Source organism: Solimonas terrae, assembly GCF_011067135.1.
Taxonomy (GTDB): Bacteria; Pseudomonadota; Gammaproteobacteria; order Nevskiales; family Nevskiaceae; genus Solimonas; species Solimonas terrae.
The window spans coordinates 395015-452262 of the sequence record NZ_JAAMOW010000004.1 but is presented as its reverse complement, the minus strand read 5'-3'; the positions used below and the strand labels follow the sequence as shown (position 1 = coordinate 452262).

Below are 57248 nucleotides of genomic sequence, written 5' to 3'. Positions count from 1 at the left end.
GGCTACTGAGCGCCGGCGTACCAGCCGCGGGTGCCGTTGACCAGGCGCACGACGCTGAGCATCACCGGCACTTCGACGAGCACGCCGACGACAGTCGCCAGTGCGGCACCGGAGTCGAGTCCGAACAGACTGATCGCCGTGGCAACCGCCAGCTCGAAGAAATTGCTGGCACCGATCAGCGCCGACGGTCCCGCCACGCAATGCGTCTCGCCGCTGATCCGGTTCAGCACATAGGCCAGTCCGGCATTGAAATAGACCTGGATGATGATGGGCACCGCGAGCAGCGCGATGACGATCGGTTGCGCGAGCAGGCGCGGCCCCTGAAAGCCGAACAGCAGCACCAGGGTCGCGAGCAAGGCCAGCAGCGAAGCCGGCTGCAGGCGCCGCAGCAGCCTATCGAGTCGACCTCGCCGCAGGGCATGACGCCGCAGAAACTGCGCAACGACAATCGGCACGACGATGTAGATCAGCACCGACAGCAGCAAGGTGGCCCAGGGCACGCTGATCGCCGACAGACCGAGCAGCAGGCCGACGATGGGCGCGAACGCGAAGATCATGATGCTGTCGTTGAGCGCGACCTGACTCAAGGTGAAGTGCGGCTCGCCCTCGCAGAGATGGCTCCAGACAAACACCATCGCCGTGCATGGCGCCGCGGCGAGCAGGATCAGTCCGGCGATATAGGAGCTGAGCTGCGCCGCCGGCAGCCAGTCGCGAAACCAGTGGCCGATGAACACCGTCGCCAGCAGTGCCATCGAGAACGGCTTCACCGCCCAATTGACGAACAGGGTCACGCCGATGCCGCGCCAATGCTTCGTCACGCCGCGCAAGGCGGCGAAATCGATCTTCAGCAGCATCGGCACGATCATCAGCCAGACCAGCACCGCGACCGGCAGGTTGACGCGCGCCAGTTCGACACCGCCCAGCGCAGCAAACGCAGCCGGCATCAGCTGACCCAGCACGACGCCGGCCACCATGCACAGCACCACCCAGACCGACAGATAGCGTTCGAACATGCCGATGCCGACTGACGGCGGCGCTTTGCCGATGGCATCGGTCTTCATGGCGCTTCACTGCCGATCCGGCGCACGCGCTGCTGCAAGGTCATGCGGTCGAGCGTGGCCAGCGGCAGGCTGGCGAACAGTTCGATACGCCGACGCAGTACGTGCAGCGTCTCGGCGAAGGCGCGGCGCTGTTCCTCGATATCGCCGTTCACCGCAGCCGGGTCCGGCATGCCCCAGTGCGCGGTCATCGGCTGGCCGGGCCAGTAGGGACACTGCTCGCCGGCCGCCTGATCGCAGACCGTGAACACGAAGTCGAGCCGCGGCGCGCCGGCTTCCGCGAACTCGTCCCAGCTCTTGCTGCGCAGACCGTCGATCGGCAGACCGATGCGCTGCAACAGTTCCAGCGCCAGCGGGTGCGGCACGCCCTTTGGCTTGCTGCCGGCGCTGTAGCCGCGGAAGCGGCCGCCCGTGATCCTGACGTCGTTGATCAGGGCCTCGGCGAGAATCGAACGGGCCGAGTTGCCGGTGCAGAGAAAAAGGACGTTGTAGGGAGCATCAGTCATGGCTGCGTTCCTGGTTTGCGATATCGGCGTTGCCGGCAAGAGCGGTCGGCAGTCGTCCATCCGCCTTGCGCTCGGAGTACCGATCCGTGAGCAGATCGATATGCGGACGCAACAGCACGGTGAAGCGCATCAGCTCCTCGACGACATCGACGATGCGCTCGTAGTAGGGCGACGCGCGCATGCGGCCGGCGGCGTCGAACTCGTCGAAGGCCTTGGCAACGCTGGACTGGTTTGGAATCGTGAACATGCGCATCCAGCGGCCCAGCAGGCGCAGGGTGTTGACCGCATTGAACGACTGCGAGCCGCCGCTGACCTGCATCACGGCCAGCGTGCGCCCCTGCGTCGGCCGCAGACTGCCGACGTTGAGCGGCAGGTGATCGATCTGCGCTTTCATCAGGCCCGTGATCTGACCGTGCCGTTCCGGGCTGCACCAGATCTGGCCTTCCGACCACAGCGACAGCTCGCGCAGTTGCTGCACCGCCGGGTGCCCGTCTGCGCGAACCTGATCGGGAAACGGCAGATCGGACGGATCGAAGATGCGCGGTTCGCCGCCGAACCGGCGCACGAGACGCGCCGCTTCCTCGACCGCCAGACGCGAATACGACCGCGCGCGCAAGGACCCGTAGAGCAGCAGGATGCGCGGCGGATGCCCGAGCGGATCGGCCAGTGGCGTGGCGGGCCGCGCATGCGCGTAGCAAAACTCGAGCGCCGGCAACGCGTCCGGGTCGGGCAGAGGACGCAAACTCATGCCTTGCATTTCATTGCGCTCGCGGCAGTCGGCGCGCAGGCGTCGTCGCAGACGCCGCCACTGCAGCAGTTCTCGGTCAGATAGCCGAGCAGCGCGTTCATCGCCTTGAAGTCAGGCGCGTAGTAGACGAAGCGCCCTTCCTGACGCGACTTCAGCAGGCCGGCACGACTCAGCTCCTTGAGATGGAACGACAGCGTTGCCGGCACGACGCCCAGTCGCGCGCCGATGTCGCCGGCGCAGAGGCCCGCGGGGCCTTCCTGGACGAGCGCGCGAAAGATCGCGAGACGCGACTCCTGCGCCAGCGCAGCAAGCTTCTCGACGGCCGACTTCGATTTCATATTTCGATGATTATCGAAATATTATCCAGTGTCAAGCAACCGCCTTCGGGCCAGTACAACCCGCCGTAACACACTCAGTGCGGCAGGTAATCGCCCGCCATCTTCGCCAGACCGTCCCGGTAATAACCGAAGCGCTCAGCCAGTTCGCGGAACACCGGCTGCACACCGAACTCGGCGGCCAGCGGATGGCGGGACGCGCTGAAGTAGTACGAGCGACCCATCTTGCAGTAGTACTCGACGGTTACCGGCCGACGCTTGTAGCGATGCCGATGCTCGACCCATTCTGCACGGATGCCGGCCGTGAACATCGCATAGTTGCCGATGTGGGAGTGGACCAGAAAGCCGCGATCGGGCCCGGCCTGCGAGGCAGCCGCAACCAGATCGACGAGATACTGGTAGGCGTCCTCATCGTTTTGCGTCACGCGATACAAGCGGTCGGCACTCGTGAACAGGCCGAGCAGATGCGCAAGGTAGTGAATGGCCTGACGCTCCTGCGCGTTGCGGCGCGCCGGAAGACAGTGCCGCAGCATGATGTTGAAGAACAGCTGCGGCGACACCTCCAGCCATTGCGTCTGCCGATCGCGCAAGGCGTCGAAGACGTAGTCGGCCTCGAGGATCGAATCGAGCGTCGAGGGCTGTTCGATCACGCGCTGCGCCGCCTGTACCGCGTCGATGCCCGGCACGGGGAAGTGCTCGAACAGAAACACGAGGTCCTGCCGGGTGAGCGTGCTGACGCCCAGTTGTGCGAAGTCCGGTGCCTGCATCTTGCGCCTCCGTTCGTCGGATACGCTTTCAGCGAAGCAATTCTTCTGCCACGAGGCCGCACACCCGCGCCGGCCAGCGGCGGAACGCCGCCGTTGGCGCGGCTCGCGGTCAGCGACACGTCGCTATGATGCCGGTCACTTGCCGCGTATCAGTCGAGAGTAGCCATGAACAGACGCGATCTTCTCAAGTCCGCTGCCGCACTCGCTGCCGCCGGCATGCCGGGCGCCGCCGGTTTCCTGTCGTCCGTGGCGCAGGCAGCCGAGGTCAAACCGCTGGGCCAACCGCAGGCTTTCGACTTCGCGACCCTCAAGGGCCAGGCGCGCGCGCTGGCCGCTCAGGCCTGGCAGAAACCGTCGAACGTCCTGCCGAAACCGATCGCCGCGCTCGACTGGGATCAGTGGCAGTCGATCCGCTTCAAGGACGAGCACTCCCTGTGGAAGGATCAGGACCTGAACTTCCAGGCCCGTTTCTTCCATCTCGGATTCACGATCCGCACGCCGGTCCATCTCTACGAAGTGGTCAACGGCCAGGCCACCGAAATCGCCTACGACAGCGCGATGTTCGACTATGGCAAGAGCGGCGTTAAGTCCGGCTCGCTGCCCAAGGATCTGGGCTTTGCCGGCTTCCGTCTCAACTACCGCGACGATTTCGTGCGCGATGTCGCCGCGTTTCAGGGCGCCTCCTACTTCCGCGCCGTCGGTGGCGACAAGCAGTATGGTCAGTCGGCACGCGGACTCGCCGTCGACTGCGGCATGAATCGACCGGAAGAGTTCCCGATCTTCGTCGCCTACTATCTGGAGCGACCGGCCAAAGGCTCGAACACCGTCACGGTCTACGGCCTGCTCGACTCGGAAAGCGTGAGCGGCGCCTACCGCTTCATCATGACGCCGGGCGACACGTTCGTGATGGAGATCGATTCGGCGCTGTATCCGCGCAAGGCCATCGATCGCGTCGGCATTGCACCGCTGACCAGCATGTTCCAGTTCGGCGAAAACGATCATCGCGTCGCCAACGACTGGCGCCCGGAGATTCACGACACGGACGGCCTGCAGCTCTGGACCGGCAGCGGCGAATGGATCTGGCGCCCGCTGGTCAATCCGCCGGGCGTGCGCGTCAACTCGTTCGTCGATCACGATCCGCGCGGTTTCGGCCTGATGCAGCGCGACCGCAATTTCGATCACTATCAGGACGACGGCGTGTTCTACGACAAGCGACCATCGGTCTGGGTCGAACCGAAAGGCAGCTGGGGCGACGGCGAGGTGATGCTGGTCGAAATTCCGACGCAGGACGAGACCGCGGACAACATCGTTGCGTTCTGGCATCCCGGACAGGCAATCGCGCCGGGCAAGGAATATCTGTATTCGTACCGCCTGAGCTGGGGCGCCGCCAATCCGTACAAGCCGCCGCTGGCGACCACGCAGGCGACGCGCACCGGCCTCGGCGGCATCATCGGCCAGCCTCGGCAATACTTCTCGCGCCGTTTCGCGATCGACTTCGCCGGTGGCCCGCTCGCCGAGCTGTCGCGCGATGCCAAGGTCGAGGCGGTACTGAGTGCCTCGCGCGGCCGGATCGAGATCGTCTCGGCGCGTCCGCTCGATGCGATCAAGGGCTGGCGCGCGATGTTCGATCTGGTGCCGGACGCCAGCAGCGAACCGATCGATCTGCGGCTGTATCTGCGCCTCGCCGGCAAGCCCTTGTCGGAAACCTGGCTGTATCAGTACACGCCGCCACCGGTAGCCGAACGCAGGTTCAACTGATACCCGTGAGCGAGCGTCCCGCGCGACGCTGATCCGCGCTCGAATTCGCTCAGGCCGGCCCCGGACATTCCCCGGGCGCCGGGATTTCGCCGCGCTCGATCTTTTCAACCAGGGCGCACATGTCCCTGACCTGTTCGCGAATGATCTCGGCGAGCCGCCAGGCACCTCGGCCGGGATAGTCGCGATCGGCGAACACCAGATACAACTCGATGTAGCGCTCGCCGCCTTCGCGCAGCGGCAAACGCTTGAGCTGGCCGCTTTCCAGTTCGGCGCGAATCGTATCCTCGGCAAACCACGCAAAGCCGAGGCCCATCTTCGCCGCGGCGATCGATGTCGCCTTGTGCGAGACCGTCCAGCGCTGCTCGGCACCCAGCCAGGACCCGGACTCGCGAATGCGGTTGTGCGCCGAGTCGCGAATCACCAGCTGCCGGTACGGCCGCAGATCGCGATGCGTGAGTTCGCGGCCCATCTTGTGCAGCGGATGGTCCGGGTGCGCGACCGCGGCGAAACGGACCCGCATCAGCGGCTCGCCGACGAAGCCGCCCGGGACGTGCCCGGCAATCGCGAAGTCGACCTTGCGCTCGATCAGCGCCTCGTCGGTGCCGCCGAGCACCGTTTCGAACAGCTGCACGCGAATGTCCGGCCGCTCCTCGGCAAAACGTTCGAAGCACTTCAGCAACAGCCAGGTCGGGAACACGATCTCGGCGGCGAGCTTTATTTCCGCTTCCCAGCCGGCCGCCAGTCCGGCGGCACCTCGCTCCAGCGCCGCGGCTTCCGACAGCAGGGTCTGCGCGCGGCGATACAGGGTTTCGCCTTCGCGCGTCAGCTGCGCCTTGCGCCCCTGGATCTCGAAAATCTTGAGGCCGAGCAGATTCTCGATTTTCTGCACGGCATAAGTGATCGTCGACTGCGTCTTGTTGAGAACCCCGGCGGCCTGCGCATAGCCACCGGCTTCGACCACCGCGGTCAGGGCGCGCCACTGTTCAAGACTGATACGGGGCTGACTCATATCGATTCATTCGATGGTTATGGTCGATAAATTCTGCTTTTTTATCGAATTCCGCAATCGTCTAATGGCCGCACGTCATTCAACCGGGCCGCTCAGGCCAAAGGAAGCAGCCATGAAAACCTTGCTCCAGATCAAGACCAGCGTGTTCTCCGACCACGGCAATTCAACCAAGCTCGCCAACGAGTTCGTTGCCGGCTGGCAGAAAGCGAATCCGGACGGGCGTGTCGTCGTCCGCGACCTCGCCACCGAACCGCTGCCGCATTTGTCCGCCGAGCGCGTGCAGGCGTTCTTCACGCCGGCTGCCCAGCGCACGGCCGAACAGCAGGCGCATTCCAGCGCCAGCGAGGAACTGATCGACGAGTTGAAGGCCGCCGATGTCGTCGTGCTCGGCCTGCCGCTCTACAACTTCGGCGTCCCGTCGACGCTGAAAGCCTATTTCGACCATCTCGCCCGCAACGGCATCAGCTTCCGCTACACCGCGAATGGCCCGGAAGGCCTGATCGCCGACCGCAAGGTCTACGTGTTCGCGGCGCGCGGCGGCTTCTACAAGGACACGCCAGCCGACTCGCAGACACCGTTCGTGAAGGCCTTCCTCAATTTCATCGGCCTGCGCGACATCGAGTTCGTCTATGCCGAGGGCCTCAACGTCAGCGAAGATCAGAAGCGCAGCTCGCTCGAAGCGGCTTCCGCCGAAATCGTTCGCCTGGCCGCCTGATTTCCAAGCACTGGATCGTCATTTCCGGAGTACTGCAATGGACAAGATTTTCGACAGTGTCAAACCCTACAGCGACCTGCTCGGCCGCATCCTGATCGCTGTGCTGTTCGTGATCGCCGGCTGGGGCAAGATCAGCGCCTATGCCGGCACGCAGCAGTACATGGCGGCGATGGGCGTACCCGGCGGCCTGTTGCCGCTGGTGATTGCACTCGAACTCGGCGGTGGCATTGCCATCGTGCTGGGCCTGTTCACCCGTCCGGTGGCCCTGCTGCTGGCCGGCTTCAGCATCATCACCGCCGTGCTGTTTCACGGCGCCGCGGACCACGTCAACCAGATCATGTTCATGAAAAACCTGGCGATCGCCGGCGGCTTCCTGTTCCTGGTTGGCCACGGCGCCGGCCGGTTCAGCCTCGACCAGCTGCGCCGCACAGCATGAAATTGCATCGTTGAAGCAAATGGCCGCGGACTTCACATCCGCGGCCGCCACCGAAGGAGCCGCATCATGAATACCCTGCGTACCCTGCGTCACGTCATTCCGTCCGTCGCGACTTCCGACGGCGCCGGCGTCAAACTGCGGCGCAGCATCGGCAGCCAGCGCGGGCTGTATCTCGATCCGTTCCTGATGCTCGACGAGTTCTACTCCGACGATCCGAACGACTACCTCGCCGGTTTTCCGGCCCATCCGCATCGCGGCTTCGAGACCGTCACCTACATGCTCGATGGTCACATGCAGCACCAGGATCATCTCGGCAACACCGGCGATCTCGGTCCGGGGAGCGTGCAATGGATGACCGCGGCGCGCGGCATCATCCACTCGGAAATGCCGCAGCAGCGCGAAGGCCGCATGCGGGGCTTTCAGCTGTGGCTGAATCTGCCGGCTGCCGAGAAGATGAAACCTGCGGAGTACCGCGACATTCCTTCGCAGGATGTACCGACGGTGACGCTGGCCGGCGGGGTTTCGGTACGCGTCATCGCCGGCACGCTGATTGACGGGGAACGACACATCGACGGTCCGGTGAGTCCGCAGACAGCGAAGCTGTCCACCGATCCGCTTTACTTCGATGTGCGGCTGCCGGCCGGCAGCCACTTCGAGCAGAAGCTGGCCGACACGCGCAGCGCGTTCGTCTACGTCTATGAAGGCGAGGCGAGGATCGCCGGCAGGCCCTTGCCGAACCGCGCCGCCGGCGCGCTCGATGCCGGCGATACCGTGCGCATCGACGCGGGCGCCGACGGCGCGCGCGTCCTGTTGCTGGCTGCGCGTCCACTGCACGAGCCGATCGTGCAGTACGGTCCGTTCGTGATGAATACGCGCGACGAGATCGAACAGGCGATCCAGGACTATCAGAGCGGCGCGTTCGGCAAGGCCGCCTGACGGTTCTCGGCGCTTTCCGGGGGGCCGGCATGCCGGCCCTTTTTTGTGCCCGCAGCCCGGTGGCAGCGGCGCGACCGGCAAGGTCACTTCATATGAATAACCTATGACGGAAATGGAAACAATCAATTTTGCAAATTGAATTCTTGCGCCTAGGATGTGTCTCCCTGATCCACCACACCGATCCAAGAGGATTTTTCCGATGTCGCTGATCAATACCGAAGTCAAGCCGTTCAAGACGCAGGCCTTCCACAACGGCAAGTTCGTCGAGGTGTCGAACGAGAGCCTGAAGGGCAAGTGGTCGGTCGTGATCTTCATGCCGGCTGCGTTCACGTTCAACTGCCCGACCGAAGTCGAAGACGCCGCCAACAACTACGCCGAATTCCAGAAGGCGGGCGCCGAGGTCTACATCGTCACCACCGACACGCACTTCTCGCACAAGGTCTGGCATGAGACCTCGCCGGCGGTCGGCAAAGCCAAGTTTCCGCTGGTCGGCGATCCGACGCACCAGCTGACGCACGCGTTCGACGTGCATATCGAAGAAGAGGGCCTCGCACTGCGCGGCACCTTCATCGTCAACCCGGACGGCATCATCAAGACGCTCGAGATCCACTCCAACGAGATCGCGCGCGACGTGTCGGAAACGCTGCGCAAGCTCAAGGCCGCGCAGTACACCGCCGCCCATCCGGGCGAAGTCTGCCCCGCCAAGTGGAAGGACGGCGCCAAGACCATCGCGCCTTCGCTCGACCTGGTCGGCAAGATCTGAGCACCGATCCGCGATCGTGAGCGACGGGCCCGCCCGTCGCTTCGCTGTACCGCTTCAGTGGTAGCGCGCATTCCGGCCCGGCATCCCCCGGGCCGGGTCGGAATGACGCGATTTTTCACCCCCCAGAATACTCAGGAGCATTCAATGCTCGACGCCAATCTCAAGATCCAGTTGCAGGCCTATCTCGAAAAGCTCGTGCGGCCGATCGAACTCGTCGCATCCGTGGACGACAGTGCCAGCTCGAACGAGATGCTCGAGTTGCTGCAAACCATCGAATCGCTGTCGGACAAGATCGCCCTGTCGACACACGGCAAGGACGCGCGCAAGCCCTCGTTTGCCGTCACCACCCCTGGCCAGCCGATCAGCCTGCGCTTTGCCGGTATCCCGCTCGGTCACGAATTCACGTCGCTGGTGCTGGCGCTGCTGCAGGTCGGCGGTCACCCTTCGAAAGCGTCGGCCGATGTGATCGAACAGGTCAGGAACCTGCAGGGTTCCTATCGTTTCGAAACCTATTTCTCGCTGAGTTGCCAGAACTGCCCGGACGTGGTCCAGGCACTGAATCTGATGGCCGTGCTGAACCCGGCAATCGAGCACGTCGCGATCGACGGCGCGCTGTTCCAGGACGAAGTCGAACAACGCCAAGTGCTGTCGGTGCCGCAGGTGTTTCTCAACGGCGAACCGTTTGCTTCCGGCCGCATGGACCTCGAACAGATCGTCGCCAGGCTCGACACCGGCGCGGCCGCGCGCGACGCCGAGAAGCTGAGCGCGAAAGCGCCCTTCGACATGCTGATCGTCGGCGGCGGACCGGCCGGCGCCGCGGCGGCAATCTATGCCGCGCGCAAGGGCATCCGCACCGGCGTCGCTGCCGAGCGTTTCGGCGGTCAGGTGCTCGACACCATGGCGATCGAGAACTTCATTTCCGTCAAGGAAACCGAAGGTCCGCGGCTTGCCGCCGAACTGCAGCAGCACGTGCAGAGCTATGACGTCGACCTGATGAACCTGCAGCGCGCCGAGAAGCTGATTCCCGGCAAGGAATTCATCGAGGTGCAGTTCGCCAACGGCGCGGCACTCAAGGCCCGCTCCGTGGTCATCTCGACCGGCGCGCGCTGGCGGCAGATGAACGTGCCCGGCGAGAACGAGTATCGCAACAAGGGCGTCGCCTACTGCCCGCATTGCGACGGCCCGCTGTTCAAGGGCAAGCGCGTCGCGGTGATCGGCGGCGGCAACTCCGGTGTCGAAGCGGCGATCGATCTGGCCGGCATCGTCAGCCATGTCACGCTGATCGAGTTCGATGCGCAACTGCGCGCCGACGCGGTGCTGCAGCGCAAACTGCACAGCCTCGCGAACGTGAAGGTCATCACCTCGGCGCAGACCACCGAAGTGACCGGCGACGGCCAGAAGGTCGACGGGCTGATCTACAAGGATCGCAAGAGCGGCGAGACGCAGACGATCGAGCTCGAAGGCATCTTCGTGCAGATCGGCCTGCTGCCGAACAGCGAGTGGCTCAAGGATACGGTCAAGCTGTCTGCGCGCGGCGAGATCGAAGTCGACGCGCGCGGCCAGACCTCGGTGCCCGGCGTGTTCGCTGCCGGCGATGTCACGACCGTCCCGTACAAGCAGATCGTCATTGCGATGGGCGAAGGCTCGAAAGCCGCGCTGTCGGCCTTCGACTACCTGATCCGCAGTTCGGCCCCGCAGGAAGAAGCAAAGGCCGCCTGACCCCCGACGGGCGGCTTGCATCGGCCTCCCGCGCAAGCGGGGGGCTTTTTCATGCCCGGACTGAAAGCCGCCGAGGCCGCGCGTCGACCGGCGCCCGCCCGGATTGCGGCGAGGATTCCCGCGGCATGGGTCGCGGGCCGCCGCTCGTCGCCCGGATGCTGCACCGCGGCATGAACATACGCTACAGTATGGAGCCAATTTCAGGGCGCTCCGCGGAGCGCGCGCATCCCTTTTCAAGTTCCGGAGTTTTCACATGCCGCAATACACCCCGCCGCTGCGCGACATGCAGTTCGTCCTGCACGAAGTCCTCAAGGTCGAGGACGCGTTCAGAGAGCTGCCGCCGCACGCCGATCTCGATGCCGAGACGATCAACTCCGTGGTCGAGGAGGCCGGCAAGTTCGCGACCAACGTGACCTTCCCCCTCAATCAGTCCGGTGATGCGGAAGGCTGCACCTACGTCGGCGACGGCGTCGTCACCGCGCCCAAGGGCTTCAAGGAAGCCTACGCGCAGTATTGCGAGCAGGGTTGGCCGGCGCTGTCCTGCGATCCCGACTTCGGCGGCCAGGGCCTGCCGGAACTGGTCAACAACGTGCTGTTCGAGATGCTGAACTCGGCGAACCAGGCCTGGACGATGTACCCGGGCCTCTCGCACGGTGCGTATGCGGCGCTGGTTGCACGCGGCACGGACGAGCTGAAGCAGACCTATCTGCCGAAGCTGGTGTCCGGCGACTGGACCGGCACCATGTGCCTGACCGAGCCGCATGCCGGCACCGACCTCGGCATTCTGCGCACCAAGGCCGAACCGAACGCCGACGGCTCGTACTCGATCACCGGCACCAAGATCTTCATCTCGTCCGGCGAGCACGACCTGTCGAACAACATCGTGCATCTCGTGCTTGCGCGCCTGCCGGATGCGCCGGCCGGCACCAAGGGCATCACGCTGTTCGTGGTGCCGAAGTTCATTCCGGACGCCAAGGGCGAGCCGGGCGAGCGCAACACGGTGAAATGCGGCTCGATCGAACACAAGATGGGCATTCACGGCAACGCCACCGCCGTCATCAACCTCGACGGCGCGAAGGGCTGGATGGTCGGCGAGCCGAACAAGGGCATGGCCGGCATGTTCATCATGATGAACGGCGCGCGCCTTGGTGTCGGCATGCAGTCGCTGGGTCTGGGCGAAGTCGCGTACCAGAACTCGCTGGCGTACGCGAAGGATCGCCTGCAGTCGCGCTCGCTGACCGGCCCCAAGAACAAGGACAAGCCGGCCGACACCATCATCGTCCACCCGGACGTGCGGCGCATGCTGCTGACGCAGAAGGCCTGGAACGAGGCGGCGCGCATGCTGTGCTACTGGGTCGGCCTGATGATCGACCAGTCGCACAAGCACCCGGACGCGCAGGTTCGCGAAGACGCCGACGATCTGGTCGCGCTGCTGACGCCGATCGTCAAGGCCTTCATCACCGACAACGCGTTCGAGGGCACCAACCTCGCGATGCAGGTGTTCGGTGGCCATGGCTTCATCAAGGAATGGGGTGTCGAGCAGTACGTGCGCGATGCGCGCATCAACCTGATCTATGAAGGCACCAACACCATTCAGTCGCTCGATCTGATCGGCCGCAAGGTCTTGCTGGACGGCGGCGTGAAGCTCGGCAAGTTCGGCAAGCTGGTACAGGCGTTCGTCAAGGACAATGCCGACAAGCCGGAGATGAAGGAATTCATCGAGCCGCTGATGGACATCGGCAACAAGGTGACGATGCTGACCAGCGATCTCGGCCAGAGCGGCGCAAAGAACCCGGACGACATGGGCGCAGCCGCGGTGCCCTACCTGCGCGTCGTCGGGCATCTGGTCTACTCGTATCTGTGGGCACGGATGGCACGCGTCGCACTCGACAACGAAGGCGACTTTTACAAGGCCAAGCTGTCGACGGCACGCTTCTACTTCGCCAAGCTGCTGCCGGAAACGGCGTTCCAGATCCGCTCGGCGCGTGCCGGTTCGGCGACGCTGATGGAACTCAATGCGGCGCTGTTCTGACACCCTCCGCCACACGAAAAAGGGGCCGCTCGTCGGCCCCTTTTTCAGTTCCCCCTTTCAAAATTCGCCGATCAGACGGATGCCGTAACTGTCCGCCTTGTACTTGCCACCGAACTCGTCCTTGTAGTCCATGCCCGTGTAGCTGGCGACGATCCAGCGCCAGCCGACTTCCAGGGTGTAGCCGAGGCTGTTGTCGAAATCGACATTCGGCCCCAAGCCGCCACCATGGAACTTGATGCCGGTTTGCCAGATACCGCCGCCACCCAGGCGAACCCCGTTGTCGAAGTGGTAGCTGGCGATCAAATTGATCGGGACCCGCGACAAGTGGATGTCGGCGTTCGACGCCTTGGTGGTCACGTACTTGAAGCCGATCGTCGTCCGTATCGAGACGTCCTGCTCCGGCCGCATGTAGAAGCCGACACCCGCACTGAGTCCCTGTCCGGCACGGACGCTCTGCGTCGAGTTGTCATCGAAGTACACGCGCGCCACTTCGTCGCCACCGAATTCGGCGGCACCTTCGACGACCAGGCCGTAGCGCTGGTACGGCACCGCATTCGCCGGCTGTGGCGATTGCGCCCGCGCCACGTGCGCAGGAGCCGCGCACAGCAACATCACCGCGCCGCAAGCGGCGCCACCACGCATCATCATGGAATCCCCCGGGAAAGCGCCGATCGGCGCCGGCCGACGATAGCAATCGCAGCCGGTACCTGGCCAGTACGAAGCAGCCCCTCAGCCGAGCTGGTATCGCCAGGCGATGCAGATCAGCACGCCCAGTGTCAGCGCGATACGCAGCCGGAAATAACTGCTGACCGGATCGAGCACGCGCTCGCGCCAGACTTCGGCGGCAGCGAGCAGCACGAAAACGACGGTCAGCGCCAGCAGGGACAGGGAAAACGGCAGCAGCACCGCCCCCCAGGCCAGCAGCATCAATGCCGCCGACATCAGCAGACCGAGCTGCCCTGCAGGATTCGCGAGCACGAGCAGCGCCAGCCCCCAGAAGCTGCCGGCCATGAAGGCCGCGATCAGCGCTGCGTACAACAGCCAGGCCTGATCGAGCCAGACCGGCGCCGACTGCGGCGCGACGCTCAGCCAGAGGGGCCCCGCAGCGAACGGCAGCAGGCCGGCATAACCCAGCACAAACAGCAGCGGCGGCAGCTTCATGACGATGCTCGTCGAGGGAACGCGTCTAGCCTAGCCCGGAATCGCGGCCAACAAAAAGGCCGGTTCAGAACCGGCCTTCGGTTTGCTCCTGCCCGGGCTCAGTGGGCTGTGCCGCGCGCGCGCAGCGGCTCGTGTGCCGGCTCGCCCTTCTTGCCGAGCTCTTCGAGCAGCGTGCTCAGATCCTCGGCGTGCTCTTCTTCCTTCGCGAGTATCTCTTCCATGACCCGCCGGCTGGTCGGATCATCGCTGCCGAGGTACTCGACGATTTCACGATAGCTGTCGATCGCAATGCGTTCGGCAACCAGATCCTCCTGCAGCATCTCGACGATGTCCTCGCCCTCGACGTAATCGGAATGCGAACGCGTCAGCAGGCCGTCCGGGGACAGGTTCGGCTTGCCACCGAGCTGAACGATGCGGCCGCAGATCTGATCGGCGTGCTGCTGTTCCTCGGCGGCGTGCTCAGCGAACTCGGCGGCGACCGCCGTCGCATTGATGCCGGAAGCCTTGAAGTAGTGGTACTTGTAGCGCAGCACGCAGACGATTTCGGTGGCCAGCGCTTCATTGAGAATCTTGATCACCGTACTACGGTCCGCCTTGTAACCCTCGGTGACGGCGCCGTTGTGGATGTGCTGACGCGCGCGGCGGCGGATGTTCTCGATGTCGGTGACGAATGGCTTGGTGCCCATGGCGACTCCCCGGCTGAAGCTGCGAATTGGAGCCCACAGCCTGCCCGGACGCGATGAATCTTCACTGACCACCGGCGGAGCTTTCAGCCGAAACGACGGTCCGCGACGAACGGATTGCTGCGGCGCTCCTCACCGAAACTCGAAAGCGGCCCGTGGCCCGGCACGAAGCGAATTTCGTCACCGAGCGGGAACAGGCGCTCGCGAATCGAACGCACCAGATCGTCGTGATTGCCACGCGGAAAGTCGCTGCGGCCGATGCTGCCGGCAAACAGCACGTCGCCGACGAAAGCCAGTTGCGACGGCTGATGGTGGAAGACGACGTGACCCGGCGTATGTCCCGGACAATGCAGCACATCGAAGCGCAGGCTGCCGAGTTCCACCGTGTCGCCGTGCCCGAGCCAGCGATCCGGCGTGAAGCTGCGTGCCGGCGGAAAACCGTATCGCGCCGCCGCTTCCGGCAAACCCTCGATCCAGAATTTGTCCTCCTCGTGCGGCCCCTCGATCGGCACGCCGAGCTGTTCGGCCAGCTCGGCAACGGCGCTGGCATGATCGAGGTGGCCGTGCGTCACCAGCATCTTGTCGATCGTCACACCGTGGTGCCGCGCACGGTCGAGCAGCCGCTGCGGTTCGCCGCCGGCATCGACCAGTGCACCGCGCATGGTCGCGTCGTCCCAGATCAGCGAGCAGTTCTGCTGGAATGCGGTGACCGGAATGATTTCGCAGCGCAGGCTCATGAGGTTTGCTCCGGTCCCGGCTGTGCCGGCGCCAGGCCAAGGATCTGCACCGGCGAGGCGACGTGCAGGGTCTGGGTCGGATAGGCGAAGCCGATGCCTTCATCGGCAAACAGGCGGACCATCGCCAGATTGATCAACTGCTGGGTGTCCATGTACTTGTTGAAGTCCGGATCGAGCATCCAGTAGACCACTTCGAAGTCGTACGACGAATCACCGAAGCTCGCGAAATGCGCGCGGTCGAAGCGCACCAGATTCTGGCTCTTGATGATGTCGCGCACCATGTCGGCAACCCTTTCCAGCTTGTCGACGGGCGTCTCGTAGAGGATGCCGAACTTGAAGACGATGCGGCGCTCCTGCATGCGCTTGTAGTTGCGGACCCGCGCCTTCAGCAGATCGCTGTTGGCGAAGATCAGCTGCTCGCCGCCGAGGCTGCGCAGTCGCGTCGTTTTCAGGCCGACGTGTTCGACCGTGCCCATGAAGTCGCCGACGATGATGAAATCGCCGATCACGAACGGCTTGTCGATGACGATCGACAGCGACGCAAACAGATCGCCCAGAATGTTCTGTACCGCCAGTGCAACGGCGATGCCGCCGACGCCGAGGCCGGCAACCATCGCCGTGACATTGACACCAATGTTGTCCAGACCGACCAGCACCAGGAAGGCCCAGAGCACGACTTTGGTGATGAAGTTCAGCGCCCCGAGGCTGGTCGCCGCACCGGCGTTTTCCTGCATCGCCCGCTCGCGCGACGTGGCGATCCAGAAGTCGATCGCACCACCGACCCACAGCCCGGCCTGCAGCACCATCGCCAGCGACGCCGCGCCCTTCACGAACAGTGCGACCCGATCCGGCAGATCAAGCGAATGGCCGACCAGCCAGAACGCCGGCAGCCACACCAGCAGCAGATGTGTCTGCCGCACCACGAATACCAGCAGATCGTCGACCATCGTCGACGTACGCTTTGCCAATGCCGCCAGTCGGCGTACGACCAGCGAGCGGATCAGGCCGACGACCAGCACCACGGCGGTCGCGATGCCGAATGCGATCAGCCATTCCTGAATGGAATTTTCGAACAGCTTCTGCTGGAGGAAATGCTGAAGGAAAAGCATGTCGGGGAGGGTCCGGGGCGAGACGAAGGCCTCGCATGATAATCACTGGAACCTGAACTAAAAGCCCCGCGCACGGGTCAATCGCCTACGCGGGGGTCGGGGAACGGCCGTTTTCTAAATAATGCGCCTGCCGCTAAACTGCTGTTATGGGCCGTCCGCACGGCGCAGACCTTTGACGAGACTTGGGGAATTTGAATGAAGTTGATCCAGCAATGGCTACGCCTGACATTCGGCGCGCTGCTCGTGCTGATGCTCGCGACGGCCTGCAGCGGTGGTGGGCATAACGGGTCCAGCAACGGCTCCGGCGACGGCGGCGGGGATGGCGGCGGCGGCACGACGCTGGCCTGCAACCAGCAATTCAACCCGGACGATGCAGCCGCCGGCGACGACTGCACGCCAAGCTACAACACCTACTGCCCGGACGCGACCTCGCCGACCGTGCTCAACGACTCGACCGTCGGCGCCTGCGACGGCGTTGCCGTGACGCCGGGGAGCGTCACCGCCAACGGGCTGACCTCGAACTACGAAGTCCTGACGCCGACATCAACCGCCAAGGCCGACGCCGGCAGCGCGGCCCTGATCATCGCCCTGCACTGGTCGAACGGCACCGGCGAATCGATGGCGAACCACATGCGCATGTCGGAACTGGCCAAGGCCCGCAACGTCACGATCGTGCTGCCGACGGCACCCGATGCGTATCCGTTCCGGACCTGGGGCAATTCGGTGGTGGCCCCGGTCAGTACGCGCGCCGATCGCGAAGCCTTGATCGATGCGCTGATCGCGCAGGTCAAGGGCACGGCGAAGGCCGGCAGCACGACACCGCTGATCATGGTGGGCGTCTCTGGTGGCGCCGTGCTCGCCTACGAATACAGCTGCGATCACGCCGACGTCGTGGATGGCGTCGAACTGGTGGCGGCGGAAATCATGCCGGACGACCTCAGCGCCTGCCATCCGTCGCAGCCGCTCGCCTCGGTTCAGGTGCAGGGGACCAGCGATCCCCTGGGCTCGTACGCCAACACCCAGGCTGCATTTGAAGGTCTGCTGACCAACAACGGCTGCACGGACGCGGACGTCAAGCACGCTTCCATGCCGGTGCCGAGCGGCGAGCTGATCAGCGGCATCGACGTCGCCTACACCGCACCGTGCAGCAGCGGACTGGGCAGCGCCCTGGTGACGATCGACGGCGGCGGCCACAGCTGGCCGGGCCTCAATCGCAACTTCGACGTCCTGCCGGTCGACCTGTTCGGTCCGGTCACCAAGGGCTTCGACGCGACGCTGCAGGGCTTCGATCTGCTGAGCTATCTCGGCGGCTGACCAGCCTTACGCATGAAAAAAGGGCTGCGCTTCGGCGCAGCCCTTTTTCGTTGCGCGCGTCGCGCGATCAAGGCGCGATCGGCACCCGGCGCTGCCCTTATGCCGGCTTCAGGATTTCGCCGTCGAGATATTGCCAGCGGCCATCGACACGTCGAAAGCGACTGCGCTCATGCAACCGCCGGGCGCTGCCCCCGCCGACACGGAAGCGGGCGATGAATTCGACGGTCGCAGCTTCCGGATCGCCGGCATCGATCGCGTGGTCGACGATGCGCAGTCCCAGCCACCGCGTCGCAGGGTCGAGGTCGTCAAGACCGAGTGCCGGCCGTGTCGATCGGTGCCAACTGTCGAGCAGGTAGGGCACGAGACACAAGGCGTAGGCGCTGTAGCGCGAACGCATCAGCGCCTCCGCCGTGGCTGCCGGCGCACCGTCATGCAGCGGCTTGCAGCACTCCGTGTAGCGGTATTTCGAGCCGCAGGGACAGCCCTGCGGCACCGGGGCCGGTCTCGCCACCGGCTCAGTACCACAGTGCCGATGCGCGCAGTCCCTGATACGTGCACAGCCCGGCTGCGATCAGCAGCACGAGGAAGCTCAGCGCCGTGCCCCACATGCGGCCGAATCGCGAATGTTCGGTGAAGCCGAAGGCGTAGCCGTGCAATACGCGCCCGATCAGCAGTGCCAGCCCTAGCGCATGAATCAGATAGATCGAGAAATGACTGAATTCGAGAATCGCGATCAGCAACAGCGTCAGGGGCACGTACTCGACGAAGTTCGCATGACCACGTATGCGCCGGATCATCAGGACGTTGCCGCCGTCGCCGAGATTGATGCCGAAGCGCCCCCGTCCCTGCACGACGCGTACGCTGAGCACGAAAAACCACAGGCCAAGCAGACCGGCATACAGCGGTGTCACGATCATTTCACGCCTCCCCTCTGGACGATGCGGCGCAGCGTATGCCGCCCGCGAGACGGCGACAAGCGCCTTGACGATCGTCCGGTTTCGCGGCGATGCGCCGCCGTCGGCGTTTGCATCATCGTCGCCAGCATGTTTCCCTAGAAAGGGATTCAGCCAGTCACGGACTCATGATTCAGCTTTCGGCGCTCGACTATCTTGCGATCGCGCTCTACTTCGTTGCCACCCTCGCCATCGCCATCTGGGCCGCGCGCGGCAAGACCACGTCCGAAGACCTGTTCCTGGCCGGTCGCACGCTGGGGCCGATCGCCGTCGGTTTCTCGCTGTTCGCGGCCAATGTGTCGACCGACACGATGATCGGCCTGCCCGGTGCGGCCTACCGCACCGGCATCTCCGCCGCGAACTACGAGTGGATGGCCGGCGTCGTGCTGATGTTCACCGTCTTCTTCGTGCTGCCGGTACTGATGCGCGCGCGTGTCACGACCATGCCGGAGCTGATGGAGCGGCGCTTCGATCCGCGACTGCGAAAATACCTGTCGGCCATCACCCTGTTCCTGTCGATCATTCTCGATACGGCCGGCACGCTGTATGCCGGTGCGCTGATCATCACCACCTTCGTGCCGTCGCTGGGACTGTGGGAAACGACCTACGCGATCGCGATCTTCACCGGCCTCTACACGGCCGCCGGCGGTTTGCGCGCTGTGGTCTACACCGACGTGATGCAGGCGCTGGTGCTGCTGATCGGCTCGGCGGCGCTGTCGTGGATCGTCTTCGGCAAGTTCGATCATTCCTGGTCGGCAGTCGCCGCATCGGTGTCGCCGGAGCACTTGTCATTGATCCGCCCGCTCGACGATCAGGGCGTACCCTGGCTGGGCCTGCTGACCGGCCTGCCGATCGTCGGCTTCTACTACTGGACCATGAACCAGTACGTCGTGCAGCGCGTGCTCGGCGCGCGCGACATACGCGCGGCGAGCCACGCCTCGGTGATCGCCGCCGCGCTGAAACTGCTGCCGCTGTTCCTGATGACGATGCCCGGCGTGATGGCGATTACCCTGCTGCCCGGACTCGAACATCCGGATCAGGTCTTCCCGGCCATGGTCACGCATTTCGCACCGGCCGGCCTCGCCGGTCTGATCCTCGCCGGTCTGGTCGCGGCATTGATGTCGACCTGTTCGGCAACACTGAACTCCGCGGCGACGCTGATCACGCTCGACTTCGTGCAGCCGCATCGACCGGCCATGACGCAGAACCAGCTGGTCTGGACCGGCCGCATCGCGACGCTGGCGATTACCCTGCTGGCCGCGACCTGGGCGCCGATGATCCGGCACTTCCAGGGCTTGTGGGCCTATCTGCAGCAGGTTTTCGCCTTCGTCGCCTCGCCGCTGGTGGCGATCTTCCTGATGGGCCTGTGGCTGCGTGGACTCGGCGCACGCGCCGCGCTGCGCGGCCTGGTCTGCGGTCACCTGTTCAGCGCGGCCCTGTTCGCGGCGCGCGAGGCCAAGCTGTTCGGCCTGCACTTCACGATCATCGCCGGGGTCGTGTTCGCCGCCACCGCGATCTTCACGCTGATCTGGATGCGCGTGCTCGGGGCCGCCGATCGCCCGAGCGCCGACGACGCGCGGATCGCCGTCATCAGTCACAGTCATGACCTGCCGCGCGTGCCCGTCGATGCCCGCGTCGCCGCGCTTGTCGTGCTGATCGCGACCGCGATCATCGTCTACTGCTTCCGCTGACCGGGGAGCGCCGCGATCCGCCACGGCCGGCATCGACTGGCCGCACCCGCCGGATCCGCACCGCGCGATCACTGCCGCGGTCTATCCTGCCTTGCTGGCGGTCACGGTGCGCGTCGGCATCACGAACAGGAAATTCGGTGCGCTGAGCTGTACTGCCGGCAGGCCGGCATCGCGCAGGAACGCGGCGTATTCCGGGCCGTGCCGGATATCGACCAGACAGACGCGTCCGCCGGGCCTGAGCACGCGCACGATCTCGGCCAGCGCCCGACGCCGGTCTTCACGCGACGCCATGTTGTGCAGGGCCCAACTCGAAACCACGACATCGAAACTGGCCGCATCGAACGGCAGTTCGCGCGCGTCCGCCGTACGCACTTCGACACGTTCGCCAACGCCCTCGAGTCGCATGTTGCGCAAGGTCGCTTCCGGGCTGTTGCGCGACTGATCTTCGTTGCGCCAGATATCGATGCCGATCGCGCGACCGCTGCTCAAACGCTGCGCGATGCCGGCCAGCATGAGCCCATGTCCGCAGCCGATATCGAGCACGCGTTCATCACCACGCCAAGGCATCGCCGCCAGCAGCTTGTCGCGCAGGCGAAACTTTCCGACCTTGCTGCCCCAGAGCATCACGCAGGCAGTGGCGACGAACGACCACCCCATCCAGCCCAGCGACCGGGCGATGCCGAGCGCGCTTTCGGCCGTCGCGACGGGCAACAGCGCCACCAGCGACGGTGCGGCGAAGTTCACGACCAGCGCCACCGTGCCGATCATCAGGAAACGCCGCACGACGTCGGGCGCGTCGATACCGTAGTCGGGAATCTCCTGCCGTTGCGCGTCGCTCATGCGCAGACCGCCGTACCGGACCGGCTCAGCATGCTGTCAGCACCTGCCGGAAAAATCTCACGCGGTCGCGGCCTTGATCCGGCCGCCGGGAAACGCGAGCCGCCAGATCGTCCAGGTCGTACTGCCGAACTGGCGCGTCAGAGACGCGGTGTTGTACGGCAGCCGGTAGCGGGCGGCCAGCGCCCGGACGCGCGGCGCCACCTCCGGATAGCGATTGCTCGGCATGTCGGGAAACAAGTGGTGTTCGATCTGGTGGCTGAGATTGCCGCTGAGGACATGAAACAGTTTGCCGCCGCCGATGTTGGCGCTGCCAAGCAGCTGGCGGATATACCAGCGCGCGCGTGTCTCGCCCTCGACGTCCTGCTTGCTGAAGTGATGGACCCCGCTCGGAAAATGTCCGCAGAAGATGATCACGTTCGACCAGACATTCCGCATCAGATTGGCGAACATGTTGCCGCCCGCGACAAGCAGGAAAGCGGCCAGCGCGACAGCTGCCGGGTTCACTTGCAGCACGAGCGCTGCCGGCAGCGTCAGCAAAGCGCCGAGCGCAGGCCACAGGACGTAGTCCTTCAGGAGCTGTCGCGACGCCTTCCAGACGATACGCCGCAGCATCGGCCGAACCGAGGCCAGCGACTTCTCGCCTTCGAGGATCTTGTCGACTTCGAGATCGTGGATGGCCACGCCCCACTGGAACAGGATGTTGAGAAAGAAGTTGATGAGCGGCTGCGCGAGAAACTTGGGCCGCCAATGCTGGACCGGCGTCACCCGCAGCACGCCGTAGCCGATGTCCGGGTCCTTGCCGATCACGTTGGTCCAGGTGTGATGCACGACGTTGTGGCTGTGTTTCCACTGATCGGACGGACAGACGTTGTCCCACTCCCAGGTGTTGCTCTGGATGTTCGGGTCACGCATCCAGTCCCACTGGGCGTGCATGACGTTGTGACCGATCTCCATGTTCTCGATGATCTTGGCGATGCCGAGCATGATCGATCCCAGCGCCAGCACCACCAGAAACTGTGGCCAGCCGGCGTAGGGCAAGCCACTGAGCGGCAGCGCCAGCAGGCTGATGAACATGACGATGCGACCGCCCAGCGCCAGACTGCGCTGCCAGCGGATGACGCGCAGGATATAGGCGCGATCGCGATCGCCACGCGAGTCCATGACCTCATTGCGGATCGCGTCCATTTCGCGTCCGAATTCCTCTATGTCGCCGGCGCTCAGATGAGAAGGAATACCCATGTGCTTGCTCCTGAATCCTAGAGTTCGAGCTCGGCGTCGCCCGCAGCCGCGCAGACACAAATCTGCACGATCTGATCCGCTTCGTTCAGCATCGCGTTCGTGCGCAGGTCTCGTACGCAACCCGACTTCAGCACGGCATCGCAGCCGTGGCAGATACCCATGCGGCAACCATGCGCCGGATTGAGCCCGTGGTCCTCGGCCAGCCGCAGCAGATTGACGACGCCGTCCGAACTCGCGACCACGCCGCTGCGTGCGAAACGCACCGTACCACTGCTCACCTGCGCCGGCGTCGCCGCCACCTGCGCGCGAAAGCGTTCGCTGTGCAATTGCCGGGACAGTCCCGCCCGATCCCAGTGCGATTCGAGGGCATCCAGCAGCCCCTGAGGACCGCAGGCGAAGACGTCGCGGTCACGCCAGTCGGGACAGACCTCGCCAAGTTGCTCGGCGCTGAAATGACGCCGGCCGGCTGCCGCCGCGGTCGGCGCCGCGCCGGGCTCGCGGGTGTACAGCAGATGCAGGCGGTATTGCGGATGCCGCGCCGCGAGCGCCCGCAGTTCGTTGCCGAAGATCACGTCGTAGGCATGTGGCGCATAGTGCAGGTGGACCACGTCCGGCAAACGCTCCTGTGCAACCAGACTGCGCAACATGCTGATGATCGGCGTAATCCCGCTGCCGGCGCTGATGAACAGCGGTTGCACCGGATTGGCGTCGGGAAGGTAGAAATCGCCCTGGGGCACGCCGATCGGCAGATGATCTCCCGGCTTGATGTTGCGCACCAGATGATGCGACATGCGACCGCCGGTGATGGCCTTGACGGTAATCGTGATCAACTCGTCGCTGGCCTCGGGGGCGGAGCTGATGGAATAGGTCCGCGTGTAATGCATGCCGCCGATCGGCACGCCGATTCGCAAATGCTGTCCCGGGCGATGGCTGCGCCAGTTGCGACCCGGCCGCAAGGTGATCGTGCGCGCATCGGCGGTTTCGTCCCAGACCTTCTCGACGCGCGCCTGCAAGGCATGCGTGGTCCACAGGGGATTGACCAATTCCAGATAGTGCGAGGTGCGCAGCGGCCAGGCGAAAGCGTCGCCCAGCCGCGTCAACCACGAAGGATTGTCAACGGGCTGCATGCATTCTCCCCGGTCGTTGTTCTTGTCCGGCTAGTCTGCCCGCATGCCGGCAATAGATCATTCATGCACTGCAGCAACCTTGCGTCGGCCGCTCAGTCGCGTCGCCAGATCCGGCAGCGGTTGTTGGACGGCATCGCGACATCGTCGATCAGCACGAAGCCGCAGCGGCGCGCCAGCGCATCGACCACCTCGGCATCGCGAATGCCCATGTGCGCACCGCGCGCCTTCAGCCATTGATCGAAATCGGCGTTGCTCGCGCTCGTGAACTCGCCGCCGTAATTGAACGGCCCATACGCGACGACTGTGGCATCGTCCTGCAGCGCCCGGTGCAGACCGGCAAACGTCGCTTCCACTTCCGGCCAGCTCATGATGTGCAGGGTATTGGCGGTGAACGCGGCGTCGTGGCTTCGCGACGGCCAGACATCGGCGGCGACATCGAGCGCGATCGGCGGCAGGGCATTTTCCAGCTTCGCCTCGTCCAGCCACGCGCGAATGCCGTCGTGGTGCTCGACGCGCTCCGAGGTCTGCCACTGCAGCTGCGGCATTGCTGCCGCGAAATAGACCGCGTGCTGGCCGGTGCCGCTGCCGATTTCCAGCACGCGACGCCGATCGGCGAACTGCGTTTTCAGGACCGCGAGTATCGGCTCGCGATTGCGGTCACAGGACGGTGCATGGGGTTTGTCGCGCATGCGCCGAGCTTCGGCTGCGCGCCACGGCAATGCAAGCCTTCAATACCAGCGCTGCACCTGCTCGACGATCCAGTCGCCGTCGTCCAGGGGCAGATCGTGTCCGGCATGCGGATGTTCGAACAGTGGACAATCCCAGGCTTCGGCGAGGCGGCGTGAACAGCGTGGATCGACGAGGTGATCGCCGGCACTCGCGAGTACCAGCAGCCGCGTGGCCGGCGCCTGCAGCGGCGCGCGAAACCGCGCCGCCGCGTACAGCTGGCGCAGGGCGTTTTTCGGCGATACCGGATACCGGCGCCGCCATGCTGCCCAGTCGTCCAGTACTTCACGCGCATGCTCGCGATTGTTGCTGGTCATGCGCAGGATGAGCGCCTCGCTGGCACGTTCGTCGTGCTCGGCAAACAGTCGCAGGATCGTGCCGTACACCGCGGGCTGCAAGCGCCAGTGCACGGGACTGAAGGGGCGCATGCTGGTATTGATCAGGACGCAGGCGCGCAGTTCCTCGGCGTGCGCAGCCGCCCAGGCGGCGGCGACCATGCCGCCGAGCGAGATCGCCAGCAGGTGATACGGCGGCGCAAGCTTGCGTACCGCCAGCTCGCGGCGACAGCAGGCCATCATCGCGGCGACGCTGGCCGGACTCGCTTCACGATGCAGCACGCCATTGCCCGGCAGATCGAGCATGACGATCGGGGCGGCCGGAAACGCGCGCTGGAACGCGTCGGAAAAGCCGCCCCAGTGATGGCTGTCGCGCGTCAGGCCACGCAGGAAGATCCACGGCGCCGAATCGGTCATCCCGCTACTTTCGCATACCATCGCGCCATCGCCTGCGCATAGTGCTGTTCGCGGGCGACCCCGTCCGGCAGCCAGCGCGTATAGCTGATCGCGGCCCGCGTGAAGAAGTCGAGCAGCGCGATATGGCGCCGCATGACGCGCTGCTGGCGGTGTGCGATCAGCGGATTGAAGATGCCGTAGCGCGAGAAGATCTGCCGCGGGTTCTTCTTGATCCACAGCCAGGAACCCATCTCCAGCGTCAGCGGCAGGAACACCGATTCATCACGTTCCTGCGCGCGCAGATAGAGGTGATCCCAGAGGTCGCCATGTGTCAGATACTGCAGGCTCTGCGGCTCGAACACATAACGATGGTGCGCGTGGCTGGTGTCGAAAATCGTCCGCAAGGCGTGCACTTCCGGCAGGTGCGGGATCGGCCGACGCGTGTGTGCGTACGGAAACCAGATGCGGTCGTCGACGCCGAAGCCGGAATGACAGTCGACCGCGAGACTGAACGCACGGCCCAGCATCTCGGCTTCGACCAGCTCGCACAGCGCCGCGCTTTCGACTTCCATCGCCGCGCCGCTGCGGCCGCGATACCAGGGCAGACCGGCGCTGACGCGCTGGCCGCCGATCATGAACGGCACCGGCTCGCTGGCATCGACCGGCGCATTGCGCATCAGGTCGACACCGCGCGGATTCGCCCGCGTCCCGCGCCACAGTCCACCGGGATTGACCAGCGGCATGAAGACCATGCGCACATGCTGCAACTGCTGGTGCAGCGCGTTGTCCCAGGACAGCCGCATCACCAGGCTGCGCAGATAGGCCATCACCACTTCGGCGCCGATCCGTTCAAGCCCGTGAACGCCGCCGAAGAAGCCGATCGCCGGCGCTTCAGGCGACGGGTTGCCAAGCGTCAAGGCATGAACAGGGAAACGATGCGTGCCGGCTTCCACTTCACAGAGCACCCGCGCTTCGAGATACGGCGCACCCTGATCGATCAGCGCCTGCAACTCCGCCAGTTCCGGCAGAACGGTGTCGCTGACAGGAGAGAGGGGGGAAACCACGGCGCGGGATTATGCGCCGCGCAGATGACAAGGCTTTGACGGCCGCGACACGGCACCGCTGTCATCGCCTTGCCATGTTCGCGTAACAGAGTCGGGCTAGGGTGAAGCATCCGGTTCCTGCACAGCGTGCAGGCGATCAAAGTACAGGAGCATCCCATGGCCCGCATCGTTCGCAAACTGATGACCTCCGCACCGGTCACGATCGGCGGCGTCGCCGTGCTCGGCGCGCTCGAATTCGTTGCCCTGCAGCGCTCGCGCGCGATGGCGAAGCTGCAAACGAAAGCCTGACCAGGCGCGGCGCGCGATCAGAGATAGCGCGCCGGATCGCTCACCGAACCGAGCGCGCAGTGCCGGCCAACGGCACCGACAAGGGCAGACAGGCGCGGCAGCCGTCGAAAGCCGAGCGGCCGATAAAGAGCGAACTGTTCGCCGAACTGCTTTGAAGCCGCCAGTTCGCGATTGCTGAGACAAAACGGCGCTTCCCTGCCGGACGCCGTCGTCCTGACCTCAATCAGGCGCTCCTTGCCTCCCGTTTCGAACGACAGCACATCGCAGCCCATCGCCCCTCGATCCGGCGACGTACTCGACCTTTTCGCCGAGGCGTTTCTCGCCCAGCGAGCGCAGGCGAGGAAAAATTCTCCTCCTGCCGCACCGAGCGGGCGATTGCGCGTTTCGCGCGCACGACAGTCCCGGACAACACCGGGCGCATGGGCGTCACAGGCCGCTTCCGGCTCTTGCACACCGATCACGCTCGACCGCGGCGCGTCGATCAACAGTGATTCGAGCGTGATCCGCAACGGCAATGCAGCCAGCCGCTCCGTAGCCGTCATTGCCATTATCGAACAGCGTGTCTTGCTCAGGCCGGCTTGCGACGACGCCGGACAACAGCGCCTGACAATTTGCCGGCGACTTGCACCCTCGAATAAACGGGTATCCGTGCGCGATCATCGCGGCGCTGATGTTCTGATGCTTTCGCCCGACCGATTCGTCCGAACGCGACTTCAGCTTCGCCTTCGGCGGCGCGCGATGAGTCGACCTGCCGTAACGCCGAGCTGCAAGCTCCAGCGTCAGCATATGGAAACAGTCGGCGACAATTGCCTCGACTTCGTCACGTGGCCAGTCGGCGAATTCGGGCACGCCAGCCTCGCATTCCGGGTATCCCCTTCGCCTGGTTCCGCCTCGATAGTGACTCACGCGCGCCGGATATTCACCACGCCCGCCGATACATGCCCGGTCGGGCCCGCCAGCGCGGCGGACTCGCAGTGCGTGAGCTGGTCGTCGAAGAAGAAGTCCGGCTCGAACTCCTTGAGGAACGGGCCTTTCTGCAGCCCGCCGAGGAACATCGCTTCGTCGACCCCGATTCCCCACTCGATCAAGGTGCGGATCGCGCGCTCGTGCGCCGGCGCGCTGCGCGCGGTAACCAGCGCCGTGCGCAGCTTGATGGCGACCTTCTCGCCGGCGGCGCGCTGCAGACGGTGCAGGGCTTCAAGCAAGGGCTTGAACGGGCCGGGCGGCAGTGGCCGCGCTGCGTGAGCGGTTTCGTGATTCTGGAACGCGTCGAGTCCGCCGCTCTGGAATACACGCTCGGCTTCGTCGGAAAACAGCACGGCGTCACCGTCGAACGCGATGCGCAACTCGTTCGGATGCCGCACTGCGTCGACCACCGACTGCGAGAACACGCGCGCGGCCGGGAACTGCGCATCGAGCGCACCACCGACATCGGCGTCGTTGGCCGACAGGAACAGGTGCGCACCCAGAGGTTTCAGATAGCGGAAAGGCGGTGCGCCGCGCGTGAACACGCCACGCTGGACGTTGATGCCGGCGGCCTTCGCGGATTTGAATACGCGCAGCCCGGAAACCGGATCGTTCCGTGAGAGAATGACGACCTCGACGCGATGCTCGCCATCGTCGTTGAAGGCGAGCAGCTTCTTGACGAGCGGGAAGGCAACGCCGGGTTTGGCCGGCAGGTCGGCCCGTTCGAGCTGCAGGCGTTCGTAGGCGTCGTCACCCTGTTCATCGAAGACCTGGTTCTCGGCTTCGAAATCGAACAGGGCGCGCGACGACAACGCAACGACCAGCTTGTTTTCAAGATTGACGCCCATCCGGCGCTCCGTTTTTCGAGGTCGCCATTGTCTCGCGACTTTGGCTCGAAACGTGCGCCTGATGTCCTCGGCCCGCCGATTTTTCGCCGGCGCCGTCTGGCACGGACTCCACACGATTCAAATCAGGGCAGATAGGGCATGTCGGTGATACGCGCAGGTCTACGATGGTGCATTGCAGCAATCGTGCTGCTGGGTTTTGGCAATCGGGCGTTCGCGGCGGTCGACAGCCTGTATGTGCAGCCGGCCGATACCGGCGCCGGCATTTCGCGGGTCTACAGCCAGAACGCGAAGCATTACGTGCTGCAACCGGACAAGGCCGGCCGCAAGAACGTGCTGGTGATCTTCCTCGGCGGCTCCGGCAGCACGCCGTCCGACTATTCGACGTTTGCCGAATACGCGGCCAGCCTCGGCTATGGCGTGCTCGATCTGCAATACCCGAACGGCCTGGCGGTTGGCACCACCTGCATGCTCAGCGACGCCTGCTTCACCAATCTGCGCGGCGAAACCAGCTTCGGCGCCCGCGTTGCGTACGCGCCGGGCATGGCGAGCTTCAATTCGACGGCGACGCTCGTCGACGCCGACAATTCGATCGTCAGTCGCGTCGTCAATCTGATCGATTATCTGGCCCACAACGCAAGCCTGGATCGCGCGTACTGGGCCCAGTTCCTAACGGCGAATGCCAACTCGCCATACAGCACGAGTGGCAGCGGCAAGGCCTATCCGAACTGGTCGAAGATCGTGATCGCCGGGCATTCGCAGGGTGGCGGGGATGCCGCGTTCATCGCCATGCATCTGCCGGCGTCGACGCCGGCGCGTCGCGTCGTGCTGTTTTCGGCACCGAACGATTCGATCGGCGGCGGCAGCGCGAGTTGGATCGCCGGCCCCTCCGCAACGCCGCCGGCGAAATTCTGGGGCATGCACGCGCAGGACGAAGGCACTTACGGCCAATACGTGTCGCTGAACTGGCTGAATCTCGGCGGACTGGGTGTCGGCGGCCCCAACAGTCTGGAGATCCTGCTCGGCGACTTCGGCATCGCCGCGCTGACACACCGGCTCGTGCTGAACAGCGCCGGTTCCTCCCTGACCCAGCACGACAGCACCGCCGCCAACGACCCCTACGGCCGTTACCCCGAAGATCGCGTCAAAGCCTGGGCGTATCTGCTGACGGCGAACGGCAGCGACTGACGCCGCGCACCTCAGGCGCGCGCCGCATTGCCGGTGATCAATCCGGCCCAGCGCGGCATCAGCGGCAGGGCGATGTCGTGACCCATGCCGGCGATCAGTTCGAGTTTGGCGCCGCGGATCAGCTGCGCGCTGCGCTGACCGCAGACAGGGCGCAGCAGCGGATCGGCAAGACCGTGGATGATCTGCGTCGGCGCCTTGATCTGCGGCAGCAGCGATTCGAAGCTGCCGGTCGCGAGTATCGCCTGCGTCTGCCGCACCACACCGGCGGGGCGGAATGCGCGATCGTAGGCGCGGCCGGCCAACGCGGTGCGGTACGCGGTCGGAGTCGGATAGGCCGGGCTGCCGACGCGATTCAGCATCGCCGTCGAACGGCGGATGACGGCCTCGCGGGTTTTCGGCTTCGGCCCGACGCCGGCCATCCGCCACAGCACGTCGAAACGCGCCGGCGGCAGCTTCGGATGATTGGTGCTCGACATGATCGAGGTCAGCGAACGCACGCGACGCGCATGCCGGGCAGCGACGATCTGCGCGATCATGCCCCCCATCGACGCGCCGGCGATATGTGCCCTGGAGATTCCCAGCGTATCGAGCAGGCCGACCACATCGTCGGCGCTGTCATGCAGCGTGTAGTTCGACGCCGCCGAGCGCCCGAGGCGACTGGCGAGCCACGCCTGCGGCAGATTGACCTTGATGCCGCGATCGCCGTCGCCCGAAAGACCGGCATCGCGGTTGTCGAAGCGGATCACGCGAAAGCCCTGCGCCACCAGCGGCGCGCACAGTGCGTCCGGCCAGTGGATCAGTTGGCCGCCCAGCCCCATGATCAGCAGCAGCGGTTCACCCTGCGCCGGTCCGGCTTCTTCCCAGTTCAGTTGCAGGCCATTGACGCAGGCGCTGCCGGCGGACCAACACAGCTTCATGACGTTCGTGTGTCCTTCTTGTGACGTTTGCGTGAATCTTTGGCGACCATAGCAAACGATGGCCATCGGAAGTCACCTCGCCGTTCGTCGGCGTGACGAGCGGGCACGCGGCCGGCACCGGCGGCAGTCGGTCGGAGGAGACGCCTGGCTCGCGCGAACGCCGAGGCGCATTTCCTGAGCCCCAAACGCTCTAAGCTAGGCCCATATGCAGCACAAGCTTCCCCTCGCCGCTCCCGCCGTTGCCCGCGAAGGTCCGCTGGCCGGCCTGTTCCACCCGGCCGTAGCCGGCTGGTTCACGGCGGCGTTCGGTCAGCCGACGCCGGTTCAGCAACAGGCCTGGCAGGTCACGGCGCGCCAGCACAATGCGCTGATCACGGCGCCCACCGGCTCGGGCAAGACGCTCGCCGCGTTTCTTGCCGCGATCAACGATCTGGTCAGCGAGGGCATCGAACAGGGCCTCGCCGACGAGACCCAGGTGCTGTACGTCTCGCCGCTGAAAGCCTTGTCCAACGACATCCGCAAGAACCTCGAAGCACCGCTGGCCGGCATCGCACAGTGCGCTCGCGAACTCGGCCTCGGCGAGCTGGCGATCCGCAGCGCGGTACGCACCGGCGACACCTCGGCGCTCGATCGCGCGCGGATGAAGAAGGTGCGGCCGCACCTTCTGGTCACGACCCCCGAATCGCTGTTCATCCTGCTCAGCTCGGATGCCGGTCGCGACATGCTGCGCACGGTGCGCAGCGTCATCGTCGACGAATTGCACGCGGTCGCCGGCAGCAAGCGCGGCGCGCATCTGGCGCTGTCGCTGGAGCGGCTCGATGCGCTGTGCGGCACACCACCGCTGCGCATCGGCCTGTCGGCCACGCAGAAGCCGATCGAGACGATGGCGAGACTGCTCATGGGTTCGCGCGGAATGGTCGTCGGCGATGCCGCCGACGCGATGGCGGCGATCGGTCTGCCGCCGGCGAACGCGTCTTCCGCGGGCCCGTCCGTCGCAAATGGAAAGCGGGAATCCAGGGCACGCGATCTCTGCGTGATCGTCGACGCCGGCCACACGCGCGAACGCGATCTGGCCCTCGAGCTGCCGCGCTCGCCGCTGTCGGCGGTGATGGCCAACGAAGTCTGGGGCGAAACCTACGACCGCCTCGCCGAACTGGTCGACGAACACCGCACGACGCTGATCTTCGTCAACCAGCGCCGTCAGGCCGAACGCGTCGCGCGTCACCTCGCCGAACGCATCGGCGAGGACGCCGTCACCGCCCATCACGGCAGCCTCGCCAAGGAACATCGCCTCGATGCCGAACAACGCCTGAAGGCCGGCAAGCTCAGGGCACTGGTCGCCACCGCGTCGCTGGAACTCGGCATCGACATCGGCGATATCGATCTGGTCTGCCAACTCGGCTCGCCGCGCTCGATCAACGCTTTCCTGCAGCGCGTCGGTCGCGCCGGACACGCCGTGCGGGCGACACCGAAAGGTCGGCTGTTTCCGCTGACGCTCGATGATCTCGCCGAATGCGCGGCGCTGATGGAAGGCGTGGCGCGCGGCGAACTCGATCGCGTGATCGTGCCGGACGCGCCGATGGACGTGCTCGCGCAGCAGATCGTTGCCGAAGTGTCCTGCACCGAATGGGGCGTGGACGAACTGCACGCGCGATTTGCGGGCGCGCTGCCGTATGCCGGCATGACACTCGCCCGCTTCGAGCACGTCGTGCAGATGCTGGCCGACGGCTACGTTACGCGCCGCGGTCGACGCGGCGCCTTGCTGCACCACGACGCCGTCAACCGCCGCCTGCGCGGCCGACGCGGCGCGAAGCTGACGACGGTGACCAACGCCGGCACGATCCCCGACCAGTTCGATTACGAAGTCGAGCTGGTCCCGGAAGGTCTGCGGGTCGGCACGCTCAACGAGGACTTCGCGTTCGAATCGCTGCCTGGCGACATCGTGCAGCTCGGCAACACTTCCTACCGCATCGTCAAGATCGAAACCGGCCGCGTGCTGGTCGAGGACGCCAAGGGCCAGCCACCGACGATGCCGTTCTGGCTCGGCGAAGGCCTAGGCCGCTCCGACGAGCTGTCGACCGCGGTCTCGAAGCTGCGCGCGCAGGCCAACGAACGGCTGAGCGACGAGCTTGAAAGCGGCGTCGCCTGGCTGCAGCGCGACTATGGTCTCGGCGGCAACGGCGCCGCGCAGCTCGCGAACTACTACGGCAGCGCCAGAACCGCGCTGGGCCTGTTGCCGACGCGCGACCGCATCGTGTTCGAGCGGTTCTTCGACGAGGTCGGCGATACGCATCTGGTGATCCACGCACCGCTGGGCTCGCGCATCATGCGCGCCTGGGGACTGGCACTGCGCAAGCGTTTCTGCCGGCAGTTCAATTTCGAGCTGCAGGCCGCCGCGCTCGACGACTCGCTGGTGCTGTCACTGGGCCCGACGCACAGCTTCCCGCTCGACGAGGTTGCGCATTACCTGCATTCGAACAGCGCACGCGAAGTGCTGACACAGGCCGTGCTGCAGGCGCCGATGTTCGGCACGCGCTGGCGCTGGGTCGCGTCGATTGCGCTGGCCGTCGCGCGCAACCGCAACGGCAAGCGCGTGCCGCCGCAATGGCAACGCTCCGACGCGGAAGATCTGCTGACGCACGCGTTTCCGGACGCCGTTGCCTGTCAGGACAATCTGCCGGGCGATCGTGAAGTGCCGGACCACCCGCTGGTGCATCAGGCGCTCGAAGACTGTCTGCACGAGGTCATGGACGTCGATGGCTTCATTGCGCTGCTCAAGCGGATCGAATCCGGCGCCGTGGAAATCATCTGTCGCGATCTGACAGCACCATCGCCGCTGTCCGGTTCCATCCTCACCGCCAAGCCCTACGCGTTTCTCGACGACGCGCCCGCCGAGGAACGACGCACGCTGACGGTGCGCAGCAGCGGCTTTGCCGAGGCAGCGACCGCTCGCGATCTCGGCGAACTCGACGGCAGCGCGATCGCGCGCGTGCGCGAGGAAATGCAGCCCGAGCCGCTGAACGAGGACGAGCTGCACGACGCATTGGTCGTGCACGGCTTTCTGACCGACACGGAAACAGAGCACTGGCGCGGAATGCTCGATCGACTGATGGCGGCACGCCGCGTCGTCCGCCTGCGCCTCCCTTGCAGGCGCGGCGCGAGCCGCGAAATGCACGCCGGATCGTCGCCCGAGCTCGCGGCTTGCACCACTTCTGCGAAAACAGCTGAGGGTCTATGGGTTGCCGCCGAACGCCTGCGCGAGCTGCGTGCGATTCTCCCGGATGCACGCCTCGACGGCGACGCCCCTGAACTCGGCGCGCCGGTCGATGCCGACAGCGCCCTGCGCGAACTGATGCGCAGCCGCCTGGAGTTGCACGGCCCCGTCACCGCGATGGCGCTCGGCGCGCCGCTGGGCGTGTCCGGCGACGCGATCACCCCAGCCCTTCTCGCCCTCGAACAGCAGGGCTACGTCATGCGCGGCACCTTCACGCCCGAGGCGATCGCCGCCCGCGACACCGAGTGGTGCGAGCGGCGCCGGCTGGCGCGCATTCACCGCTACACGCGCGACCGCAAGCGCGCCGAATTCCAGGCGGTGCCGGCCGCCGCGTTCATGCGTTTCCTGTTCGACTGGCAAGGTCTGGTCGGCAGTCAGCAGCGCGAAGGGCCGGCCGCGCTGGAACTGGTGCTCGCGCAGCTCGAGGGCTTTCCGGTCGCGGCCAGTGCCTGGGAGACGGAAATCCTGCCGGCGCGCATGCGCTGGTACGAGGAACACTGGCTCGATCAGCTGTGCGCGAGCGGCCGCGTGATCTGGCAGCGACCGCCGGGCAATGGCGACAGCGCACGCAAGAGTGCGCCGGTGCGCGCGACACCGATCGTGCTGCTGCCACGCGAGCTGGCACGCCACTGGCAGTCGGCACCGGATGCCGAACCGGAGCTGTCCGGTGCGGCGCAGGCCGTGCTCGCCGCGCTGCGCGAACACGGCGCGTCGTTCTTCGTCGACCTGGTTGCCGACACCGGCCGTCTGCGCAGCGAGGTCGAAGCTGCGCTTGGCGAACTGGTCAGCCACGGCCTGCTGACCGCCGACGGCTTCGCCGGCCTGCGCGCACTGGTGGCGCCGGCCGAAATCAAGGCACGGCGCCTGCGGCGTGGCGGCGTCAGGGCAGCGTTCCAGAATCTCGAAAGCGCCGGCCGCTGGACGCTGGTGCGCGCGCGCAAACCGGCGGCGGATGATGACGACGCGACGAAGACGGGCGACGACATCGAACACATCGCACGCGTGCTGCTGAAGCGCTATGGCGTGGTGTTCCGCAAGCTGATCGAACGCGAACCGCAGCTGCCGCCATGGCGCGAACTGTTCTATGTCCTGCGCCGGCTCGAGGCGCGCGGCGAGATTCGCGGCGGCCGCTTCGTCAGCGGCTTTGCGGGCGAGCAGTTCGCCCTGCCGGAAGCCGCCGGAAGCCTGCGCCGCTTTCGCGAGGAGAAAGACGAAGACTTTGTCGTCGTCTGCGGCAGCGACCCGCTGAACCTGACCGCTTGCGTGCTGCCCGGCGAGCGCGTGCCGGCGCTGCCCGGCAACCGCATCCTGTTCCGCAACGGCACCCCCGTCGCCGTCAGCATCGGCGGCGCCGTGAAATATCTGGCACGCAGCGACGAGGCGACACAGTGGCAGTGGCGCAAGACGCTGATCCGTCGCGGTCATGGTGGACTCGAGCCGAACGATGAAGGCGGTCACGGCTCGCTTCCAGCCCCGTAGCATCGATCACGCAGGCCGGCATCATGGATGCCATCCAGGCTGCAAGTTGATGTGATCCCTGTCGCGAAACCGATCCTGCGAGCCGTGATACAAGGCGTCATCGCCAGCACCGCGGATTTGGGCCGGGCACAGTGGACGAGCGAACGCTCACCGATGGCCAAGGAGAAGTAGATCGATGAAAAAAAGTGTGGTCGTGGCCGCGCTTTGGGCGGCATTTATTGTTTCGGGCGCCCATGCATCCGAATCGGCGGTGCCGCAGATTGGCGACATGCCGATAGCGCTGAATGACTTCGGCAACGACCAGCATGGCGAGCCGATCGATCTCAATGCTCTGCACGGGCAAGTCGTTGTGCTGACGTTCTGGGCATCTTGGTGCGGTCCATGTCTGAATGAAATGGACACTCTGGGCCGGCTCGCACAAGTGCCGGCCGCACAGGGCAAACTTGCGATTGTCGCCATGAACTACCACGAAAGCTGGGACCTATTTCGACGGATCAAAATTGTCTTCAAGACGCTCCCTCTGACGCTCGGCTGGGCAAGCACGGGCTTGACTGGAAAATACGGCGTGAAAAGCATTCCCAATATGTTCATCATCGGCAAGGACGGCCGCATCGCTGAGCATCATGTTGGCTATTCCGAAAAGAGCCTCGACCACTTCATAGACGAGATCAACGAGTTGCTGAATGCGCCGCCCTCTGCGGGACAATCCGCAACGGGGTCGTGATCATCGAAACGCACCGCTCATGAGCTAGTGCGCCTGATTCTGTTCCAGCAGCCAGTCGCGCAGCGCGAACAGGGCATCGAGTCTCGGATGGTCGGCGCGCCAGACGAAGAAGTACGACGACGGATCGGTGACACTGAGATCGAACAGGCGCTGCAGCCGTCCGCTTTGCAGATCGCCCTCGACCAGCGTGCGCCGCGCGAGCGCGATTCCCAGGCCGGCGGCCGCGGCGTCGAGCAGTACGGCCGAGTCGGTGAACACCGGCCCACGCTTCGGCTCGCGAAAATCGAGATTCGCGGCGTGCAGCCACGGCTCCCACGGCAGCCAGGGATTGCGCAGCAACGTATGTCCGGCCAGTTCCGCCGGACTCGTCGGCAGGGCCCCGTTGTTGTAGGCCGGGGCGCAGACGCAGAACAGTTCGTCGCCCATCAGGCGCACCTGCTGTACGTCGGGCCAGCCGCCGGCACCGAAGCGGATTGCGGCGTCGGCGTCGCCGGCCGCAAGGTCGGCCAGTTCGGCGCGCACATCCAGACACAGATCGATCTGTGGATGGCGCGCGTTGAAGCCGCCGAGCCGCGGCACCAGCCAGCGGCTCGCGAGTGACGGCAACACGCTGAGATTCAGGGTCCGGTGTTCGGTCGGCGTCGCGTGCGCAAAGCTGCGTTCGAGCAAGCCCAGCGCCTGGCGCACTTTGACGACGAGGATGCGGCCGTGTTCGGTCGGCATCATCTGCCGGCCTTCGCGTTCGAACAGGCGTACGCCGAGTCGTTCTTCCAGCGTCGCGATGTGATGGCTGATGGCGCCGTGCGTCAGCGCCAGTTCCCGTGCCGCACGCGTATACGAGCGATGCCGCATGGCGGCCTCGAAGGCCTGCAAGCTGGCGAGCGGTGGAAGGCGAATGGCCATGCCGGCAGTGTATGCCGTCCACTGTGAATTCCGCTCACAGTTGATCGCAAAAGACTTCGATTCCCTTGGCGTGGGCGCTCGCGCAGACTGCGCGCCGTTCAAGAGCCGGAGGCTCCGCGATGACCCATTACCGACTCTATTACGCGCCCGGCGCCTGCTCGCTGGCGGCGCACATTGCGCTCGAAGAGATTCGCCGCGCCGGCCTCGCCGACTACGCGACGACGCGCTTGCTGCTGCCGTCCGGCGACCAGCGTCGGCCGGAATTCCTGGCGCTCAATCCGCGCGGGCATGTGCCGGTGCTGCGGTATCGACTCGACGGTCAGGAAGGCGTGCTGACGGAAAATCTCGCGATCCTGCAGTTTCTCGCCTCCCGCCACCCGCAGGCCCGACTCCTGCCGGCCGAACCGGCACGCGCGGCGCAGGCCTGGGAGTGGCTGTCGTGGCTCGCCACCGACGTGCACGCCCATGCGTTCATGCAGGTTTTCTATCCGGCGCGCTATGCGCAGGACCCCGGCGCACAGGCCGCCGTGGAATCCAGCGGCCGCGCACTGCTGAAGCGCGACTGGAGCGATCTCGAATCGCGGCTGCCCGAGCAGGTACTCGAGGCGGACTTCAGCGTCGGCCGATTCAGTGTCGTCGACGCCTATCTGATCGTGTTTTACCGCTGGGCGAAGCGCTATGGCTTTGCGCCAGAGCATCAGTACCCGCGCTGGACGGCTCTGACACAGCGCACGCTCGCACGTGACAGCGTTCGCCAAGCCTTCGCCGACGAAGGTGTGAACCTCGATGACCCCCTGCCGGCGCGGCCGGCACCCACCCCGTTCCGGGAGCACGCGGCATGAGCGAAGACGAAACCACCTACCGGCGCGGCTTCATGGCTGCGTTCGCGGCGTTCCTGACCTGGGGGCTGCTGCCGCTCTACATCAGCCTGCTCAAGCCGGCCGGCTCGATCGAGATCATGGCGCACCGTGTGGTCTGGGCCTGCCTGTTCGTGTTCGGCTACCTGGCGTGGCGCGGCGAGCTCGGCAAGATCACCGCCGCGCTGCGTGACCGGACCGTCGCCATACGGCTCGCCGCTTCGGCCTCGCTGATCAGCATCAACTGGCTGGTCTATGTCTGGGCCGTCGGCAACGGCCATGTGCTCGAATCCAGCCTCGGCTATTTCATCAATCCGCTGGTCAGCGTGCTGCTTGGCGTATTCGTGCTGAGCGAGCGCCTGAACCGTGCACAGTGGCTGGCCGTGTCGATCGCCGCGCTGGGAGTCGCCTGGCTAAGCTGGCAGGTCGGCCGGCCGCCGTGGATCGCCTTGACGCTCGCCGTGTCGTTCGGCACCTACGGCCTCGTGCGCAAGATGGTGGTCGTCGATGCGGTCGCCGGCCTCGGCGTCGAGACCCTGCTGATCACGCCGCTGATGTTCGCGTATCTGGCCTGGGCGGCGCATGCGGGGACGCTGCAGTTCGCGGCGCATGGCCCGCTGCTCGCCGTTCTGCTGATCGCCGGCGGCGTCATCACGGCGGTACCGCTGGTGTTGTTCGCGTACGGCGTGCGTCGCGTGCCGCTGTCGACGATCGGCCTGATGCAGTACGTGGCGCCGACCATGCAGTTCCTCGGCGGCATCTTCGTGTTCCACGAGGCGTTCACGCACGTGCAGGCGATCGGCTTCGGCCTGATCTGGCTGGCGCTGGTGGTCTACGCCGGCGACGGTCTCTGGCGCGCGCGCCGGCCGCGAGTGCAGCTGGCAACGGCTTGAAGCGCTCGGCTCAGTAGCCCGCCGCCAGTCCGGCCGGACGCCGCCGGTCGTTGGCGCCGTGCAGGGTGCCGCCCTGCGGATCGACGAGGATGGCCTCGTCGGCGCCCCAGGATTTCACCTCGTGGATCGTGTGGCCCATCGCTTCGAGCCGCGCCTGCACGTCCGGCGTCAGCAAGCCGGGTTCGACGGCGATCAGGTCCGGCAGCCACTGCATGTGCAGGCGCGGCGCATCGACCGACTGCTGCATGTTCATGCCGAAAGCCGCGACATTGAGAAAGCTCTGCAGGGTGGTCGAGATGATGGTCGAACCGCCGGGGCTGCCGGTCACCATGTAGAGCTTGCCGTCCTTCAGCACGATGGTCGGCGACATCGAACTGAGCGGCCGCTTGCCGGCCTCGACCTGATTGACCTTGCCCTGCACGAGCCCGAAGCCGTTCGGCACGCCGGGCTTGGCGGTGAAGTCGTCCATCTCGTTGTTGAGGAAGAACCCGGTGTCGCCGGCGATCTGCGCGATGCCGAACAGATAGTTGATCGTGTATGTCACGCTGACCGCATTGCCGCTGGCATCGACGATCGAATAGTGCGTCGTGTGCTGGCCTTCATCGGCCGGCAGGCTGCCGTGGATCTCGCTCGAAGGCGTCGCGCGGTCGGCCCTGATCGTGCTGCGAAGCTGCTCGGCGTGCGCGCTCGAGAGCAGCTGATCGAGCGGATTCTTCACGAAGGCCGGATCGCCGAGATACGTGTTGCGATCTGCGAACGCGCGGCGCTCGGCCTCGGCGATGACGTGCACGCTCGGCGCGGCACCATAGCCCCATTGCTGGAGCGGATAGGGTTCGAGAATCTGCAGGATCTGGCAGATCGTGGTGCCGCCGGAGCTCGGCGGCGGCGCGGAGACGATGCGGTAGCCATGATAGCTGCAGGCCACCGGCGCGTCCCATTGCACCCGGTAGTCGGCGAGATCCTGCATCGACAGAATGCCACCGTGGGCGATGCTCGCCATCACCAGCGAGTGGGCGATCGGCCCGTGATAGAACGCATCGGGGCCGGATTTTTCGATCAGCTCCAGCGTGTGCGCGAGCTGCGGCTGCACCAGCCGCTCGCCGACCTGCAGGGCTTGCCCCTGTTTGAGGAAAATCGCCGCTACGTTCGGCGACTTCGCGAAGTCGGCCGTGCGGCTACCGAGAATGTTGATGTCGCCCTGCTGCAGCACATAACCCTTGCGGGCGAGATCGATCGCCGGCTGCATCAGCTGGCTGCGGCTCAGGCTGCCGTACTTCGTCCGCGCTGCCTCCAGGCCCATCACCGTGCCGGGCACACCGACGCCGAGCCAGGTCATGGTGCTGCGCCCACTGACGACGGTGCCGTTGTCGTCCTGGAACATCGTCGGCGTTGCCTTGCCCGGCGCCTTCTCGCGGAAGTCGAGGAAAACGTCTTGACCGTCGGCAAGATGAATCAGCATGAAGCCGCCGCCGCCGATATTGCCGCAGCAGGGATGCACGACCGCCAGCGCGTAACCGACAGCAACGGCGGCGTCGATCGCATTGCCGCCGCGCTTCAGGATCTGCACCCCGACTTCGGTCGCCAGATGCTGGGCCGAGACCACCATCGCGTGCGGCGCGACCACCGGTCTGGCATCGGCCAGCGCCGCCATCGTCGTCGGGGGCGCAGTCGCATCGAGCGCGCGCGCGGAGATCGATACCGGTCCGTCGGCGAGCACCGGCGTGACCATTCCGGCTGCCAGCAGCAGCGTGATCGGCAGGCGCAACCACATCGATCTTCTCATCGGTCCGTGCTCCGGCGCCGGACGAGTCCGGCTCTAGTACTAATGCAACGCGCGATACCGGATCTCCGGAAGCACCCCCGTCACAGGGTGCGATAGACCTCGGCGCCCGCCTGCTTGAATTCCGCCGACTTCTCGGCCATGCCCTGTTCCAGCGCCGCCGCTTCGTCGGCGCCGATCCTGGCCGCGTAGTCGCGCACGTCCTGGGTGATCTTCATCGAGCAGAAGTGCGGGCCGCACATCGAGCAGAAGTGCGCGAGCTTGGCGCCTTCCTGCGGCAGCGTCTCGTCGTGGAATTCCTGCGCCTTTTCCGGATCGAGGCCGAGGTTGAACTGGTCTTCCCAGCGGAACTCGAAGCGCGCCTTGGACAGCGCGTTGTCGCGCACCTGCGCGCCCGGAAAGCCCTTGGCGAGATCGGCGGCGTGTGCGGCGATCTTGTAGGTGATGATGCCTTCGCGCACATCGTCCTTGTCGGGCAGGCCGAGATGCTCCTTGGGCGTGACATAGCAGAGCATCGCGCAGCCATACCAGCCGATGTTGGCGGCGCCGATGCCGGAGGTGATGTGGTCGTAACCCGGCGCGATGTCGGTGGTCAGCGGCCCGAGCGTGTAGAACGGCGCCTCGAAGCAGTGCTTGAGCTGCTCGTCCATGTTGTCCTTGATCAGCTGCAAGGGCACGTGGCCGGGACCTTCGATCATCGTCTGCACGTCGTGCTTCCAGGCGATCCCGGTCAGCTCGCCGAGCGTGTGCAGCTCGCCGAACTGCGCTTCGTCGTTGGCGTCGGCGATCGAGCCCGGACGCAGACCGTCGCCAAGCGAGAAGCTGACGTCGTAAGCCTTCATGATTTCGCAGATTTCCTCGAAATGCGTATAGAGGAAATTCTCCTTGTGATGCGCGAGGCACCACTTGGCGAGGATCGAGCCGCCGCGGCTGACGATGCCGGTCACGCGGTTCGCGGTCCACGGGATGTAGCGAAGCAGCACGCCGGCATGGATCGTGAAGTAGTCGACGCCCTGCTCGGCCTGTTCGATCAGCGTATCGCGATACAGCTCCCAGGTCAGTTCCTCGGCCTTGCCATCGACCTTTTCCAGTGCCTGATAGATCGGCACCGTGCCGATCGGCACCGGCGAATTGCGCAGAATCCATTCGCGCGTTTCGTGGATGTTCTTGCCGGTCGACAGATCCATCACGGTGTCGCCGCCCCAGCGCGTCGACCACACCATCTTCTCGACTTCTTCGGCGATCGACGACGACACCGCGCTGTTGCCGATGTTGGCATTGATCTTCACGCGGAAGTTGCGGCCGATGATCATCGGCTCGAGTTCCGGGTGGTTGATGTTGGCCGGGATGATCGCGCGACCGCGCACGACTTCGCTGCGCACGAATTCCGGCGTGATCTGCTTCTGCATGAACGCCCCGAAGTTCTGCCCGGCGTGCTGACGGCGAAGATAGCCGGCGGCCTCGTAGCTTTCGCGCAGCTCGTCCAGGCGTGCGTTCTCGCGGATCGCGATGAACTCCATTTCCGGCGTGATGATGCCCTGCCGCGCATAGTGCATCTGGCTGACATTGGCGCCAGTCTTGGCCTTGCGCGGTGCGCGGATGTGCTCGAAGCGCAGCGGCGCCGTCTTGTCGTCGGCAGCGCGAATGCGGCCGAAGATCGAACTCGGCCCACGCAGCTGCTCGGTGTCGCCACGCGCGGCGATCCACGACTCGCGCAGCGGCGACAGACCGGCGCGCAGATCGATCTTCACGTCCGGATCGGAATACGGACCTGAGGTGTCGTAGACCGTGACCGGCGGATTCGGCTCGATGCCGTTGGCCGTCTTGGTGGCCGACAGCGAAATCTCGCGCATCGGCACGCGCAGGCCGCCGGGGCCTTCGACATGAATCTTGCGGCTGCGCGGAAACGGCTTGCGGACCTCGTCCGACAGCTCGTCGGCCTTGTGGAAGATGTCCTGCGGGACTGCGTTCATCGGCATCACCTGCGAAGCATGGCGAGCGGGAACGAGCGCGGACCGGCGACCGCCGTCCGTGAGCCTTCCCTTCGCCGGCATGAATGGGGACCGGCCAGGTTCCAAGGGTCTGTTCTCAGCCGTCACCCCGTGACGGCACCCCCGGCTACAAGCTCTTAGCTTAACGCGTCCGCCGATCGGCGAAAACCGCACGTCCGTGCCGTCGCACCGGTGTTTCGACATTCCGTTGACGCGATTCGCACGTGGCGTTGACAAGGCCCGCCCCACAGTCGCGCGCAGGCACTACTTGCGAGGAACGGTGGAATGCGGGCGATAGGCGCGGGCGCGGCTGGCGTGGCACTGTCACTGACCGTGCTCTGCACACCGACTGCGCAGGCCGGTGGCATCGTCAGCGAACTGCACGACGATCCGGACCTCGCCGCAGGCGATATCTTCCAGGTGCTCAACCCGCTGGTCGCCACCGGCGTGACCTTGTACAAGGGCGACTATCAGGGCACCAGGCAGTACGCCTACGATTTTGCCGCGAGCTTTGCAGCCACCGAGGTTCTGAAATACAGCTTCGATCACACCGCCTGGGGCAAGCGTCCGAACGGCGGAAATGAATCGTTTCCGTCCGGCCACACCTCGGCAGCCTGTTCGGCGGCCGCGTTCATCAGTGATCGCTACGGCTGGCAATACAGCCTGCCGCTGTACGGCACCGCGATATTCACCGGCTACTCGCGTGTCGACGAGCACTACCACCACCTGCGCGACGTCATCGCCGGCTGTGCGCTTTCCTACGGCATCTCCAAATTGATCACCACGCCGTATCAAGGCAGGCAGCGCGTCAGCCTGACACCCACCATCGAGGGCAAGACCGTCGGCCTGGAACTGACCCTGCTGTTCGCGCCCTGACGGCAGCCGACCTGCCGGCCGCCCACTCGCCGGTCGGCCGATTCGATACGTTCGGCGCCCGCGCGCCCGCGCGAGGGGTGCTGGCGGCCTAAATTCCGGACGATTCCCGCCTCTGGCCGCCGACATGCCTAACGACGTGCACGCTGAAACGCCCGGGCCCCTGCCCGCCCTCGGCGAAGAGCAGCGCCTGCGGCTGGTCATCGAAGCGACCCCGAACGCGATGATCATGGTCGACCAGCAGGGCACGATCATCCTCGTCAATTCGCAGACGGAACGCCTGTTCGGTCACCTGCGCAGCGAAATGCTCGGCCAGTCCGTGGAAATGCTGGTGCCGCAACGCTTTCGCGGCGCACATCACGGCTATCGACGTGGCTTCTTCGCGCACCCCGATACCCGATCCATGGGCGCAGGTCGCGACCTGTATGGCGTACGCAAGGACGGCAGCGAGGTGCCGATCGAGATCGGCCTCAATCCGCTGAAGATGCCGGAAGGCGTGTTCGTGCTGGCGTCGATCATCGACATCACCGAGCGCAAGCGCAGCGAGGAACGCCTGCGTCTGGTCATCGAGGCGGCGCCGAATGCCATGCTGATGGTCAACGCCGGCGGTGGCATCGTGCTGGTCAACTCGCAGGCCGAGAAGCTGTTCGGTTACAGCCGCCAGGAGTTGCTGGAGCTGACGATCGAGTCACTGATCCCGAAGCGCTTCCGGCATCAGCATGAGCGCTCGCGCAACGGTTTCTTCAGCCAGCCGGACGCCCGCGCGATGGGGGCCGGCCGCGATCTTTACGGCCTGCGCAAGAACGGCAGCGAAGTGCCGATCGAGATCGGGCTCAATCCGCTGCGCATCGAGCAGGCGCAGTTCGTGCTCGCCTCGGTGATCGACATCACCGAACGCCTGAGCGCCGACCGTCTGCAGCGCTCGTTGCAGGCCGGTGTCCTGCGCCAGGCCATCCTCGACAGCCTGCCGTTCAGCGTCATCGCGACCGACACCGAAGGGCAGATCGTCGCGATCAATCCGGCGGCCGAACAGTTGCTCGGCTATCCGCCGCAGGCGCTGGTCGGCCAGTCGGCGATGGTCATGCACGAACCGGCAGAGGTCGAGCGCCGCGCCGAGGAGCTGTCGACCCAGACCGGGCTGCACATTCCCGCCAACTTCCAGGTCATCGTCGCTTCCGGCAGCCGCACCACAGCCGACGAGCGCGAGTGGACCTATGTGCATCGCGACGGTTCGCGGGTGCCGGTCAACATCGCGATCACCGCGATGCGCGACGAGAGCGGCCGTGTCAACGGCTTCCTCAAGGTGGCCTACGACATCACCGAACGCCGCCGTGCCGAGGCCTTCATCCGCCACATGGCACATCACGACGCCCTGACCAATCTGCCGAACCGGACGCTGCTGCTGGACCGCCTCGAAAGCGCGATCCGTCAGGCCCGCCGCAGCGGTGGCGGTGTCGTCGTGCTGATGCTCGATCTCGATCACTTCAAGCGCATCAATGATTCACTCGGTCATCAGATCGGCGACAAGCTGCTGCTGAAGATTTCGCAACGCCTGCAGCGCCGCGTACGCGATGTCGACACGGTGGCGCGATTGGGGGGCGACGAATTCGTCATCGTGCTGACCGGCATCCATTCGGCCAGCGACGTCCAGCCGCTGATCAATGAACTGATGCGGACGATCTCGGCGCCGATGTCGTTCGACGGGCACGAACTGCTGGTGACGACGAGCATCGGCGGCTGCATGTTTCCGGCCGACGGCAGCGACCCCGGCGCGCTGCTGAAGAATGCCGACACCGCGATGTACCACGCCAAGGCCAGCGGCCGCAGCAATTTCCACTGGTTCACGACGGCCATGCTGCAGCAGACCGAAGAGAAACTGGCGCTCGGCACCGCATTGCGTCGCGCAATCGAGAGCAGCGAACTGACCATCGTCTATCAGCCGGAGATCTCGCTGCGCGATGGCCGCATCGTCGGCATGGAAGCGCTGGTACGCTGGTCCAGTCCACGCCACGGCGAGGTATCGCCGGATCGTTTCATTCCGGTTGCCGAGGAGACCGGCCTGATCCTGACGCTCGGCGAATGGGTGCTGCACAGCGCCTGCCGGGAATGTGTGGCACTGCAGCGCACCGCCGGTCGCAATCTGCGTCTGGCTGTCAACGTGTCGCCGCGGCAGTTCCAGCAGAAGGATCTGCCACAGTTGCTGCAAAGAGTGCTCACGGAAAGCGGTCTGCCGGCGCATTGCATGGAACTGGAAATCACCGAAGGCATGCTGATGCAAAGCCCGGAGGAAAGCGCGGAAGTGCTGCGCGAGCTGCGTCGGCTCGGCATCGCCATCGTCGTCGACGACTTCGGCACGGGGTATTCGAGCCTCGCCTATCTGACGCGCTTCCCGATCGACAAGATCAAGATCGACCGATCATTCGTGCGCGACATCGCCAACGACGCCGCCGATGCCGCAGTCGTCAATGCCATCATCGCGATGGCGCGCAGCCTCGACATCCGGGTGATCGCCGAAGGCGTGGAAACGGAGGAGCAGGAGCAATACTTGCTGGATCGCGGCTGCGACGAGGTGCAGGGATTCCGCTACAGCCCCGGTGTTCGCGCAGAGGATTTCGCGCGTCTGCTGGAGCCGCCGCGCGCCGCGTAGTCAGCAGCCGTCACGCGACAGGAAATACAGGGCCGCATAAATGCGCGGTTCGATCAGCAGGCCGTCGCCCTGCTTGCGCCGCAGCCATCCGTCGACGTCGGCAAGCGGCACGAGATGCACGGTAATGTCTTCGCCATCGACACCACCGCCGGCGCCGACGCGCTGCAGACCGCGGATGCGCACGAGGTGCAGCATCTCGCTGGTCAGGCCGGCGGCAACCGGACCGGACATCAGAATCTGCGCATGCGTGCCGCGAAAGCCGGTTTCCTCTTCGAGCTCTCGCAAGGCCGACGCCTCGATGCTTTCGTCCTGGAACGCCGCCTCGTCGCCGATCATGCCGGCCGGCAATTCGATGGTGCGGGCATGCAGCGGCAGTCGGTACTGCTCGACCAGCACGACTTCACCGGCATCGGTCAGCGCGGCGATGAAGCCGGCACCGCTGCTGTTGACACGCGTGACGTATTCCCAATGGCGATCGCGGACCAGTCGCAGAAAGCGACCGCGATGCAGTTCTTCGATTTCGGGGCTGTCGTTCATGTTCATTTTGCCGCCCATCAGAGTTTGCCCGGCACCCAGGACTCGACGCGGGACTGCGCCCTGGCGCCTCGCGACAGCATGTCGGCGAGCCACGGCAGCGCCGCTGACATCTCGCCGACGAACGAAAACGGCGGATTGATGACGACCATCCCGCAGGCGTGCATCCGGCCCTCGCTGGCGGCGCCGGTTTCGAGGACATAGTTGATTGCCTCGCGCGCGCAGTCGCGGCGCAGGCGGCGCAGGAAGCGCTCGGTGTCGAAGCGCTTCTTGTACGGATACCAGACCGCAATCACGCCGTTGCTGAAGCGACCGAGGGCGCGCGTCACGAATCCGGTCACCGCGTCGAACTCGTCCGGCCGTTCGAACGGCGGATCGATCAGCACCAGCCCGCGTTTCTCGCGTGGCGGCAGCAGGGCATGCGCCTCGTAGCCATCACGGTGATGGACGGCTACATGCGGATCGGCGCCCAGTTCGGCCTTCAGCGTCGTGACGATCGCCGGCTCGCGCTCGCAAAGCAGGATGCGATCGAACGCCCGCGCATAGTGCGCAGCAAACAACGGCGAGCCGGGATAACGGCGCAAGGCCGCGTGCGCGTTCATCGTCCGAACGATTTCAAGGTACGCCGAGACTGGCTCGGGCGCAGCGATTGCGCCGTACAGCCGCTCGATGCCGTCATGGAACTCTGCCGTGCGGCTCGCGGCTTCGTCGGCGAGATCGTAGGCACCGCCGCCGGCATGCGTTTCCAGATACGCCCATGGCGCTTCCTTGCGGGACAGGGCGCGCAGCAGGCCGCACAGGATGACGTGCTTGTGGACGTCCGCGAAATTGCCGGCGTGAAAGCGATGTTGGTAGTGCACGGCACATTATCCCGTGCGCCGATGCCGAAGGCGAAGCCGGATGCGGAATGGCCGGCATGGTGTCAGGCAAAAGGGGCGGCTCGCGCCGCCCCCCTTTCATTCATGTCGCGATCAATGCAGGGATGGCCCGCGCGCCGGCGCCAGCTTCCCGACCCGGGCCGGCGGCGCTGCGCCGGCAGCCGGCGCGTCCAGCGGCTCGTAGTCGTAGTACCGAATCAGTCCGGTCGTCGGCGTCTGCGCCGTGATGCCGTAGGTCGCGACCTGCCGTCTTTCGAGCACGTAGTAGCGCCCGTTTTCGTCAACCAGCGGAATGATCGTGCGCTGGTCGAACAGCACGCAGTTCGCGCTGCCGGCGACACAGTTGTAGGCGCCGTTGTCGGTATTGAAGGTCCGTTGCACGACGATCATGTTGTCGTCGAGCACCCAGCGGAACGCCACGGAAGGATCGCGGTTCTCGTCGACGGTCACGAGATTGCCGTTGCCGTCGATGAAGTCGTTTTCCTGGGCGCCGGTGCCGCTCGGATCGAAGCGCAGGCGGAAGTCCTTGGTACCGGAACCCGGGTTCAGCTCGTTGCCGATGCCGAACTGGTAGTAACGGCCGGGCAGATCGGCGACATCGATCTCGGTCGCGAACGCCGGATCGACCTCGACCGACGCGCCGGCATCGACAAAACGGCCGTCGTCGGTCTGCAGGTCATAGAACAGGTCCGATGTGAAGGCGTCGACCGCGCGCAATTCGCGATAACGTCCGACGACACCGCCGGCGAAGCTGACGTTGACGGCACCTTGTGCGTCGACGGTCCAGCTGAAGGCTTCGCCGGACACCATGGCGATGCCACTGCCGTCGGCGTTGAGCTGCGCAACATCGGCCACGACCTGCTGCTGCGCGGCGTCATAGACGTAGAAGGACTGCCGGGTGTCCGCGAGATCGCCGGCCGTCAGCTGCTCGAAGTCGTCATCGCCGAGTATGGTCGAGGCCGAAGTGGTGGTCTGTGTGCGGTCCGCAAGGCTCGGGCAATCGGCGTAGTGGATCGTCGCCGTCTCCTTGGACGCCAGTGTGCGGCCGCTGAGCAGCGACAGCGTCGCACCGTTGGTCGTGTAATGAGCCTCGACCTGGCGGACCGTGCCGTCGCAGTCTTCGGTGTCGTAGCTCACGGTCCGTATCGGCTCGTTGTAAGTCACCGCCACGCCGGAGCCGCTGGCGACCCAGTGCATGCCCACGTTGTACGAACCGCCCGCGACCACGCCGCTGCCACTTTGATCGAACTCGTAGGTGACGACGCGGTTCGTGTAGTTGAAGGTGAAGCCGGCGTCGGTCGACAGGATCGCCGCTGTCAGGCTGGCGGGAATGTCGCCGGCAACCACCGGCTTGGTCAGCGTCGGATCGTCGACGATCGACGCCTGGGCCTGCGCGAACATCTCGGGATTCTGGGCCTGGGTGTCCGCGACAAAGGCGTCGCTGGCGTCGGCGTCATTTGCGAGCGCCAGCGTCGAGCTGAAGCCGGACGGCAGAGGATGCTCGGCCGCCGAATCGACTGCGAGCTTGATCGCTGTCGCCAGATCGAGCACGGCCTGGCCGTTGACCGCCGCACCCAGCGCTTTCAAGGCCGCTTCCGAACTCACCGGATTGCCACCGTTGGCGCGAACCAGCAGAGCCGCTTCCGCGGTGCTGACATTGGTCACCTGCGTCGCGAAGTTTTCGTCCGGCGTCAGCACGCCGTCGCCACCGGCCTGACTCGCCAGCGTCGCCAGCGACCCGAGCAGGCTGCTGAATTCGACGAATTCCTGGCCATCCGTCCCCTTGGCGTCGATGCTGACGAAAGCACCGGTCTGGCTCTCGTCGACTTCGACATCGGCCTCGTACGTACCGTTGGCATCTGCCGTGGCGGCAAAGCTCTGATCGCCGACATGTACCGTGACGACCGCGTTGGCGACCGGCGCATCCGTGACTGCGCCCTTCAACTTCAGTTTGACAGTCGTCGGTGGCGGCGTGCCCCCGTCACCACCGTCGTCGTGGCCGCCGCCACCGCACGCCGCCAGCTGCGCGACGATGAACAGACTGCCGATCAGCAGCAGTCGACCCGACCGCGCCGCTTCGTATGGAAATTTCATGATGCTCCCCCTGTTTGGCGAACCGCCGTGATCGCCCTGTGGATCGCCGGCATCGGTAGACGATAGGAGGCACAACGCGCCGATGTCCTTCGCATGTCCTGATCAAGTTCTGACGGATTCATGACCATGCGGCTTGTCGCCCGACTGTCGTTTCGAGCAAGATCGCGGCATGACTGAGCGGCTGACTCCAGGCTCGGCCAAGGGTGGGGGCCCTGGCAAACGATCGCAGCGCTGGTCGTTCGGGCGTTTTGTGCTCGACGAGGCGAGCCGCGAACTGCGGCGCGACGGCGTGCTCGTCAAACTCGAACCCAAGCCACTGGACCTCTTGTTGTTGCTGCTGCGCCAGTCGGGCGAACTGGTCGCCAAGCGGGATCTGATCGACACCATCTGGGTCGGCCGCGTGGTGACCGAGAATGTGATCGCCCGCTGCGTCGCCAAGCTTCGCGAGGCGCTTGGCGACGAGGGCGCAAGCCGTATCGTCACCGTTCACGGCTACGGCTATCGCTTCGTCGGCGACTGCCGGCTCGAGAACATGCCGACATCGCTGCCGACGGCTGCCACGCCGCGCAGCGGCGACCGGCCACCCGGCCGGCCCAACTGGATGCTGGAAACCGCGCTGGACGATCTGGGGCGTGTCTGGCGCGCACGGCATCGCACGACGGGGCAATGGCGGGCCTTCAAGTTCGCGCACGACAGCGACGCGCTCGCCGCGCTGAAACGGGAGATTGCCGTCTTCCGGATCCTGGCCCGGGACAGCGAGCGGCAGATTCCGGTGGTCGAAATCCTCGACTGGAATCTCGAGCAGCACCCGTACTTCATCGAGATGCGCTACGAACCGCTCGGCAACCTGCGGCGCTGGCTGGAAAGCCGCGGCGGGGCTTCGGCGCTGCCACTGGCCCAGCGGCTCGAGCTCGCGGCGCGGATGGCGGATGCGGTCGCGACGGCACATGCGCTCGGCGTGCTCCACAAGGATCTGAAGCCGGACAACATCCTGCTGCGCAACGAGGACGGTGATGAAATCCCGCAGGTGCGCCTCGCCGATTTCGGCAGCGCCGGCGTCGATGCAAGCATTCTCGAAAAGCTCAAACTCACGCAGATCGGCCTGCCGCGCGTCGATCTGGTTGCCGGCGACGGCGGCAGCACATCGCTCTATGTCGCGCCGGAACTGCTGGCTGGCGCAGCGCCGACCACGCGCTCCGACATCTACGCGCTCGGCGTGATGGCCTATCAGCTGGCGGCCGGCGATCTGCTGCGACCGCTCGCGCCGGGCTGGGAACGTGAGATCGACGATCCGCTGCTGCAGGAAGACATCGCCTCGGCCGCGGATTTCAACCCCGCGCACCGTCTTGGCGATGCCGCGCAGCTTGCGCTGCGACTGCGCAATCTGCCGGCGCGCCGGGAAACCCGCCGACAGCGGCAGCAGCTCGAGAGCGAACGCGCGGCGGCACTGAAGGCGGGGGAGGCGGCGCAGGCCGCGATCGAGAAACTGCGCCATCGCCGCCGCTGGCAGGCGGCCGTCCTGGCGTCGCTGTGCGCGGGCTTCATGGTCAGCACCGCACTGTATCTTCGTGCACGCGCCAGCGAACGGCAGACGCAGATCGAGGCCGGCACGCTGCGCGCCGTCAACAGCTTCGTCAACGATGACCTGCTCGGTGCCGCCAACCCCTATGTGCCGGGCGGCGGCCGCAGCGTCACGATCGCCTCGATCCTCGACACGGCCGCCAGCAAACTGCAGACACGGTTTGCCCGGCAGGCACAGATCCGTGCACGCCTGACGCTGACCATTGCCCGCGCCTATACCCAGCTCGGCCTGGAAGAACAGGCGCGCGACACCTTGCGGGCCGCGCTCGGCAATGCCCCGGCCGCCGGCATCGAAGACGATGCCGACCTGCGCAGCATCATGTCGGCGCTGGCGGCGCTGGAATTGCGACTCGCCGATCCGGGCGGCGCACGCGCGCTCTACCGGCGGCTCGACCGCTGGACGCAGGCCAGGCTCCCGGCCGACGACCCGGAGCGCCTGTCGCTGCGCCGCGCGCTGGCATGGGAGCGTTTCGAGAACGGCTATTTTGCGCAGGCGCAGTCCGCGCTTGAAGCACTGCGTGCCGACGTCCGGCGCGAGCGTCCGGAATCCGCCGACCTGCTGCTGCAGATCGACGCCAATCTGGTCGAGGTCTATGTCGAGACACAGCGCTGGGCACTCGCCCGACGCACCGTCGACGACGTGTTGACGCGCGTGGCGATACGCCATGGCGCCGACAGCGTCGATGCCCTGTGGCCCACGCTCAGCAAGGTCTACATCCTGCGCATGCTCGAGCAATGGGACGATGCGGAGGCCCTGACGCAGGGCGTGCTGCGAAAGGCACGAGACAGGCTCGGCGAAAATCATCCGCTGACGATCGCCTGCTACAACCATCTCGGCACCATTCGCATGCGGCAGGGTCGTTACGACGAGGCACGCCGCTATTTCGAAACCGCGCTCGCCAGATACCGGACCGTGTTCGGCGACGAGAACTATCGTACGAGACGCATGCTCACGCGACTCGGCGAGGTCGACATTCACACCGGTCACGCCGCCCGCGCGCGACGGACCCTGGCTGACGCACTCGCAAGCTCGATCAAGACCCTCGGCGAAGATCATCCGCACTCGATCGACATCGCGCGCCTGCTGGCCGAGGCCGAAGCCGCGGACGGCGAACTCGCACAGGCCGAAGCGCGCCTGCGCCATGTCATCGCGCTTGCACCAGAACGCATGCCGAACAACAACAACCGCACCGCACACGCCGAATATGCGCTCGCCCGCGTGCTGCTCAGCGAGCAGCGCCCTGCCGACGCGCTTCCCCACCTGCGGCAGGCGCACCGGCTCTTCGCCCACAACTTTGGCGCACGGCACAGCCTCAGCATCCGCACGGCGGAACTGATCGACAGTGCACGCGCGCCGGAAGCCGCCGGCCACCCACCCGTCAGTACCTGATCCGCGAACGGCGGCGGCACACGCCCGTCCCGATCACCCGCTCGGCCACGCGCTCGGACGTCGGCTCGCGCCGCGAACGGTCGCATTTCGGCGACGAACGGAGCGGGCCGGTTCCGGAGTCGCTCAACTGTCGATTCTGGCGGATCAACGGCGCCGTCACCGAGCTCCCGGCGAACTACAGTTCCACAGCACTTAGGGAGTTCTTATCCATGGTCAATTTCAGAATCTTCATCGCGCTGTCGCTGGCGCTCTCGCTCGCCCAGGTCCTGCCGGCACAAGCCGCCACCGTTCCGTCGTTCGTCGGCGCGCATACCGGCCCGATCGGCACCCTCACCGTTTCCGACCCGAAAGTGGCGGGCAAATACACGGCCAATACGCTGGTCAGCATCGGCGGTCACTGGCTGGTGCTGCCGCGCGGAACCGCCGGCTTCGACATCAGCTTCACCGACGGCGGCGCGACGCGGCGCTTTCTGGTCGTGCGCCCGGAGCCGGCCAACAGTGGGGCGGCCGCGTTCATGATGCTGCACGGCAGCGGCGGCACGCCGGAAGCGCAGGCCAATCTGACGTCGATCGGCAATGCCGTGGTCGCCGACGGCTTCTGGGCCGTGCTGCCGGAATCGCTCGACAACGAATGGAACGACAATCCGGGCTACTCGACCGGCGTCGACGATGTCGGCTTCAACGCCAAGGTCATCGACATTGTCACCGGCTATCTGCACCTCGACGCGAAGCGCGTGTTCGTCAGCGGCCTGTCCGATGGTGCGTTCATGGCCGAGCGCCTGGGATGCGAACTGTCGGACCGCATCGCCGCCGTCGCGCTGGTCGCCGGCACGATGTCGAACGGCCTGTCATCGGCCTGCGAGCCGGCGACGCCGCGTCCGATCATGTTCATCGACGGCACGGCCGACCCGATCGTGCCCTATGACGGTGGTCGCCTCGGCGTGATGTCGGCGCCGGATGCCTTCTCCTTCTGGCTGAGCCGTCACAACTGCACCGCTTCGAGCACGATGAACACGGCGCTGCCGGATGTGGCCAATGACGGGACGACGATTTCGGTCGCACGCAACGCCGGTTGCGGCAGCGGCGGCGAAGTCCGCCTCTATACCGTCACCAATGGCGGCCACACTTGGCCCGGTGGCAGTCAGTACCTGCCCGAGTCGATGATCGGCAAGACCAGCGCCGACATGAATGCCAACGACGAAATCTGGAGCTTCTTCAGCGCCCATCCGCTCTGAGATCCCGCGCATCGAAACGGCGCGATCGCCCGCAGGGTGGTCGCGCTTTTTTGTGACTGCCGATTGTCGCGCACGACTCGTCCGTCTGGCGGCGGCGCCAGACTCGACACGCCCGACATACTTTTCGCGCACTTTGCGGAATAATCTGCCGCCTGCGCGGATGCGCAAGAACAAAATGGCGCGCAAGGCCGCGCTGCGCGATCGGGAGAAATGAATGAGCGAGTCGCAGAACATCAAATCAGTGCTGACGGAAGATCGAGTGTTTCCGCAGTCGGCAGCGTTCGTCTCGCAGGCCCGCCTCGATGCCGATCGCCTCGCCGCGCTGCACGCCGCGGCGGCGCGCGATCATGTCGGCTTCTGGGGTGATCTGGCCAAGAAGGAGCTCGGCTGGCAGACGCCGTTCACGCGGGTGCTCGATGACAGCCAGGCCCCGAATTACCGCTGGTTTACCGACGGCAAGCTCAATGCGTCGGCCAATTGTCTGGATCGCCATCTCGGCGCCAGAGGCGACAAGCTGGCGATCCGTTTCGAAGGCGAAAAAGGCGATACACGGAACTACACCTATCGCCAGCTGCACGCCGAAGTCTGCCGTGTCGCCAATGCCTTGAAAGCACTCGGCATCGGCAAAGGCGACCGCGTCGTCATCTACATGCCGATGGTGCCGGAGGCGGTGATGGCCATGCAGGCCTGCGCACGTATCGGCGCGATCCACAGCATCGTGTTCGGCGGCTTTTCCTCGACGGCCCTGAAAGATCGCATCGAAGATGCCGGCGCCAGGCTGCTGATTACCGCCGACGGCGGCCATCGCGGCGGCCAGATCGTCGAGCTGAAGCGCGCCGCCGACGACGCGCTCGCGCAAGGCTGCAAGACCCTGGACAAGGTCCTCGTGCTGAAGCGCACCGGACACGACGTGGCATTCGACGCCAGGCGCGACGTCTGGTGGCACGAGATCGTGCCGAAACAGTCGGAACGCTGCGATCCGCAGTGGGTGGAGTCCGAGCACCCGCTGTTCCTGCTCTACACCTCGGGTTCGACCGGCAAGCCGAAAGGCATCCAGCACTCCACCGGCGGCTATCTGCTCGGCGCGATGACCACCTGCCAGTGGGTATTCGACTTGCGCGACGACGACGTGTTCTGGTGCACGGCCGACGTCGGCTGGATCACCGGTCACAGCTATGTCTGCTACGGCCCGCTCGCCTGCGGCGCGACCATCCTCATGTACGAAGGTGCGCCGACCGTTCCCGATGCCGGCCGCTTCTGGAAGATTGCGCAGGATCACGGCGTGACGATCTTCTATACCGCGCCGACGGCGATCCGTGCGCTGATGAGGCTCGGCGACGACTGGCCGAAAAGGTACGACCTGTCGAAGCTGCGCCTGCTCGGCAGCGTCGGCGAACCGATCAATCCGGAAGCCTGGATGTGGTATCACAAGGTGATCGGCAAGGAGCAGCTGCCGATCGTCGATACCTGGTGGCAGACCGAAACCGGCAGCATCATGATCTCGCCGATTCCCGGCGCCGTGCCGACCAAGCCCGGCTCGTGCACCAAGCCCTTGCCGGGCATCGCGGTCGAAGTCGTCGACGAAGCCGGTGACGTGCTGACCGGCAAGGACGCCGGCGGCTACCTCGTCATCACCAAGCCCTGGCCGTCGATGCTGCGCACGATCTGGAACGACAACGAGCGCTACCTCAAGACCTACTGGGGTCAGTTCAGCAATCGCTATTACGTGGCCGGCGATTCGACGCATCGCGACGAGGACGGCTACTACTGGATCATGGGTCGCATCGACGACGTGCTCAACGTTTCCGGCCATCGTCTCGGCACTATGGAAATCGAAAGCGCGCTGGTCAGCCACCCCGCCGTCGCCGAAGCGGCGGTCGTCGGTCGCCCGCACGAGATCAAGGGCGAGAGCGTGTTCGCATTCGTGATCTGTCGCGGCGAACGGCCGCGCGGCGCCGAGGCCGAGCAGCTTGCCAAGACCCTGCGCGATCACGTCGGACGCGAGATCGGCGCGCTCGCCAAACCTGACGAAATCCGTTTCGCCGACAATCTGCCGAAGACGCGCTCGGGCAAGATCATGCGTCGTCTGCTGCGATCGATCGCCAAGGGCGAGGAAATCACGCAGGACGTTTCAACGCTCGAGAATCCGGCGATCGTCAAACAGCTCGCCGGTCAGGACTGAATCCGGATTTGCGGGAGGGTCCGCAACGGGCCTTCCTGCTTTCCGTCCGTGTCCGGCAACGGCCGGCTACGCGAGCGCCATCTCGGCGCCGAGCCGCTCCAGCGTGCCGACGAAGTCATCGCTCCATTTGCCGACGTTGTTCTCGATCAGGCCCTTCATCAGCTCCTGATACCGCGCGCACCGCTCTGCGAGCGGCATGTGCCGCGCCTTTTGCAGGGTCTCGGCAACGCCGGCGGTATCGTACGGATTGACGATCAGCGCGGCCGGCATCTGCTTGACGCTGCCGGCAAAGCGCGACAGCACGAGCACGCCCGGATCGTCGGGATCCTGCGCCGCAACGTATTCCTTGGCGACCAGATTCATGCCGTCGCGCAGGGGCGTGACGAAGCCGATGCGACTCATGCGGTAAAGGCCGGCGAGCTGGCGTCGCGTGATCGCACGGTTGATGTAGCGCAGGGGCGTCCAGTCCAGCTGCGCAAAGCGGCCGTTGATGTGACCCGCCAGCGTTTCCAGCTCGTGCCGCAGGTGGATGTACTCGGGAACCTCGCCGCGCGAAGTCGGTGCGATCTGCAGGAAGCTGATCTGGCCGTGCGTGTCGGGATAGTTCTCGAGCAGGGTCTGGTAGGCGTGAAAGCGTTCCGGAATGCCCTTGGTGTAATCGAGCCGGTCGACGCCGATGATCTGCACGCGGTTGAAAATCGCCGCCTTCAGGCGCGCCGCGTCCCGGCCCGCCTCGTCGCTCGCCGCCATTTCCGCGAACTGTTCGGCGTCGATGCCGATCGGAAACGCCTTCACCGTCACGGTCCGGCCGTAGGCCGTCAACGTGTCGCCGTCACGACGTCCGCCAGCCTCACGCAACACGTAATCGCGGAAACGCTGCACGTCGCCGTCGGTCTGGAAGCCGATCAGGTCGTACGCCATCAACGCTCTCGCGAGTCGATCGTGCATCGGTAGCGTGGTGAAGACTTCACGCACGGGAAACGGGATGTGCAGGAAAAAGCCGAGCTTCTGCTCGCAGCCGGCGTCGCGCAGCATGTCGCCGAAAGGCAGCAGGTGATAGTCGTGCACCCAGACCAGATCGTCGTCGCGCAGTAACGGGATCAGCGCGTGCGCAAAACGCCGGTTGACGCGCTGATAGCTGTCGTAGAAGCGCCGGTCGAAGGACGTGAGATCGAGTCGATAGTGGAACAAGGGCCACAAACAGGCATTGGCAAAACCGTTGTAGTAGTCGTCGTGTTCGACCGTGGTCAGATCGACGGTGGCGCGCGTGACGCCGCCCGCCGTCTGCCGGCGGACCTGGTCGGCGGACTGCTCGACGACTTCACCGCTCCAGCCGAACCAGAGTCCGCGGCGCGTCTGCAGCGCCTCTGCCAGCGCCACGGCCAGGCCGCCGGCACGTGTCGCACCGCGCAGGCTGCCGACACGATTCGAAACGGCGACCAGACGACTCATCTCCTGCCTACTCCCGGGCTCGATACTGTCGCCGTACTATCCGCAAGCCAGCTGTGTACGGCATGAACGCCGTCGAGCCGGAACGCCGCGACGCTGTCGCCGGAACCGACCTTGATGCCG

The 57248-nt window shown here is 65.4% G+C and carries 51 protein-coding genes (2 of these 51 running past the window's edge); 21 read left to right on the top strand and 30 right to left on the bottom strand.

Annotation, left to right across the window (positions count from 1 at the left end):
• Positions 1–9, top strand: the end of a protein-coding gene (locus G7Y85_RS10280; RefSeq protein ID WP_166255912.1) for an efflux RND transporter permease subunit. It extends 3054 nt beyond the left edge of the window; the window shows 9 of its 3063 coding nt (coding positions 3055–3063); its start codon lies beyond the left edge, outside the window; its stop codon occupies positions 7–9.
• Here G7Y85_RS10280 and arsB read toward each other — a convergent pair.
• From arsB to G7Y85_RS10255, 5 genes are all read right to left on the bottom strand, one after another.
• Entirely contained in the window at positions 3–1061 is a 1059-nt protein-coding gene (gene arsB / locus G7Y85_RS10275) for an ACR3 family arsenite efflux transporter (RefSeq protein WP_166255909.1), read from the bottom strand. The genes G7Y85_RS10280 and arsB overlap by 7 nt on opposite strands.
• Positions 1058–1564: an arsenate reductase ArsC gene (locus G7Y85_RS10270; RefSeq protein WP_166255906.1), complete on the bottom strand. Its 507-nt coding sequence runs from the start codon at positions 1562–1564 to the stop codon at positions 1058–1060. Before G7Y85_RS10270 ends, arsB begins: the two co-directional genes overlap by 4 nt.
• Positions 1557–2312: an arsenical resistance protein ArsH gene (gene arsH, locus G7Y85_RS10265; RefSeq protein WP_166255903.1), complete on the bottom strand. Its 756-nt coding sequence runs from the start codon at positions 2310–2312 to the stop codon at positions 1557–1559. Before arsH ends, G7Y85_RS10270 begins: the two co-directional genes overlap by 8 nt.
• Entirely contained in the window at positions 2309–2650 is a 342-nt protein-coding gene (locus G7Y85_RS10260) for an ArsR/SmtB family transcription factor (protein WP_166255900.1), read from the bottom strand. The genes arsH and G7Y85_RS10260 overlap by 4 nt, the downstream gene beginning before the upstream one ends.
• 74 nt (positions 2651–2724) lie before the next feature.
• Positions 2725–3414 carry a hypothetical protein gene (locus G7Y85_RS10255; RefSeq protein ID WP_166255897.1) on the bottom strand — a complete coding sequence of 230 codons (690 nt, stop codon included), beginning with the start codon at positions 3412–3414 and terminating at the stop codon, positions 2725–2727.
• 165 nt (positions 3415–3579) lie between these two features.
• On the opposite strand from G7Y85_RS10255, the gene G7Y85_RS10250 reads away from it, so the two are divergent.
• A complete protein-coding gene (locus G7Y85_RS10250; RefSeq protein WP_166255894.1) occupies positions 3580–5172 on the top strand; it encodes an OpgD/OpgG family glucan biosynthesis protein in 1593 nt (530 codons plus the stop codon).
• A gap of 49 nt (positions 5173–5221) precedes the next feature.
• Here the strand turns inward: G7Y85_RS10250 and G7Y85_RS10245 are convergent, their stop codons facing one another.
• Positions 5222–6181 carry a LysR family transcriptional regulator gene (locus G7Y85_RS10245; protein WP_166255891.1) on the bottom strand — a complete coding sequence of 320 codons (960 nt, stop codon included), beginning with the start codon at positions 6179–6181 and terminating at the stop codon, positions 5222–5224.
• A 112-nt stretch (positions 6182–6293) separates the two neighbouring features.
• Here G7Y85_RS10245 and G7Y85_RS10240 point away from each other — a divergent pair, with 112 nt between their 5' ends.
• The 6 genes from G7Y85_RS10240 to G7Y85_RS10215 all read left to right on the top strand — a co-directional run bounded on the left by G7Y85_RS10240 (position 6294) and on the right by G7Y85_RS10215 (position 12782).
• Positions 6294–6896, top strand: coding sequence for an FMN-dependent NADH-azoreductase (locus G7Y85_RS10240; RefSeq protein ID WP_166255888.1), 603 nt, complete (start codon positions 6294–6296; stop codon positions 6894–6896).
• 37 nt (positions 6897–6933) lie between these two features.
• Entirely contained in the window at positions 6934–7332 is a 399-nt protein-coding gene (locus tag G7Y85_RS10235) for a DoxX family protein (protein WP_166255885.1), read from the top strand.
• A gap of 66 nt (positions 7333–7398) precedes the next feature.
• Positions 7399–8268, top strand: coding sequence for a pirin family protein (locus tag G7Y85_RS10230; protein WP_166255882.1), 870 nt, complete (start codon positions 7399–7401; stop codon positions 8266–8268).
• Positions 8269–8467: 199 nt separating this feature from the next.
• Positions 8468–9031: an alkyl hydroperoxide reductase subunit C gene (gene ahpC / locus G7Y85_RS10225; RefSeq protein ID WP_166255879.1), complete on the top strand. Its 564-nt coding sequence runs from the start codon at positions 8468–8470 to the stop codon at positions 9029–9031.
• Between the two features lie 144 nt (positions 9032–9175).
• On the top strand, positions 9176–10750 hold the full coding sequence (gene ahpF / locus G7Y85_RS10220) for an alkyl hydroperoxide reductase subunit F (protein WP_166255876.1): 1575 nt from the start codon (positions 9176–9178) through the stop codon (positions 10748–10750).
• A 253-nt stretch (positions 10751–11003) separates the two neighbouring features.
• Positions 11004–12782: an acyl-CoA dehydrogenase C-terminal domain-containing protein gene (locus tag G7Y85_RS10215; protein WP_166255874.1), complete on the top strand. Its 1779-nt coding sequence runs from the start codon at positions 11004–11006 to the stop codon at positions 12780–12782.
• A gap of 57 nt (positions 12783–12839) precedes the next feature.
• Here G7Y85_RS10215 and G7Y85_RS10210 read toward each other — a convergent pair whose 3' ends face one another.
• From G7Y85_RS10210 to G7Y85_RS10190, 5 genes are all read right to left on the bottom strand, one after another.
• Positions 12840–13430 carry a hypothetical protein gene (locus tag G7Y85_RS10210; RefSeq protein WP_166255871.1) on the bottom strand — a complete coding sequence of 197 codons (591 nt, stop codon included), beginning with the start codon at positions 13428–13430 and terminating at the stop codon, positions 12840–12842.
• An 81-nt stretch (positions 13431–13511) separates the two neighbouring features.
• Positions 13512–13943, bottom strand: coding sequence for a DUF3429 domain-containing protein (locus tag G7Y85_RS10205; RefSeq protein ID WP_166255868.1), 432 nt, complete (start codon positions 13941–13943; stop codon positions 13512–13514).
• A 98-nt stretch (positions 13944–14041) separates the two neighbouring features.
• On the bottom strand, positions 14042–14629 hold the full coding sequence (locus G7Y85_RS10200) for a ferritin-like domain-containing protein (RefSeq protein ID WP_166255863.1): 588 nt from the start codon (positions 14627–14629) through the stop codon (positions 14042–14044).
• Between the two features lie 83 nt (positions 14630–14712).
• On the bottom strand, positions 14713–15363 hold the full coding sequence (locus tag G7Y85_RS10195; protein WP_166255860.1) for an MBL fold metallo-hydrolase: 651 nt from the start codon (positions 15361–15363) through the stop codon (positions 14713–14715).
• A complete protein-coding gene (locus G7Y85_RS10190; RefSeq protein ID WP_166255857.1) occupies positions 15360–16472 on the bottom strand; it encodes a mechanosensitive ion channel family protein in 1113 nt (370 codons plus the stop codon). The genes G7Y85_RS10195 and G7Y85_RS10190 overlap by 4 nt, the downstream gene beginning before the upstream one ends.
• 195 nt (positions 16473–16667) lie before the next feature.
• Here G7Y85_RS10190 and G7Y85_RS10185 point away from each other — a divergent pair, with 195 nt between their 5' ends.
• The gene (locus tag G7Y85_RS10185) at positions 16668–17786 is read left to right on the top strand and encodes a CE1 family esterase (RefSeq protein WP_166255852.1); all 1119 of its coding nucleotides are present in this window, start codon (positions 16668–16670) and stop codon (positions 17784–17786) included.
• Between the two features lie 97 nt (positions 17787–17883).
• Here the strand turns inward: G7Y85_RS10185 and G7Y85_RS10180 are convergent, their stop codons facing one another.
• Both G7Y85_RS10180 and G7Y85_RS10175 read right to left on the bottom strand, forming a co-directional pair.
• Complete coding sequence (locus G7Y85_RS10180) at positions 17884–18297, bottom strand: YchJ family protein (protein ID WP_366514941.1); 414 nt, start codon at positions 18295–18297, stop codon at positions 17884–17886.
• Positions 18298–18301: 4 nt separating this feature from the next.
• Complete coding sequence (locus tag G7Y85_RS10175) at positions 18302–18703, bottom strand: MAPEG family protein (protein WP_166255849.1); 402 nt, start codon at positions 18701–18703, stop codon at positions 18302–18304.
• A gap of 164 nt (positions 18704–18867) precedes the next feature.
• On the opposite strand from G7Y85_RS10175, the gene G7Y85_RS10170 reads away from it, so the two are divergent.
• Positions 18868–20430 (top strand): sodium:solute symporter family transporter, encoded by a 1563-nt coding sequence (locus G7Y85_RS10170; protein WP_166255846.1) that lies wholly within the window; start codon positions 18868–18870, stop codon positions 20428–20430.
• Positions 20431–20511: 81 nt separating this feature from the next.
• On the opposite strand, the gene G7Y85_RS20445 is transcribed toward G7Y85_RS10170, so the two are convergent.
• The 6 genes from G7Y85_RS20445 to G7Y85_RS10140 form a co-directional block, all read right to left on the bottom strand.
• Positions 20512–21270 (bottom strand): class I SAM-dependent methyltransferase, encoded by a 759-nt coding sequence (locus G7Y85_RS20445; protein ID WP_166255843.1) that lies wholly within the window; start codon positions 21268–21270, stop codon positions 20512–20514.
• A 57-nt stretch (positions 21271–21327) separates the two neighbouring features.
• Entirely contained in the window at positions 21328–22509 is a 1182-nt protein-coding gene (locus tag G7Y85_RS10160) for a fatty acid desaturase family protein (RefSeq protein WP_166255840.1), read from the bottom strand.
• Positions 22510–22526: 17 nt separating this feature from the next.
• Positions 22527–23636: a ferredoxin reductase gene (locus G7Y85_RS10155; protein WP_166255837.1), complete on the bottom strand. Its 1110-nt coding sequence runs from the start codon at positions 23634–23636 to the stop codon at positions 22527–22529.
• A 92-nt stretch (positions 23637–23728) separates the two neighbouring features.
• Positions 23729–24325 (bottom strand): DUF938 domain-containing protein, encoded by a 597-nt coding sequence (locus G7Y85_RS10150; RefSeq protein WP_166255834.1) that lies wholly within the window; start codon positions 24323–24325, stop codon positions 23729–23731.
• Positions 24326–24364: 39 nt separating this feature from the next.
• The gene (locus G7Y85_RS10145; RefSeq protein ID WP_166255831.1) at positions 24365–25114 is read right to left on the bottom strand and encodes an alpha/beta fold hydrolase; all 750 of its coding nucleotides are present in this window, start codon (positions 25112–25114) and stop codon (positions 24365–24367) included.
• Positions 25111–26157, bottom strand: a complete 1047-nt coding sequence (locus G7Y85_RS10140; protein ID WP_166255828.1) for a M14 family zinc carboxypeptidase — start codon at positions 26155–26157, stop codon at positions 25111–25113. The genes G7Y85_RS10145 and G7Y85_RS10140 overlap by 4 nt, the downstream gene beginning before the upstream one ends.
• Positions 26158–26313: 156 nt before the next feature.
• Between G7Y85_RS10140 and G7Y85_RS20440 the strand changes: the two genes are divergently transcribed.
• Entirely contained in the window at positions 26314–26445 is a 132-nt protein-coding gene (locus G7Y85_RS20440) for a hypothetical protein (protein WP_277817148.1), read from the top strand.
• Between the two features lie 17 nt (positions 26446–26462).
• On the opposite strand, the gene G7Y85_RS10135 is transcribed toward G7Y85_RS20440, so the two are convergent.
• The gene (locus G7Y85_RS10135) at positions 26463–26987 is read right to left on the bottom strand and encodes a protein NO VEIN domain-containing protein (RefSeq protein ID WP_166255825.1); all 525 of its coding nucleotides are present in this window, start codon (positions 26985–26987) and stop codon (positions 26463–26465) included.
• Between the two features lie 360 nt (positions 26988–27347).
• The gene (locus G7Y85_RS10130) at positions 27348–28259 is read right to left on the bottom strand and encodes a 5'-nucleotidase (protein WP_166255822.1); all 912 of its coding nucleotides are present in this window, start codon (positions 28257–28259) and stop codon (positions 27348–27350) included.
• 183 nt (positions 28260–28442) lie between these two features.
• On the opposite strand from G7Y85_RS10130, the gene G7Y85_RS10125 reads away from it, so the two are divergent.
• Entirely contained in the window at positions 28443–29444 is a 1002-nt protein-coding gene (locus G7Y85_RS10125; RefSeq protein ID WP_166255819.1) for a BPSS1187 family protein, read from the top strand.
• 11 nt (positions 29445–29455) lie between these two features.
• Here G7Y85_RS10125 and G7Y85_RS10120 read toward each other — a convergent pair whose 3' ends face one another.
• On the bottom strand, positions 29456–30361 hold the full coding sequence (locus G7Y85_RS10120; protein WP_166255816.1) for an alpha/beta fold hydrolase: 906 nt from the start codon (positions 30359–30361) through the stop codon (positions 29456–29458).
• Between the two features lie 205 nt (positions 30362–30566).
• On the opposite strand from G7Y85_RS10120, the gene G7Y85_RS10115 reads away from it, so the two are divergent.
• The gene (locus tag G7Y85_RS10115; RefSeq protein ID WP_166255813.1) at positions 30567–35114 is read left to right on the top strand and encodes a DEAD/DEAH box helicase; all 4548 of its coding nucleotides are present in this window, start codon (positions 30567–30569) and stop codon (positions 35112–35114) included.
• A gap of 175 nt (positions 35115–35289) precedes the next feature.
• A complete protein-coding gene (locus G7Y85_RS10110; RefSeq protein ID WP_166255810.1) occupies positions 35290–35838 on the top strand; it encodes a TlpA family protein disulfide reductase in 549 nt (182 codons plus the stop codon).
• Between the two features lie 24 nt (positions 35839–35862).
• On the opposite strand, the gene gcvA is transcribed toward G7Y85_RS10110, so the two are convergent.
• Positions 35863–36741: a transcriptional regulator GcvA gene (gene gcvA / locus G7Y85_RS10105; RefSeq protein WP_166255807.1), complete on the bottom strand. Its 879-nt coding sequence runs from the start codon at positions 36739–36741 to the stop codon at positions 35863–35865.
• A gap of 119 nt (positions 36742–36860) precedes the next feature.
• Here gcvA and G7Y85_RS10100 point away from each other — a divergent pair, with 119 nt between their 5' ends.
• Both G7Y85_RS10100 and rarD read left to right on the top strand, forming a co-directional pair.
• The gene (locus G7Y85_RS10100) at positions 36861–37583 is read left to right on the top strand and encodes a glutathione S-transferase family protein (RefSeq protein ID WP_166255804.1); all 723 of its coding nucleotides are present in this window, start codon (positions 36861–36863) and stop codon (positions 37581–37583) included.
• Positions 37580–38491 (top strand): EamA family transporter RarD, encoded by a 912-nt coding sequence (gene rarD / locus G7Y85_RS10095; RefSeq protein ID WP_166255801.1) that lies wholly within the window; start codon positions 37580–37582, stop codon positions 38489–38491. The genes G7Y85_RS10100 and rarD overlap by 4 nt, the downstream gene beginning before the upstream one ends.
• A 10-nt stretch (positions 38492–38501) precedes the next feature.
• Here the strand turns inward: rarD and ggt are convergent, their stop codons facing one another.
• The gene (gene ggt / locus G7Y85_RS10090) at positions 38502–40220 is read right to left on the bottom strand and encodes a gamma-glutamyltransferase (protein ID WP_436286634.1); all 1719 of its coding nucleotides are present in this window, start codon (positions 40218–40220) and stop codon (positions 38502–38504) included.
• Between the two features lie 134 nt (positions 40221–40354).
• Complete coding sequence (gene thiC / locus G7Y85_RS10085) at positions 40355–42244, bottom strand: phosphomethylpyrimidine synthase ThiC (RefSeq protein WP_166255798.1); 1890 nt, start codon at positions 42242–42244, stop codon at positions 40355–40357.
• Positions 42245–42577: 333 nt separating this feature from the next.
• On the opposite strand from thiC, the gene G7Y85_RS10080 reads away from it, so the two are divergent.
• Together G7Y85_RS10080 and G7Y85_RS10075 are read left to right on the top strand one after the other, a co-directional pair.
• Positions 42578–43138 (top strand): phosphatase PAP2 family protein, encoded by a 561-nt coding sequence (locus G7Y85_RS10080; RefSeq protein ID WP_166255795.1) that lies wholly within the window; start codon positions 42578–42580, stop codon positions 43136–43138.
• A gap of 136 nt (positions 43139–43274) precedes the next feature.
• Positions 43275–45782, top strand: a complete 2508-nt coding sequence (locus tag G7Y85_RS10075) for a sensor domain-containing protein (protein ID WP_166255792.1) — start codon at positions 43275–43277, stop codon at positions 45780–45782.
• On the opposite strand, the gene G7Y85_RS10070 is transcribed toward G7Y85_RS10075, so the two are convergent.
• The 3 genes from G7Y85_RS10070 to G7Y85_RS10060 form a co-directional block, all read right to left on the bottom strand.
• On the bottom strand, positions 45783–46319 hold the full coding sequence (locus tag G7Y85_RS10070; RefSeq protein WP_166255789.1) for an NUDIX hydrolase: 537 nt from the start codon (positions 46317–46319) through the stop codon (positions 45783–45785).
• Between the two features lie 17 nt (positions 46320–46336).
• Entirely contained in the window at positions 46337–47176 is an 840-nt protein-coding gene (locus G7Y85_RS10065) for a 23S rRNA (adenine(2030)-N(6))-methyltransferase RlmJ (RefSeq protein ID WP_166255786.1), read from the bottom strand.
• Between the two features lie 111 nt (positions 47177–47287).
• A complete protein-coding gene (locus G7Y85_RS10060) occupies positions 47288–49288 on the bottom strand; it encodes a hypothetical protein (RefSeq protein ID WP_166255783.1) in 2001 nt (666 codons plus the stop codon).
• A 169-nt stretch (positions 49289–49457) separates the two neighbouring features.
• Here G7Y85_RS10060 and G7Y85_RS10055 point away from each other — a divergent pair, with 169 nt between their 5' ends.
• The 3 genes from G7Y85_RS10055 (at position 49458) to acs (ending at position 55676) form a co-directional block, all read left to right on the top strand.
• Positions 49458–52259, top strand: a complete 2802-nt coding sequence (locus tag G7Y85_RS10055) for a tetratricopeptide repeat protein (protein ID WP_166255780.1) — start codon at positions 49458–49460, stop codon at positions 52257–52259.
• A gap of 209 nt (positions 52260–52468) precedes the next feature.
• Entirely contained in the window at positions 52469–53494 is a 1026-nt protein-coding gene (locus G7Y85_RS10050; RefSeq protein WP_166255777.1) for a CE1 family esterase, read from the top strand.
• 214 nt (positions 53495–53708) lie between these two features.
• Entirely contained in the window at positions 53709–55676 is a 1968-nt protein-coding gene (gene acs / locus G7Y85_RS10045; RefSeq protein WP_166255773.1) for an acetate--CoA ligase, read from the top strand.
• Positions 55677–55742: 66 nt separating this feature from the next.
• Here acs and otsA read toward each other — a convergent pair whose 3' ends face one another.
• Together otsA and otsB are read right to left on the bottom strand one after the other, a co-directional pair.
• Positions 55743–57128 (bottom strand): alpha,alpha-trehalose-phosphate synthase (UDP-forming), encoded by a 1386-nt coding sequence (gene otsA, locus G7Y85_RS10040; RefSeq protein ID WP_166255770.1) that lies wholly within the window; start codon positions 57126–57128, stop codon positions 55743–55745.
• Positions 57125–57248, bottom strand: the 3' end of a protein-coding gene (otsB, locus tag G7Y85_RS10035; RefSeq protein WP_166255767.1) for a trehalose-phosphatase. The gene runs 650 nt beyond the window's last position; the window shows 124 of its 774 coding nt (coding positions 651–774); its start codon lies off the right edge, out of view; it ends in the stop codon at positions 57125–57127. Before otsB ends, otsA begins: the two co-directional genes overlap by 4 nt.

What these genes read in the sequence shown, in the direction of transcription:
- arsB (WP_166255909.1), bottom strand. Translation starts at nt 1,061, where the DNA reads ATGAAGACCGATGCCATCGGCAAAGCGCCGCCGTCAGTCGGCATCGGC.
- G7Y85_RS10270 (WP_166255906.1), bottom strand. Translation starts at nt 1,564, where the DNA reads ATGACTGATGCTCCCTACAACGTCCTTTTTCTCTGCACCGGCAACTCG.
- arsH (WP_166255903.1), bottom strand. Translation starts at nt 2,312, where the DNA reads ATGAGTTTGCGTCCTCTGCCCGACCCGGACGCGTTGCCGGCGCTCGAG.
- G7Y85_RS10260 (WP_166255900.1), bottom strand. Translation starts at nt 2,650, where the DNA reads ATGAAATCGAAGTCGGCCGTCGAGAAGCTTGCTGCGCTGGCGCAGGAG.
- G7Y85_RS10255 (WP_166255897.1), bottom strand. Translation starts at nt 3,414, where the DNA reads ATGCAGGCACCGGACTTCGCACAACTGGGCGTCAGCACGCTCACCCGG.
- G7Y85_RS10250 (WP_166255894.1), top strand. Translation starts at nt 3,580, where the DNA reads ATGAACAGACGCGATCTTCTCAAGTCCGCTGCCGCACTCGCTGCCGCC.
- G7Y85_RS10245 (WP_166255891.1), bottom strand. Translation starts at nt 6,181, where the DNA reads ATGAGTCAGCCCCGTATCAGTCTTGAACAGTGGCGCGCCCTGACCGCG.
- G7Y85_RS10240 (WP_166255888.1), top strand. Translation starts at nt 6,294, where the DNA reads ATGAAAACCTTGCTCCAGATCAAGACCAGCGTGTTCTCCGACCACGGC.
- G7Y85_RS10235 (WP_166255885.1), top strand. Translation starts at nt 6,934, where the DNA reads ATGGACAAGATTTTCGACAGTGTCAAACCCTACAGCGACCTGCTCGGC.
- G7Y85_RS10230 (WP_166255882.1), top strand. Translation starts at nt 7,399, where the DNA reads ATGAATACCCTGCGTACCCTGCGTCACGTCATTCCGTCCGTCGCGACT.
- ahpC (WP_166255879.1), top strand. Translation starts at nt 8,468, where the DNA reads ATGTCGCTGATCAATACCGAAGTCAAGCCGTTCAAGACGCAGGCCTTC.
- ahpF (WP_166255876.1), top strand. Translation starts at nt 9,176, where the DNA reads ATGCTCGACGCCAATCTCAAGATCCAGTTGCAGGCCTATCTCGAAAAG.
- G7Y85_RS10215 (WP_166255874.1), top strand. Translation starts at nt 11,004, where the DNA reads ATGCCGCAATACACCCCGCCGCTGCGCGACATGCAGTTCGTCCTGCAC.
- G7Y85_RS10210 (WP_166255871.1), bottom strand. Translation starts at nt 13,430, where the DNA reads ATGATGATGCGTGGTGGCGCCGCTTGCGGCGCGGTGATGTTGCTGTGC.
- G7Y85_RS10205 (WP_166255868.1), bottom strand. Translation starts at nt 13,943, where the DNA reads ATGAAGCTGCCGCCGCTGCTGTTTGTGCTGGGTTATGCCGGCCTGCTG.
- G7Y85_RS10200 (WP_166255863.1), bottom strand. Translation starts at nt 14,629, where the DNA reads ATGGGCACCAAGCCATTCGTCACCGACATCGAGAACATCCGCCGCCGC.
- G7Y85_RS10195 (WP_166255860.1), bottom strand. Translation starts at nt 15,363, where the DNA reads ATGAGCCTGCGCTGCGAAATCATTCCGGTCACCGCATTCCAGCAGAAC.
- G7Y85_RS10190 (WP_166255857.1), bottom strand. Translation starts at nt 16,472, where the DNA reads ATGCTTTTCCTTCAGCATTTCCTCCAGCAGAAGCTGTTCGAAAATTCC.
- G7Y85_RS10185 (WP_166255852.1), top strand. Translation starts at nt 16,668, where the DNA reads ATGAAGTTGATCCAGCAATGGCTACGCCTGACATTCGGCGCGCTGCTC.
- G7Y85_RS10175 (WP_166255849.1), bottom strand. Translation starts at nt 18,703, where the DNA reads ATGATCGTGACACCGCTGTATGCCGGTCTGCTTGGCCTGTGGTTTTTC.
- G7Y85_RS10170 (WP_166255846.1), top strand. Translation starts at nt 18,868, where the DNA reads ATGATTCAGCTTTCGGCGCTCGACTATCTTGCGATCGCGCTCTACTTC.
- G7Y85_RS20445 (WP_166255843.1), bottom strand. Translation starts at nt 21,270, where the DNA reads ATGAGCGACGCGCAACGGCAGGAGATTCCCGACTACGGTATCGACGCG.
- G7Y85_RS10160 (WP_166255840.1), bottom strand. Translation starts at nt 22,509, where the DNA reads ATGGGTATTCCTTCTCATCTGAGCGCCGGCGACATAGAGGAATTCGGA.
- G7Y85_RS10155 (WP_166255837.1), bottom strand. Translation starts at nt 23,636, where the DNA reads ATGCAGCCCGTTGACAATCCTTCGTGGTTGACGCGGCTGGGCGACGCT.
- G7Y85_RS10150 (WP_166255834.1), bottom strand. Translation starts at nt 24,325, where the DNA reads ATGCGCGACAAACCCCATGCACCGTCCTGTGACCGCAATCGCGAGCCG.
- G7Y85_RS10145 (WP_166255831.1), bottom strand. Translation starts at nt 25,114, where the DNA reads ATGACCGATTCGGCGCCGTGGATCTTCCTGCGTGGCCTGACGCGCGAC.
- G7Y85_RS20440 (WP_277817148.1), top strand. Translation starts at nt 26,314, where the DNA reads ATGGCCCGCATCGTTCGCAAACTGATGACCTCCGCACCGGTCACGATC.
- G7Y85_RS10135 (WP_166255825.1), bottom strand. Translation starts at nt 26,987, where the DNA reads ATGACGGCTACGGAGCGGCTGGCTGCATTGCCGTTGCGGATCACGCTC.
- G7Y85_RS10130 (WP_166255822.1), bottom strand. Translation starts at nt 28,259, where the DNA reads ATGGGCGTCAATCTTGAAAACAAGCTGGTCGTTGCGTTGTCGTCGCGC.
- G7Y85_RS10120 (WP_166255816.1), bottom strand. Translation starts at nt 30,361, where the DNA reads ATGAAGCTGTGTTGGTCCGCCGGCAGCGCCTGCGTCAATGGCCTGCAA.
- G7Y85_RS10115 (WP_166255813.1), top strand. Translation starts at nt 30,567, where the DNA reads ATGCAGCACAAGCTTCCCCTCGCCGCTCCCGCCGTTGCCCGCGAAGGT.
- G7Y85_RS10110 (WP_166255810.1), top strand. Translation starts at nt 35,290, where the DNA reads ATGAAAAAAAGTGTGGTCGTGGCCGCGCTTTGGGCGGCATTTATTGTT.
- gcvA (WP_166255807.1), bottom strand. Translation starts at nt 36,741, where the DNA reads ATGGCCATTCGCCTTCCACCGCTCGCCAGCTTGCAGGCCTTCGAGGCC.
- G7Y85_RS10100 (WP_166255804.1), top strand. Translation starts at nt 36,861, where the DNA reads ATGACCCATTACCGACTCTATTACGCGCCCGGCGCCTGCTCGCTGGCG.
- rarD (WP_166255801.1), top strand. Translation starts at nt 37,580, where the DNA reads ATGAGCGAAGACGAAACCACCTACCGGCGCGGCTTCATGGCTGCGTTC.
- ggt (WP_436286634.1), bottom strand. Translation starts at nt 40,220, where the DNA reads ATGGTCACGCCGGTGCTCGCCGACGGACCGGTATCGATCTCCGCGCGC.
- thiC (WP_166255798.1), bottom strand. Translation starts at nt 42,244, where the DNA reads ATGAACGCAGTCCCGCAGGACATCTTCCACAAGGCCGACGAGCTGTCG.
- G7Y85_RS10070 (WP_166255789.1), bottom strand. Translation starts at nt 46,319, where the DNA reads ATGAACGACAGCCCCGAAATCGAAGAACTGCATCGCGGTCGCTTTCTG.
- G7Y85_RS10060 (WP_166255783.1), bottom strand. Translation starts at nt 49,288, where the DNA reads ATGAAATTTCCATACGAAGCGGCGCGGTCGGGTCGACTGCTGCTGATC.
- G7Y85_RS10055 (WP_166255780.1), top strand. Translation starts at nt 49,458, where the DNA reads ATGACTGAGCGGCTGACTCCAGGCTCGGCCAAGGGTGGGGGCCCTGGC.
- G7Y85_RS10050 (WP_166255777.1), top strand. Translation starts at nt 52,469, where the DNA reads ATGGTCAATTTCAGAATCTTCATCGCGCTGTCGCTGGCGCTCTCGCTC.
- acs (WP_166255773.1), top strand. Translation starts at nt 53,709, where the DNA reads ATGAGCGAGTCGCAGAACATCAAATCAGTGCTGACGGAAGATCGAGTG.
- otsA (WP_166255770.1), bottom strand. Translation starts at nt 57,128, where the DNA reads ATGAGTCGTCTGGTCGCCGTTTCGAATCGTGTCGGCAGCCTGCGCGGT.